This is a genomic window from Pseudomonas sp. FW305-28, from assembly GCF_017351395.1.
Classification (GTDB): domain Bacteria; phylum Pseudomonadota; class Gammaproteobacteria; order Pseudomonadales; family Pseudomonadaceae; genus Aquipseudomonas; species Aquipseudomonas fluorescens_AA.
The window spans coordinates 1-56,938 of the sequence record NZ_JACNDD010000015.1 but is presented as its reverse complement, the minus strand read 5'-3'; the positions used below and the strand labels follow the sequence as shown (position 1 = coordinate 56,938).

Here is a 56,938-nt window from a genome sequence, read left to right as displayed (position 1 = left end):
GGAATTGCGCGATGGTCTGGCAGCCCGTGCTACCGAAGTCGACATGATCGCGCTACGCGCACGACTTGAGCACGTCGAGCAGCAACTCCTGGACCTCAAGAGCCAGCCACCACTCCCACCACCGACGCCTTCCACGGCCAAGCCGAAAAAAACCGCTCAGCCCAAGCCTGCCCCGCTCCTGCCGCCATTTTCAGTGCTGAGCATCGAGTACCGCGGTGGCGAGCGCTTTCTGGCCGTCTCACCTCCTGATAGTCGCTCGCTCGACGATATCCGGTTGCTGCACAACGGCGAGCAGCTCGGCACATGGCAGTTGAAAGTGCTGGAGCCGAACGCGGCCGTCTTCGCTGTGGCCGCTCAGCCAGACCAGACCGTGCAACTCCCTTGAGACACGATCATGAACAGAGCGCTACTGCCCGCCGTCGTCTGTCTCGTTTCTCTATTGACCACAATCGCAGCGATGGCCAATCCCGTCCCGACACAGTCACGGGCTCAGAACACACAGTCCGCGCCCCTGGGACGTTCTGACTCCGAACAGGCGACAAATTGGGGTCTGACGGAGCAAGAGTGGACGCGCTTCGAAAAGATTCAAGCCGGCCCGCGCGGATTCTGGAGTCCGAACCTCGATCCGCTGACTGCGCTCGGCGTCGAGGCGGAGACCGTCCAAGAGCGTCAGCGCTATGCGGAGTTGCAGGTAGCGCTGGAAGCCAAACGCGCCGAACGCGAGTTGGCCTACCAAAACGCTTACACCGCGGCCTGGGCCAAGCTGTTCCCCGGGCTGCTGCCGATCCAGGGTATGGCATCCCCGTCCCCTGCCAACTCATCGGTCGCACCGCGACAGGCCCTGTTTGTAGAGGACAACTGCGCGGCGTGCAACGCCCAAGCGAAACTTCTGCAAAGCAGCGACATGGCTTTCGATATCTACCTAGTGGGCAGCCAGGGCGAGGATGAACGCGTCCGTAGCTGGGCTCGTCAAGCAGGCATCGATCCAGCCAACGTTCAGCGTCGGCAGATTACCTTGAACCATGACCGTGGTCGCTGGTTCAGCCTGGGTGCCCCAGGACCACTGCCCGCCACGCTTCAGCAGGTGAATGGACAATGGCAACGCCTCGATTGAGCGGTATTGCACTCATGCTGACGGTGCTCGCCGTCCAGGCTGATGAACTTCCGCCCCCTGCGTACCAATTGGCAGCGCATAACGCGGACATTCCTTCCATGGTGTTACTCGCAATTGCTCTGCAGGAGAGTGGGATCCACGTCCGTGGTCGGCTGCTGCCCTGGCCCTGGACACTGAATATCGCAGGAACACCCTACCGCTTCGCCACTCGGCAGGCAGCCTGTCACGCTTTACTTCAGACGCTCGCCCGGCAGGAGGCCAAGCGGGTGGATGTCGGACTTGGGCAAACCAACCTAGGTTATCACGGACAACGTTTTTCCAGTCCCTGCGAAGCCCTTGACCCCTATCAGAATCTCGCCGTGACCGCCGCGCTATTGCGGGAGCATCACGCCGTTACCGGCGATTGGGTGTCAGCTGCGGGACGCTATCACCGCCCGGCGGGAGGAATGCCGGCCGCACGTTACCGCGAGGGTTTCTCTCGGCAACTCGAACGTCTGCAGGTTTCTTTCAGGCAGGGCACATCACCATGAAACGAATACCTCTTACCCACTATTTCCTCCTGTTTTTAGCACCTTTCGCTCAGCCGGAACTGACCGTTGCCGGAGACCAACCTAGCGGCTTCGTCCGGCCCCAATTTCAGGTTTCCGGGTCGACAACAAATAGCAACATCCAGCCTTCTCGAGCCATGCATGCGGACCTGTCCGCGTTTGCCGATGAAGCATGGATACTGCCCGTCCGCAGCTCTCACTTGAGCCCCGGCCAAATCACGTCTCGCGCCCTGAACATGCCGGGCTTACGGCCATTTTTCCTGGTGGGTGAGGATCCCCAATCGTTGGCTTGGTTGCGTCAACGTGCGGCTGAACTGCAGGAAATGGGTGCGGCTGGCCTCGCCGTGGAAGTAACCGATACTGAAGCCCTGGCCCGGATTCGAGCAGCTGCTCCGGGCATCACTATCATGCCGGTCAACGGCAACGACATTGCCACCCGTTTGCAGATTGAGCACTACCCCGTCCTGATCACCGCCACTTCACTGGAACAGTGAGCCCAAGTCATGGCCGAGCATGCGATGGAGTCCAAGCTCCGGCCAGCGGTGGAGCTGTACACCGTAGCGATCTGCGTCGCCTCTGTGGTGTTGTGCCTGTACTCGCCCTGGGCTGTGGCGCTGTCACCCGAGATCGGGCGGGTAGCGGCGCTGGCCTATACCCTGTTCGGCCTTATCCGGCTGCGGCAAGCCTGGGAGGTGTTGCGGTATAGGCGCAATATCCGTCGGTTGCCCCGCTACGAACTGACCAGCCGACAGATCCCGGTCAGCCGCAAGCGTCTGTTCATGGGCCGCGGCTTTCTCTGGACCCGCCTGCATACCCAACGCTTGGTCGAGGCGCAGGATCCGGCTGTCGCGCATTATATCGACCAACCGCCCCGTTACCGCATGGCTCGTGGACTCGAACGTCGACTGGAACATGCACCGTTTCCACTCTCTACATTGGCGCGTGTCACGGCCTGGGACAGCGCTTTCAACCCGTTGCGCCCGCTACCACCGGTCGGTGGCTCGCCGCTGTTACATGGGGTCGAGCCCGATGAAACTGAAGTCGGTCTGCCGCTGGGTGAACGGGTCGGACACACCTTGGTGCTCGGCACTACTCGTGTTGGCAAGACGCGACTCGCCGAGGTGTACATCACCCAGGACATTCACCGCATCGAACATGAGGTAGTCATCGTTTTCGATCCTAAGGGCGATGCCGACCTGCTCAAACGCATGTACGTCGAAGCCAAACGCGCCGGTCGGGAAAAAGAATTCTATGTTTTCCATCTAGGCTGGCCGGAGATCTCCGCACGCTACAACGCCGTGGGACGTTTCGGACGCATCTCGGAAGTGGCGTCACGCATCGCCGGGCAGCTCAGTGGTGAAGGCAATTCTGCAGCTTTTCGTGAGTTCGCCTGGCGTTTCGTCAACATCATCGCCCGGGCACTGATCGAGCTGGGCCGACGTCCGGACTACCTGCAAATCCAGCGACATGTGGTCAACATCGACGTGCTGTTCATCGAATACGCCCAGCAGTTTTTCGCCAAAACCGATCCGAAAGCGTGGGAAGTGATCGTCCAGCTTGAAGGCAAGCTCACCGAGAAGAACATTCCCAGGCACATGGTGGGACGCGAAAAGCGGGTGGTGGCCATCGAGCAATACCTGGCGGCAAAACGGGTGTTTGATCCGGTAATGGACGGATTACGTTCGGCGGTGCGTTATGACCGCACCTACTTCGACAAAATTGTTGCCTCGCTGCTACCGCTGCTGGAGAAACTTACCACCGGTAAGACCGCTCAGCTACTGGCTCCCAACTACACCGATTTAGATGACCCGCGGCCAATCTTCGATTGGATGCAGATCATCCGAAAACGCGGCATCGTCTACGTTGGTCTGGATGCGCTGACCGATGCAGAGGTCGCCGCTGCTGTGGGCAACTCCATGTTCACCGATTTGGTCTCAGTCGCAGGCCAAATCTACAAACATGGCGTTGACCATGGCCTACCCCAATCGGGCAGCACCGGCGGCAAGCTGCCGATCAACCTGCACGCTGATGAATTTAACGAGTTGATGGGCAATGAGTTCATCCCGCTGATCAACAAGGGCGGCGGAGCGGGTATCCAGGTAACGGCTTATACCCAAACCCTTAGCGATATCGAGGCGCGCATTGGCAATCGGGCCAAAGCCGGTCAAGTGATTGGCAACTTCAACACCCTGCAGATGCTCCGAGTGCGCGAAACCGCCACCGCGGAGTTACTCACCAAACAATTGCCTACGGTGAATGTACTGACAAAAACGCTGGTATCCGGTGCCACCGACACCTCCGATCCTGAGGCCAACACCGACTTCACTTCGTCCTCCCAAGATCGCATCAGCAGCACCAGTGTGCCGCTGATCGAGCCCGCTCATATCGTCAGTTTACCCAAGGGGCAAATGTTCTCCTTCCAGGCTGGCGGGCAGCTCTGGAAGGTCTGTATGCCGCTGCCTAAGCCCTCCAACGAAGATGCTATGCCCAAGGACCTGCAGGAGCTTACTCAGCGGATGCGGGCCACTTACAACGAACAAGCGGGCCAATGGTGGAGCGCCAGTGGTGGCGGCCCAACCACAAACTTCGATCTGGATCAGGCAGGGTAGTACGTCCCCGCACAGGTTTCGATTCAGCATACAACGATCCCAGAAGGCCTCGAGCCGATATCATCCTGCAGCGCGCAATGGAGCGGACAATGGCGACTTCCACTCAGAACACGCCGCCACAACCGATACAGCGCCCGGGATTGATCATCTCGGCGATCGGCTTGGTCCTCCGCATCATCGGTTTATTGCTCGCCTCATTGCTGTTCTCGATCCTGATCGAGTTCGCCGGCCTACTGTTTTTCTGGGGTGATCAGGGATGGCGGCATAGTCAGGCCATGCTAACCAGTGAACTGAGTTGGCTCAGCGAGCACTTCAAATATTCACTCATCATTCAACAACCCGGACAGACGATTGTCCAGTGGCTGGACTTCCTCAATCAGTGGCTGTTGGTCAAGACTGGCTTTGGGGATTTTGCCCGGCAGGCGCGGGTGTCGAGCCAGGGCAACGGCTTCTGGAGCTGGGCCAATCAGGTCTACGTGAGCATCGAAGATTTCGTGCTGGCCGCGGTCTACGTTACCTTCACCTTTGTGGTGCGGCTGATAATTCTGGTCCTAGCCTTGCCGCTGTTCTTGCTGAGTATGTTCGATGGCTTTGTCGATGGTTTGATACGCCGCGACCTTCGCAAATTTGGCGCGGGGCGAGAAAGCAGCTTCGTCTACCACCGCGCTAAGCGAGCTGTATTACCACTGCTGCTCGTACCCTGGATTATTTACCTATCCCTACCATTTTCGCTCAATCCCATGGCGGTTTTTTTGCCTTGCGCGGTGTTGCTCGGAGTAACGACAGCTATCACCGCAGCGACGTTCAAAAAATATATTTAAGTGCAACACAAGTGCTGATTTTTTATTTCAGTCGATATGATGACACGCGTGCTTGACGGCCGCAGCCCTCCTAGCTAAGCGTACCGCACATCTTGCGAGGCCACGACCTGATTGACCCCGTAACCGGTTCGAGCATCGGATGTGCTGATCAAGCGCTCGACGGCCTTTGCCAGATCAGGATTTACCGTTGCACTCTGGCTATCCCTGAAGTAGCGCATCACCGCCCCCGCCACGACATCCGCTATCTGCAGGCCAATGCCTTCGTGCGACTGCGCAAACGTGAAAGTAGCCATCTCTTCGAAAATAAAGTCCGAGTGTGGAGTGTATGGAACCTGGTTTTGGTCCTTCTGGGCTTCCACAGTCGCTTTCCCCAGACGCAGGATATCCTCGAGTTCCAACTGCTGATCGTGAACGATGTGGACACCTTGCAGATTCCGTCTGAAGTAGAGATTCAGGCGCGCGTAGATGTTGGCAAACGAGGTCAGATTGGGAAGCATCCAAACACGCTTGCTGCGCTTGTTGTGATCAGGTGGCGGAAGGAACTGGAGAAATGCGTCAGGATCCTGCTCCTTAAGTTCCAGATACTCGTTACGGGCATCTTCCACCATCATGACTACGCCCCGGGCAATATCTTTCTTCCCTGGGATGTCCAGAAGGCGCACGCCCAGATCCTGAAGCAATGAGAGAGACTGCAGCAGGTGCGCCTCAGAAGGCTCTAGGCAGGCTTGGACAAATGCGTCGAGCACCTGATCCGGAGCTTCAGCGTTCAGAAAGTCCGCAACAGTATTCCTAAGGAAGGTCATGGGTGCGCCTTCGGGGAACCCCATGCAAGATGGTAGCAACTGAAAACTCGTGATGTGCACGCAGATGAAATAGCGTTTATCCACGAGCTCGACGAACAGAGGCGCACCGATAGACTCCAGGTAGTCTATAACCTCCAAAACAAATTTGGGCTTGGCCATCAGAGACTTGGACTTAAGCTCACCAGGTGAAATCCTGTGCAATGCGCGCAGCTCTTCGATTCGAGTGACAACTGCCGACTCGTCACTCACCCCCACCGCAGCCAGTACGAAGTACGGTTGCCCTTTGAAGTCGAAGCCGTCACCGCTGTTGACTATGTCACCGCTATGACCACTCTCGTCGAGGTAGAACGTCATGCTCAAGGTTGGTCTCCCCACATTGTAAAATGTCTCCAGGCCCTGCCACATCATGCGCGTGCCAGGATACGGCCCAGGGGACTATTGATTGCCGTGAAGGCGTCGATGACGCCATCCAGGACAAAGTCGAGCGCACGACCATAACCTTGATGCAATGTAGCCGTGTCGAAGTCTTGATCCTGCAACCTCTCGATCTTGCTCACGGCGTCATGGGCATCGGCAATGCGAAGATCGTAGGTGACGAACAGCATTGCAATGTCGCTGTTTTTCGCATTCCAGCCTTCTGGCTCATCCTTGCTTTTTAGTGCGTCCGACGCCTCGCAATTTTCGTCGAACCTGATCAGGATGTTCAGTAAGCACTGCAGAAGCTTTAGCTTCCCCAAAGTGGCGATCAACTTTCTCGGGACACCCATAGCTTCCAGAAGCTGTTTGAGAAAACCGTCGGGCAGCTTCTGCCAAATTTCATGGATGGATTTGCATCGAGCGAGAAAGGCCTGCTGGGTCATGTCCAAGGGCGCGAACTGAGCGAGTTTTGCAACCTGCGGATAATGTAACCAGCCATCGGCTGCAACTTCTTCCCGTGAGAACCCGAGCAGTTCAACAGCCGGTTTTTCGATGCCCAGCGCGGTCCCAAGCCGAGAAAGGTTTTCTCCCAAGGACAGCATTTGCGTGAGGAACCGATCAACTTTGGAAACGATGTGTTCTTCAGTCAGGTCGCACTGTTTCACGATCGCAGGATCCAGGGCGTGGACATGAGCATGCAATGTTTCCCGCTCCGGGACGCCTTTGTACAGATCCCGTAAATCCACCTCGATTAGGTTTCGCCCGATTCGCCGGCACCCAGTGAAAGACCACTGCCCAAGATAAGATGGACTGCAATACCAGCCACCATGCGCGTCTACAGGTGTGCTTCCGTACAAGCTGTTTTGTTCATAGCGTTCGAGAAATCTGTCGTCGAGATAGACCGTCGTATCATTCCTCATGATGTCATTGGCACTAGCGTGCGTAACCTTTCCAGCAACACCTGGCCAAGTCAGCCCATCAGCTGTCTGCTGAGGGCAGAGGTTGCAGGAGACTGCCACTACTGTCGCCCATACCTGGAGCAGTAAACCGTTCTCTGTTTCCCGAAGATCGCCATCAAGCCAGCTCCCCGGCTCGCCAAGAGAATGAAAACGTTCCCCGTTCATCAGCTTGCGCAGTTGTGGGCTGTCTGCGAGCGTCGCCTGATAGAAGAAATGGCGAACGCCGCGTCCCCCCCTCAACCACAGATACTTGCGCAGGTACTCGTTTGACATGAACCAATTAACATCCCGGGACGGCTTGAAGTGGTATTGCAGCGAAACCTCACCTTCAGCGACTCCGAACTCTGGAAGGCTCAAATCGTCGTAAACCAAACGCTGATGCTCATTGCCAATGCATCGTGGCGTTAAACCCAACGCCATCCATACCTTCTCGGCCAAGGTGTATGTGAAGAACAAGCTGCTGCCCCAGGAGGCAACGATGTAGTCATACCCGCTCATATTCGGTGTGAAGTCTTTCACGCTCCCTTTCTCACTTAGAGTCGGAACTCCGTGCGCCACCACACCCTGACTATGTAGAACGGGTATCGCGTTACCGTCATCGGGAACGACAGCCATCAACATATGAACCGTCTCGCGGTTCGACTCTGAGCGTTCGGTTTCCGTGAAACTACTCACCTCGACTCTCTGCAACGGATCAGTTCCCACTGGCTCTAGCAGTGAGCGCAACCGCTGCGGTAGCAGGTCGGTCGGAATAGGAAATCTTCCCACGTAATCAAACATCAGTCCTTCTCCTTGAGTGTCGCAAACAGCCTATCAGTCCACTCCCCGAAAAAGCGACTGATCACACCTCAAGTTTCTTAATGAACAATTCGACCTCTGACTTGATTCTTCTCCCAGATCAACATGGGCCAGCATCATGCCAACTACCGTCTTTCGCTGTTTACTACTCTCGCTGGCTATCGTCGATGGCAGCAGCTACGCCGCATCTGCTCATGAGCAGGATCAGCTCAGCCTCGTCCAGCAGCAACTCAACATTATCGAACGCCTTGCGACACGTACTGAGACAGCCAACAGGTCTGAACCCGACGAGCGCTATCGCTTCGACTATCCCCGCCTGATTCGGGACATCCAACGCATCCGTCATGGTGTGCAGGGCTACCTTTCCCCCTCTCGCGCTCAACCCCGCGATCCCACTGAACTGATCGGCGCTTACCGCGTTGACACTCCGCCTGCGGAGCCTTTGCCATGAGCATGACTAACGCGCAGAGCTCAGCGTTCCAAAATGCCTCCGGCGTCTCGGCACAGAGCAGTTCGACACTGTGGCTGTCACTGGTTCTCGTCCTGGCTTTGCTTTGGTGTGCATGGGTGATCTGGACGGCTTACCGGGGATGGGCGGCCGGCAGTGTGCGCTTCGGCGCGTTTGGCGGCAGTACTGCCCGTGTCCTGCTCACCTTGCTGGTTTTGATGTTTTTTACCCTGTCCTAATCCAGGAGATCGCCATTATGCTCAAGTGCCTTGCCCCCCTCAAAAACAATCTGCGAGACCGTGCGAGCCAACGCTTGATCGGCTTGCTGCTGGTACTCGGTCCAAGCCTGGCTTTTGCTGAACTCCCGACCATGGAAGCACCTTCGCGCGGCGAAGGCTCCGGGTTGATCGAGACGATCAAAAACTACGCCTACGACGGCGGCATCCTGCTCGGTCTGCTGATCGCTCTGCTCGCTTTTCTCGGTGTGGCCTGGCACTCGCTGACCGTTTATGCCGACGTGCAAAACCAGCGCAAGACCTGGAAGGACCTCGGCGCCGTGGTCGGCATCGGCGCCCTGCTGGTGGTGATCATCATTTGGTTCTTAACCAAGGCTGCCGCGATTCTGTGAGGTCGCCATGAACGACACTATCGAACGCCTTGCGGACGGTACTCTGGTCTTTCTGCCAGAGCGACTCAATCACGATCCTGCCGTATTGCGGGGTTTAACCAATGATGAGATGTGGGTAGCGCTCGGCACCGGCGCCGTCATTGGCCTGCTGCTGGGCGTTCCTCTGACGATTGCCACCGCCTCCATTGCCGTGGCGCCGACCAGCATGATCGCAGGCATGACAGTGGTGTTATTCGCCGGTGGCACACTACTGCGTCGTGCTAAACGGGCCCGTCCCGAGACCTGGTTGTACCGCAAGCTCGAATGGATACTCGCCAGCCGTTGGCGTCTGGGGAGCGGGAACTTGATCCTCCACTCCGGCGCCTGGACGGTTCGCCGCTCACGTCGACTGCGCCCTGCCCTGTCCCGGTGGCAGCCATGAGCCGCTTTCGAAACAAGGTCGATGCTCAACAGGCCCATATCTTCAGCTTGCGTCTGGCGGTAATGATCCTTGCCCTGGTCTGTGCCGGGCTCTGGTACGGCTGGCGCTCGGCACCGACCGATCTGACCGTGCATGTCCCCCCGGATCTGCGCTCGGGCAGCACTCGCAAGTGGTGGGATATCCCCTCAGAGAATGTGTATGCCTTTGCCCTGTACATCTTTGGTCAGCTCAACCGCTGGCCCTCGGATGGCGAGAAGGACTATCGCCGCGCTATCTATGGCTTGCAGTCTTATCTGACACCCTCCTGCAAGACCTTCCTCGACGGCGACTACGAATACCGCAAGGCCGCCGGCGAACTCCGCCAGCGAGTGCGTGGCGTCTACGAAATTCTGGGCCGAGGCTATAGCGAAAATCCGGAACTCAGGGTCAAGCAACTCGATCGCGACAGCTGGCTGGTCACCCTCGACCTCAACGCCGATGAGTATTACGCCGCCGAACCGGTGAAACGGGTGGTGGTGCGTTATCCATTGCGCGTGATGCGTTTTGATCTGGACCCCGAACGCAATAAGTGGGGGCTGGCACTGGATTGTTATCAGGGCACTCCGCAAAAGCTCTCCTTGCCTGGAGGTGAGCCATGAAGCGGATGTCTACACTGGGACTCACCGTCGCACTGATGCTATGGGGAGCGGCAACGCAGGCCGTCGAACTGATGCACTGGGAACGCCTCCCCCTCGCGGTCCCCCTGGTGATCAATCAGGAGCGGGTGATCTTTGTCGATGAAGCTGTTCGCGTCGGTGTGCCCTCAACCCTGACGGGCAAGCTACGCGTGCAATCAGCCGGTGGCACGCTGTACCTGCGGGCGTCGGAAGCCATTGCACCGACCCGACTGCAACTGCAATCAGTCGCGACGGGCGAGATCATCCTGCTGGACATCGCGGCCACGCCTGGCGATCAACCGTTGGAGCCCGTGCTTATTCTCAAGAATGCTCAGGTGCAAGCTACCGAGGCTGAATCTAGCACCGCCCCTGTTCAAGAACGCACGCCGATCCCGCTCGCGTTGACGCGCTACGCCGCACAGAGCCTGTACGCGCCGTTGCACACCGTGGAGTCCCTGCCCGGTGTACGCCGCGTCCCGCTCAAGCTGCGCACCGAACTGCCAAACCTGCTGCCGACCGAAAACGTGTCCGGCACACCCATCGCCGCCTGGCGACTCGGGGAGTATTGGGTGACGGCGGTGAAGTTGCGCAACCGTGGTCCAGTGACGGTGCAACTCGATCCGCGCCAGCTTCAGGCCAAGTTGTTCGCCGCGACCTTCCAACATGATTTCCTTGGGCCTATCGGCAGCCCTGAAGACACCACGGTTGTCTACCTTGTCACCCACGGTGCCGGCCTCGAACGCGCCGTGCTGCCTCCGCCCATCGCGCGAGGTGCTGACGATGAAAGCTAACGCCTTGCTCAAATGGCTGGTACCGGCTGTGCTGCTCGGCGTGGTGTTCATCATCCTGAAATCTTGGGTCGCGGGTGGTACCACGCCTTCGCCAGAAAGTCCGACGGCTCAGGACAACCTCCAATTATCCGCCGAGCAGGCCAAGTCGCTCGGTATTGCGGGTGATACCCCACGCGACACGGTTGCCACCTTGGTCGGCCAGGTGAAGGCCATGCGCAGCGACATGCTCGGCCTGAAAAAACACAACGATTCGCTGCAGGCGGAGAACAACCGCCTGCGCGAACGGGAAAACAGCGTTGATTCGCGAATCCAGACGACGCTTAGCAGTGTGACCCAACAGGTCGACGAAGGCCGCCGACAAGCCAACGAGGCCCGACTCAAAGCAGAACAAGACAGTCGTCAGGCTCGCGGTCTGCTGACGCAATTGCAGGAACAGTTGTCGGGGCTGACCGGCAAAGACAAGGATATGCCGATCGGACTGGGGCTTGAGCCGGGCGACGGTGCTCAGTTCGATGGGCAGCATTCTGCTAATGATGCACTACAGTGGATAGAGCCTTCGGATGCTCCGCCCACCGACACCCGGAGCAAAACCAAGATCGCGTCCGCCCTGAGTCTGCCTACCGCCTTTAACTCATTGGAGGGTTTGAAGGACAATGCCACCGACCGCAGCCAGAAGCAGTTACGCGAGGTCACCAAGGATGAACGTGACCTGACACGCTCCGCTGATCGTACCGAAGGCGCAAAGCCGGTCTACACCATTCCCGAAAACGCGACATTGATGGGCTCGGTCGCCATGACCGCGCTGATCGGCCGGGTCCCGGTGGACGGCACCGTGAATGATCCCTACCCCTTCAAGGTGCTGGTTGGTCCGGAGAACCTGACAGCCAACGGCATCGACCTGCCGGACGTCGCAGGGGCCGTGATGAGCGGCACAGCCTCCGGCGACTGGACCCTGTCGTGCGTACGCGGACAGGTCGAGTCAATTACCTTTGTGTTTACCGACGGCACCATTCGCACGGTGCCTCAGCCGAAGGCAGTAGCCAGTCGCAATGCCTCCACCACCCAGAGCTCAAACACCGACAAGATTCGTGGCGGACTCGGTTACCTGTCCGATCCGTATGGCATTCCTTGCATTGCCGGTGAGCGCCGCTCAAACGCTCAACAGTACCTCGGTAGCCAGAGCCTGATCACCGCCGCCGGCGCCGGCGTCGCCGCCTTGTTCGGGGATGAGCAGAACAACAGCAGCGTGATCAGTTCAGGCGACAGCACGCTCGGGATCACGAACAGCAGTGGCAATAGCGCGCTGAATTCAATTCTCAGCGGTGGGGTCAGCGACATCCGGGAGTGGATCAACAAACTCTATGGCGAGACCTTCGCTGCCGTGTACGTGCCACCGGCCGCCCAAGTCGCGCTGCACCTCGACCATGAGATCACCATCGACTACGAGCCCAAGGGCCGGAGCGTTCGCCATGAAAAAGACCATGCTTCTCTGCCTGACCTGGATTAGCGTGCTCTGCTGGGTCCTGACGGGGTGTTCCACCGACAAAGACACGCTGCTGCCCCATGGCGAGCAAACCATGATGGATATCTGGAACGGCGCCGGTTCGCAAGGTACTCAGCAGCAACTGCTGGATGCTCGACAGCAGTTACGCCGCCCGCTGGCTCAGGCAGATGTCTCCGCGGCTCTCCAGGAACCGTACACGCGCACAGCGGCGAACGAGATCCGCAACTTGTTCCCGCGCCTGCCCAATCCCGACCTGGTGCTGTACGTGTATCCGCATTTGAGTGGTACCGAGCAGGCACCGGTTCCTGGTTACTCGACCGTCTTTCCGTTCTACCAACGTGTGCAGTACGCATTACCCGGTGAACGTCAGGAAGACTTGTAGTGCGTACCAGCGATGCGGGCAACCGCACTTCTGCATGGAAAGCCTGGCGCCACCCATTGCGCCCGCGCGCCACCTTGGCCGATGAAGCTGCACTCTATGCGCACAACCCCAGCTTCACCGACCACTTGCCTTGGGTCGAATACCTCGATACAGAACAATGCTTTCTACTGGACGACAATCACTCGGTGGGTGCGGTGTTCGAGTTGCTGCCCATCGGCACCGAAGGGCGCGAACCCGATTGGCTGATGGCCGCCCGCGATGCCCTCGAAGACGCCCTGCAAGATAGCTTTGACGAACTGGATCAAGCGCCTTGGGTGGCGCAGTTTTTCTGCCAGGACGACAACGACTTCGCCCCCTACCTGACGCGGCTCACCGATTATATTCAAGACAGCGCGCGAGGCACGGTCTTCACCGAGACGTTTTTGGAACTCAGTCGTCGCCATTTGAAGACCATCGCCAAGCCGGGAGGTCTGTTCGAGGACAAGGCCGTCACGCGCCTACCCTGGCGCGGCAATAATCGACGGGTGCGCCTGGTGATCTATCGCTGGATTGAGTCTGGCGCCGAGGAGATGGGACTCAGTCCAGTGCAATCCCTGCAGGAGGCTTGCGAACGTATCGTGGCTTCGTTGCAGGCATGCGGGGTGCAATCGACGCGAGTCGATGGCCGAGGTCTGTATGCCTGGTTATTGCCCTGGTTCAATCCGGCACCCAGGCTCACCGACGAAGACCCCGAGGAATTCTACCGCCGCGTGGCCTATCCGGAGTCGGGCGACGGCGAATCGCTGGAACTGCCCTTCGATCATGACTTCGCCGAGCGGCTGTTCTTCAACGAACCGCGCTCGGATGTCCAGCACGGGCTCTGGTTTTTCGATGATCAACCCCATCGGGTCATGGTGGTGGACAAGCTGCGCCGAGCGCCCTTGATTGGTCAACTCACCGGAGAAACCCGCAAAGGTGACGCGGTGAATGCACTGTTCGACCAGTTACCCGAAGGTACAGTCATGAGTCTAACCTTGGTGGTCAAACCGCAGGATGTACTTGAGGAGCAGTTGAACCGCCTGGCGCGCAAAGCCATCGGTGAAAACCTGGCCTCGACCCAGACCCGTCAGGATGTCGAAGAGGCTCGCGCGGTCATCGGCCGCCAGCACAAGCTGTACCGGGGAACCCTGGCCTTCTACGTGCGTGGTCACGATGAACAGCAACTGCACCAGCGCTCGGTCAGTCTGGCCAATGCACTACTGGGTGCGGGCCTGCAGCCGGTACGTGAAGGCGACGAGGTTGCCGCCTGTAACAGTTATCTGCGTTGGTTACCGATGGCCTACAACCCGGCCCGCGACACGCGCAACTGGTACACACGCCTGATGTTCGCCCAGCACCTGGCAAACCTGGCCCCGGTGTGGGGTCGCAGCACCGGCACCGGCCACCCGGGCATCACCCTGTTCAATCGTGGTGGCTCGCCGTTGAGCTTTGATCCGTTGTCTCGACTAGACCGGGCTATGAACGGCCATCTGCTGCTGTTCGGTCCGACCGGCGCCGGTAAGTCGGCCACCCTGGTCACCCTGCTGATGCAGGTCATGGCGGTGTACCGCCCTCGCCTGTTTATCGTGGAGGCCGGCAACTCATTCGGCTTGCAGGGCGACTACTTCGCAACGCAAGGCCTGTCGGTCAATAAGGTCCAATTGAAACCTGGTACCGCGATCAATCTCGCCCCGTTCGCCGATGCCTGGCGCCTGGTCGAGCAGCCGGATCAGGTGGCGAGTCTATCGATCGATGAGTGGGACGATGAGGTGGTAACCAGTCGCGAAGACCAGCGCGATGTTCTCGGCGAACTGGAAATCACCGCCCGCCTGATGATCACCGGCGGCGAAGCCAAGGAAGAAGCGCGCCTGAGTCGAGCCGATCGCAGCTTGATCCGCGAGTGCATCCTAGATGCGGCACAGACCTGTGTCGCAACGGAGCGCCAGGTACTGACCCGCGACGTGCGCGACGCGTTGCTGCGCGTCGCCGCCGACCCGCACTTGCCAGAGAAACGTCGCGAGCGGGCCCAGGAAATGGGCGAGTCCATGGACCTGTTTTGCCAGGGTTTCGAGGGTGAACTGTTCGATCGTGAAGGCACGCCTTGGCCCGAGAGCGATGTGACCATTGTCGACCTGGCCACCTATGCTCGTGAAGGTTACGAAGCCCAGATGTCCATCAGCTACATCAGCCTGATGAACACTGTGAATAACCTTGCCGAGCGCGATCAGTACCTGGGCCGACCAATTATCATGGTTACCGATGAGGGTCATATCATCACCAAAAACCCGCTGTTGGCGCCATTCGTGGTCAAGGGCACGAAGATGTGGCGCAAGCTCGGCGCCTGGTTCTGGCTGGCCACACAGAACCTTGCCGACTTTCCCATTGCTGCGCAGACCATGCTCAACATGATCGAATGGTGGGTTTGTTTAAACATGCCACCAGCTGAAATCGAGGAAATCGCGCGATTCAAGAAGCTCACATCGGCGCAGAAAGCCTTACTGCTCTCCGCCAGTAAAGAATCGGGAAAGTACACTGAGGGTGTCGTGCTATCGAAGAAGCTCGAAACGTTGTTTCGGGCTGTGCCGCCTAGCCTCTATCTCGCCCTGGCCATGACGGAGCCGGAGGAAAAAGCCGAGCGTTGGAAATTTATGCAGGACAACGGTTGCTCGGAGCAGGAAGCTGCCTACTGGGTGGCTGAAAGGATCGATCGAATCAGAGGAATAGAGCCGGTATAGCGATTGCGTCAGACCGGCTCGCCCCCGTTCAGCAAGATGGACGATCAGAAGATCCAGTCGGTTGGGTCAACGCCCTTATAGGAAATAACGTCCTTGTCGAACACCATGCTGACCCTCGCCTTTTCCAGCGCGTCGATGCTGCGACTCTGCCAATCCCCCAGACTGTCCCTCCAAGTAAACCGAAGTTTTGCGTCCGGCACGAACTCCAACCGCCCGACAATTTCCTTGGGCTGTGATGGGTCACTCCCGACACCCAATGCGTCTGCAAGCACTGTCAGCTTCGCCAGCGCGACGACCTCACCTCTATCGGCTACCGAGAAGAACCGGGCAAAGCGCTCTAGGCCCTTGGGATACTGATGCTCATAAACTGCCTGCATGAGCTGTTGATCCCCCAGTAACCGCTCCAGTGGAAAAGACTTGATGATAGCGGTACCCGTGACTTGCGCATAACGAATCGCCAGGTGAGACCTTCCACTGAGCGTATTATCCATTCCCAGCATTAGGCCATCCTCCAGCAGATCGCTAATCAGAGTCGCGACCCTCGCCCGAATAGCCTCCCGATCCACCGGTTCAGTTTCTTCCGGGAGGTAAAAACTCATCATGTCAGGAGAAGGCAGTTGGGTAATCCAGCCTTTGGCTACTGCCAGACGGTAGTCCATCCTTGCATCACGCTGTAGCTCCGGCAGCGACTGAAGGAATGCCGCCAGGTCGGCATTGAACGGATCGGCCGCTGCGATGTGTTCGAGCGCTTCCTCAACCTTGTAACGGGAGGTACTTTGCAAAAGGTTGGTAGCGTATTTTAGTGCGAGTTCACCGAGGGGCGAACCTTTGTCATAGTCCTTGAGGTTGAGATAGGACTGGTAACGAAGGGCCTCGGGTGCCGAGGCGTCCTGTAGGTACCTCGCTTCGACGTCCACCAGATTTTTATTGCGCGAAAGGATCTGCAGTATGTCCAGCTTTCTCCTTGAGTCGAAGTGCGGGTCTTCAATTAGTCCAACAAGATCGCGCCCTAATTCGTTCTCACCGACGATAACGCCCCACTCCCCACCAGCCACTGCCAACAAGCGCAGGGCATCGTAAAAATCTTGGTGATCAGATGATGGCGAGCGAACTATCGCCATCAGACGTTTCTGGTCGCCAACCTTGAAGCGTAGATTGACGATGGGGCTGTGCTGCGACTTCTGCCTAGCGAGCTGGATCATGTAGGAGTCAAGCAAGGCACGGGTCCGGTAAGCATCAAAGGTCCTGCTAGCCGGCGAGTGCTGATCGTCCAGTGACAACCAAGACTCAATCCTCTGTGTCATGAGCGTTTCCAAGGTGGACTTGAGGCTACTGGTGGTCAGCCAGGCGAGCGCGCCACCGATCACCACCACGGCAAGCAGGATCCAGTTAAGAAGGCTAACTGCTCTCGCGACGGGCTCGTTGGCCTTTGCGATCAGATCCGTGCTCAACTCGTACTTGAGTTCTTGGATTTTCTCCTGGCAGTCGCGCTGTATATCCTTCATCGCGTCCAGAGACTTCGAAGAGCTGCGCTCGATTTTCTTTGCCAAGCGCCGCATCTCTTCCATCGCTTGTTCCGGGGTAACAACGTTTTCGTGGTTCATTGAGTCTCTGTTTCAGATGATTTATGGCCTTGGCTGCGGATTCAACGCCATCCGGACACTCAGCCACCAACGTCCGGACACTCGTTTCACGCGCCTTCAGACAGGTAGCCGGAGCGCAGCGACACAGGTTTGCATTGTTAGCTTGAAGTTCCTATTGCCGTCAATTTCGTTGCCCGCCTGCACATCGATTCCCCCCTTCAGTTCGATTCGATAAGCGTTATGCAATAGCCGGTCGAGGATCGCGTCGCCCAATCGGATCGCCGTTCAGCGCATGCTATTTTTTCACTGGCATCTAGCTGGTGACCAGCGAGCGGTTGCCGTAGCGGTCGTCCAGCAGCTCATGCATATCGCGCCGTTGCGCATCGCCATGGGCCAGGCTCAGCTCCTCCATTAGGCGCGGCAGACACAGGTAGCGGACGCGGCCACGGCCACGGCCTATGAGAGTCCCGGTAACCAGAGCGGTCCGAATCACAAAGCTACAGTAGGTGTGGGCATCTGATTAAGCGGGCACAACTGCGGATAGACTCGATGTTGGAGAGGAAGATCGGTTGACAGCACTGGGCGGAGGAACGGGAAGCCTGGCTTCCCGTCTATGGGTCAGATCAAGAAGTGACATTTCCGTTTCCCGGAAGTGAACACGTGACGGAACCGTGCGCCGTAGCGAGCCTGGGTCATTTGGCACTGAAGTCGAAGTTCCACAGGCCGTAGGGACGAGTCAGGATGACATCCACCTCAGTGGCGGTAATGGGGGGTATGTACTGAGTCATGTCAGAGAAGTTCTGCACGATGTACGTCTGACCGACTATCGGTGGTGCCGTCACCATGAAGTAGAAGCACGGCAGGTACTCGAAGCTCACCGTCATCGACGAATCCACGTTGGGCATGGTCACCACCGGGTGTCCGTTGACGTACCAGTTGCAGTCAAACTGCATGTAAGGGTTGATCTTGTTGATCACCCCACACTGCTCTGGTGTCAGTTTCTCCCTCGCCAGCGATATCGGGACCGGCTCCAAATACGGCGACACTCCGCTCGGACTGATCGCCTGCAAGAGCGTACCAGGCGAAATACCCTGACGCCCCGGCACAATCGGGCTATCAGCTTCATCGATTGTAGTCACATTGGTTTCGATGATCGCCTCGTAGCTGAATGACTCGGTGGAGCCAGCCAAACCGGTCAATACCTGCCAAGCGTGAATTCGGTAGTTACGCTGTGGCTGTTGCGGTTTGAGAAAGACCAATACGGTCTTGCCTTCCATGTCATCGACAGCGAAGTTCACGTTAAACACGGTCATGGTCCATCTCCTTTTGCTCCGATCCCTGAAACCGCAAGGTTCTATGAAATGCCGCCGCATCACCCTGGCTAACAACACCAGGTACTCGCGCACAAAGTCATTTAGACACACCTCGAAGCCGCTGCTGAATTCTCAACAAAAATCCGGCTTCAAAAGCATCCTGGCAGTCACCGACAGGAAAGGTCTTGCGTGTTTGCGCCAGCTCCCACCACAGTGGAATCTCACCGGGCGTATCGAGCCAGACCTGGGCGCATTGGACGCCACGTTCGATCATGGGCGCAAATTCGCTGCCCCACGGCGTCAAAAGACTCGGGCAGCCGTCCGCCGCCGGAATTGAAACGTAATTTTCGTCCATAGACACCTTAGCTTTCGATTTAATTATTAATGCTGGGTCTGTTCCAAGCAGCATAGAAACAAAACTGGCACTTCGCTTAAGCATCAAAAAAGAGCCCGACTCAAGCCAATGTAGACTATATCCCGTGGATTGAGAGTCCCTCAAGGCGCAGTTTGCGCGCATGACTCAAGACTTCGAACAGCTCCGTCTGCAACTCGCGGAAAACATCCGCTCGATGCGACGCGTGAAGAACCTTACCCAGGAGCAATTGGCGCTCATGGCCGAGGTGGATCGTACCTATGTGAGTCAAATCGAACGAGGGGTAGGCAACCCGTCGCTATTGGTCCTCTGCAAACTCGCCAACATTTTCGAGATCAAAACGGATCAGTTACTCATCGAGTCTGACGCGCTTGCTCGTACGCTGAGCGCTGAATGACCATCTGCTGATCTAGAAGGTCGCTGTAAACCGACAATCCTGCGTTCGGCTTTCTCACTGACACCCTCCTTTCGATCATTGAACCTGTCCAGGCCATACACCCAGAGCCTGGATCATGTCTGCTGCCTGCCCACACATTTCGCCCCAGAAGTTGCATCCTTTGGTGCTGAGCATTCTGCTGGCATCCGGGCCAAGCGTAGCGTTGGATACCGGCAGCATTGCCGCCTCCGTGCTCACTCCGGACTGTCTCGAATACAAGGCCGTCGGCATCTGCTTCTGGTTGCTCTGCACCCCCTTCGGCTGCACTGTGAAAACCTCAACCAAGGTTCGTCACTTCATTCCTGAGCTGGTGGTCTCGAGCTATGCCACCACCGGTGCCAATCCTTGGACCGAGATGGCCGCACTCTCCTCTCCCATCAGCGGTGCGGAAGGTGGTGGTAACCTGATCACGCCGAACACGCAACGCGACAACCTGCCTCGTTTCAAAAACGTTGATGGCATCGGCCATCCCGGTGGCTGGGCCGCCACGCAACTTGCCTCGCAATCCGGCTACGCCTGCGCCAGCGGTGCCACGGCGTTCATGCCCTACTACCTGAGCACTTGGGACTCACTGGCCTGGCGTCATGGCATCCCGGAAAGCCTCTATCCCGAGTCACTCGTGCCGGGAATCCGTGAAATCGGTCGTCAGCTCGCGGGAAACATGTGGGGTAACGTCTATCCCCGGCAAGGATTTTTGGTGCAACCCGACGACTTCAAAGCCGCTGCAGTGATGGCGCAGCGAGCGGGTGACGTCATTACCCGCAACTGGCAACCGCACGTGTATGTCCCACTCACACCCTTACCACGCGATGGTTACTGGCCGCCTGGCCCAATCGTTGAAAACGACGCTTCAACCCACAAATGGCAACTGCTCTCCCCCCTGGTTCACCCCACATGTGCCATCTTCCCCAGCGATCCGGTGCAGAGCGCGGATGGCGGCTACGCCTGGTCGCTATGGCGTCCCTACAGCTGCTGCAAGCGTGAGGGACAGACCTTCCTGTTCAGCATCGACTTCGAAGGTGGTACGTCATGAGTCGACTTCTCGCAGGATCATGCTTGGGCCCGATGAGCTTGTTGCTCTGCGGGCTGCTCGCCGTGGCCACGCATGCCCACGCCGCCGAGGACGATTACCGTCTAGGCACTCAAGGCGAAGTGCTCGACGACCGGGTGATGTACACCATCGGTGGCGGCTCGGCAGCGGGCTCGCCGAGCTCGCTCTATCGCCCCAACGGGCTCGGTGTCGGCGGCTCATGGCAAGCCAACATGATGTGCGGAAACATGAGCCTCACCAACACCCTGCAAAACCAGTTGAACGGCGTCACCGAAGGGTTCCAGCAGATCATGGGCAGCATTGTGCAGAACGCGACCCAAGCAGTGATGTCGCTGCCGGCGTTGATCATCCAGCGTGCCAACCCGGGTCTCTATGAGTTGTTGAGCAACGGAGTGATGCAGGGGCGTATCGACTTCGACCGTTCCAAGCTGACCTGCCAGGTCATGGCTGAGAAGATGGCGGACAAGGTCGGTCAAGCCGGCTGGGGCGCATTGGCCAAGAACCAGGAAATGCAGGGCAACCTCGAACAAACCGGCGGTGATGCGGTGGCTGCGGTGAAAAATACCGAGGCCCGTAACGGCAACAATGGGGTGTCTTGGGTCGGCGGGCAGAAGGCTGGAGGTAGCGGACAAACACCCATCCGGGCAACCTCCGATGTGGTGCGCGCGGGCTATAACCTGCTGCATAACCGGTCCGTGGATGACAGCGCCTCGATCAGTAGCAGTGATTGCCTGGGCGGCGCTATTTGCCAGGCATGGACCTCACCCCAAGAGGAATCCGAATGGGCTGTTCGAGTGTTGGGCGAGACCGAAGTCGCAACCTGCGACACCTGCGAGACTCTGCGGGCTACCGCTGGCAGCGGACTGACGCCGCTGATCCAGGAGGCGTACAGCGAACGTCTCAAGGCCCTGCAAGGACTCTTGTCCGGCTCATTGTCGCCTACCCCTGACAATCTGGCCAAAGCCTCTAGCCCAATGCTGCCGGTGACCCGGGGCGTGATCGAAGCCTTGCGCGACGATCCCGACCAGGACCTGCTGGTACGCCGCCTGGCCAGCGAGACAGCCTTGTCCAGTGTGCTCGATAAAGCGCTCCTGCTGCTACGCACACTGCTGGCAGGCAGTCACGAACCGAACATCGCTTCCGCCGAACCGGCCCAAACGGCCTTGACGAAAAACATCGACACTCTGGAGCGTGAAATACGCCTGCTGCAGACCGAGCTGCAGATCCGGCAAATGTTGGCTACCAATACCGCCAGCCTGGTACTCGATCGACATGCCGGAGGTGCCGATTCTTCGCGTACCGTCGAACAAGGCGACCCCGAGCCTGGCCGACTCAATGATGCTGACGCCAGGAACAAGTGAGCCATGAAACGCTCAGCGCTATTCACTTTGCTTTCGAGTCTGGGGATTGCCGCGGTGATGATCCTGACCGTCGCGTTGGTCGCATGGATCAGCAGTACTCTTTTAGGTAGCTTCGACGTCTGGCAACAGGCCTTCGAATCCGCACGACCATACCTGCGGTGGTGGCGCGCCCTGCTTTACGGCGCTCTCTTTGCGGTCTGGTGGGACCTGCTTCGGCGCCACCGACATCGACCACAGGATCGACTGCGCGTAAAGCGCATCGGGGTATTAGGGCTTGTGCTCTTGAGCGTCGTCGAGCTCACCCGATTGTGAGGTCACCATCATGCTCATGAGCACCAACAGCTACTTGGAGTTTTACCTCTCCCTGCTGGCCTGGATCATCAACAACGGTATCTGGAACGTCCTGTCCGACACTGGACTGTTCGCCGCGCCCTTCGGCGCGATCATCTTGCAAGAATGGTTGTCTGCCCGCCAGCAAGGCGCGGATGAAGGCAACAAGGGATTGCTCTCGGTGCCTCGAATCGAAAACCGGCTTTGGTTGGCTTACATCGTCGTATTGTTCGGCTGCGCGCCGGTCTTTCCGCTAAACCTCTCTTCAATGGCGTTCGATGACGTAGCGAGCCAACGATGCGGTGTCAGTGTGGCCAAGCCAGATGAAACCGCCTGGGGGATCACTTTTAACACTATCGGCGAACGCTCTGCCAACGTGCCGATCTGGTGGTTTCTGGTTCACGCCTTGAGCAAAGGAGTGTCCGCCGCGGCCACCGCCTCCATCCCCTGCGCACCGGATATCCGGCAGATGCGCATGGAGATCGACAGTTCGCGCATCGATAATCAGGTTTTGCTACAGGAAATCGCCGACTTCACTCGCGACTGCTACGGCTATTCCCGCTCTCGGCTGTTCACCAATCGTCCGCAGCTGGACAAGGCACAAAGTCATGATGCGTCCTGGATCGGCTCAAGCTATTTTCTCGACACTCCGGGCTACTACGACACCGATCGCTCACGGACACCGCGAGTCAGCTGGCCCTATGATGAAACCCGCGATGTTTCATTGCCACGGCTGGAGAATGGCGCAGGCTACCCCACTTGCAAACAGTGGTGGAGTGATAGCGGTATCGGGTTGCGAGCGCGCTTGATCGAGCAAGTCGATCCTTCGCTGCTGACCCAGCTGAAAGGCTGGTTGACTGGCCGCTCAAGCAACGAGATCGAAGATGCTACCTTGCGCGAACTGGTCAGCCCGCGCCAACAATCGATGTCCATGTCGCCCGGACAGGTGTACCAGGACTATGGCTCCAGTGCTCGCGGTGGGTCGATCAATCAGGGGCTCAATAACCTGGCGACCAACACTGGGCTGGCCCTCGGCTCCTTTAGCAACTTCCCGGCGATGAATGCGCTACGCGCCGCCCTGCCCATGGTGCAGGCTTTCCTGATCATGGGCGTCATCATCAGCTTGCCGCTAATCCTGCTGGTCAGTACCTACCAGCTAAAGACTGTCATGACGGTGACGTTCGCACTGTTTACGTTGCACATGCTGACCTTCTGGTGGGAATTGGCCCGCTGGGTCGACTCCAGCATGCTCGATACCTTGTACAACCAGGTGTCAGCGTCCAATCAGGTGCTGTTATCCCTCCCCACATCCGGCTTTATGGACGGAACCGTCACGGCGCAGGTGATTGAGTATGTGATGGGGGCGATGTTCATCGTACTGCCTATGCTGTTCCTTGGAGCTATGAGCTGGACAGGATATGCAGTAGGAAACGGGATTCAAGGCATGTTGGCGAACGGCAGCAAAGCAGCAAGTGATTCAGCAAGCAAAGGTACGGATCAAATAGTGGGGGCGGCTAGCCGCTCAATTAGATGATTTGCTGTCGCCGATGTAATGCCCGTTGTCGTCGAAGTCACCGATGTAGAGGTCGGCACCAAGGTAGTCTGGCCCGGGTGCCGCCTCTTTAATATCCGCGTCAATGGCAGCTTTGGACACCAGAAGCCCAATTACAGCAATCATCGTCACCACAGAAGCGACCAGCCAGAAACCGATAAAGAGCAATCCAAGAACGAATGCCAGCTTCGTAATCAGAAAGCTCCCGCGAACCAATAGCCCACCGGCAGGCATACCCACCGCCACCGCACGCTTGGCTACACGAGATTCAAATCCTTTCAACCTGCGATAACCACGTTTGGCCGACATACCGCATGCATATGCCCAGCGGTGTGCACGGGAAATTTGAACTGGCTGCTGAGCCGGCATGATTGCGCCCTCTTCTGAGCGTATTCCAGTGGAAATCGAGAGTACAGCCTACTACTGAAAACCGCCCACGCTTAACCGTTTATCAGCTTGCTCGGTCTAAAACTCTTCACTGGAAGACAGAAGACCCACCTCGCGCAACAGCGCCTCTATAGCCGTTGACCCATCCAAATCATCCAGCTACATAGAGAATACGGACCGCTGTTATCGACAGCTCCTTCCCAGGTAGCCAGAGCCTTCAAAGCTACGTCACTCCGGTGATGGTTCCCCCAAGTGCGATTAGCGTTCGGTAGCTCGCACGATCATCGTTTTATACGGTGATGAACGCCTACTGCCCTTCTGAGCGCTTTTCGAGCTCTGCTCGCCCCAAAACCTTTTGTTTTTTCTTCAACCCACCGCGGGAAATTCTTTCCCGCACGGGACAGGTTTCTTCGCGCCTTCAACGGAGGTACACCATGTCCGATTTACTCACATCAGAAACGCTGAACACGCTGCGCTTGCCCGTTGTGTTTACTCCAGACGCGTGGCAACACGCAGTATTGCTCGACGACTCAAATCATCCTGAAAAGCTGCAGCTCGATAGGCTGAGCAACGTGGTACGGGCAGCCTTCAAAGCTCACCTGGCCGATCCAAACGCACCCTACGTGGTGTTCGAGGTCGCCAAGTTAGCCTCAGCGAGTGATGCAGATCATGACCCATTGCTGCGACTGAGCCTCAGTCTGCTTCAGGCATTAGACCAACCTGACGTCCTGCTGATAGCGCTTGCGCAAGAGCAGCCACGCTGAGCGCAAACGGCCATACCCACCTACTGATACAACTCAGGCTGTGCGCAGTCCTGCACCAATCCAACCAAAACCCACCGGGGAACCCTCCCCCGACGGGCAAGGCGTTCCTCCGTTTTTTTGAGGAAAATGCCATGCGCAATATTTACCAAGACGTGACTGACAAAATCGTTGCCGCGTTAGACCAAGGCGTAGCCCCCTGGATCAAACCCTGGTCCTCAAGTGGCTCAGCCGACGTCAGTCATCACCAACCCTACCCTATCAACGCCATCACACAGCGCCCCTATTCGGGCATCAATTTGCCGTTGCTCTGGGCCGAGGCCAGATTGCAGAGGTTCACTCAAGATCGCTGGCTGACCTTCAACCAAGCCAAAAAAGCTGGCGGGCACATCCGTAAGGGTGAGCACAGCACCCTGGCAGTGCTCTACAAGCCGATGGAGCGCGAGGAACAGACCGAGTCAGGTCAACCCGTACTTGATGAGAACGGTCAGCCCAAGGTCGCTCATTTCGGGATTCTCAAGACGCATTTTCTGTTCAACATCGAGCAAACGGAGGGGCTCGAAACGCTCAACGAAACCTTGCACGAGACGGAACCGAGCGATCCCTTCTTCCCCAACAGCGCTGCGGAAGATCTGTTGTTAAGTTCGGGCGCAAACATCATTCATCGAACTGCCGACGAAGCCTTTTACCACCCGATCAGGGATCTCATCCAACTGCCAACAAAAGCGCAATTTCACGATCAAGGTGGGTACTACGCCACCGCACTTCACGAGCTGACGCACTGGACCGGACACCACTCTCGGTTGCAGCGTGAAGGCGTGACCACACCTTGCCCATTCGGCTCGCCAGGTTATGCATTTGAAGAGTTGATCGCCGAAATGGGTGCCGCTTTTTTATGTGCATATGCCGGTATACAGGGAGAGCTTCGGCACGAGGGCTACATCGACTCCTGGCTCGGCCTGCTCAAGGCTGATAACCGCGCGATTTTCCGAGCCAGTGGTCAGGCCCGATGCGCCTCGGAGTATGTGCTTAACCTGGAACAGCAACGGAAGCAGTCGGGAATGGATGGCTCGCGATGCCTGAACGATGGCGCCTGATCGCCACCTCACTACTGCAAGCGCTTAATAGGGTCCAACACGAGCTGGACCCTTTTTTATACTCAGAAAATCCCCACACTGCGGAGCTCTGACGCAAAGAACATGAGGTAATCCCGTAACTGCAGTACGCCGCTACGTATCCAGATTCTCCGCCAGGTAATCCACCAGATCGAGTGGACTTCGACTGTCGATCACCTTGTAGATCAGATCGCGTTTGCTGCGCGGAAGCTTCTTGACCACGCTTTTCGCCGAGGCCCTGACGGCTTCGTCTGTTCCATGGATACGAGCTGCGAGCAGCAGCACGAGCGTGGCGTCAGTGAGGTTCATGGCAAGACCCGATAAAATTCGCACCGCAGTGTACCGACACTTTCCTTTTTCGTACCAGCATGCGCATCCAACAAAACGTCACCAGGACAAATCGATATTCCGATTGCCGCATAAAGGGGTACACGGCAAAAGGACAAGCAAGGGTCGGAAGGGGAATGGGGATTCAAGGGTAAGAGCCCTATCCGAAAAGGCTAAAAGGCCACTGATTCCGCCATTTCCCTGGAGGCCGCGATGCTCAGTCTGTTTCGTCAAAAAAGGCAAAAACCTCCTCCGCCACCCACCGTAAACCTCGCCGAAGGCTACCTGCCCGTCGAATCGCCCCAGAGCTTGTTAGCAGCCGAGCACCGCCGCCAGTTGCTCGATCGCATCTGGCAGTACACCGCCCTCTCCCATCCGCAATTCAGCCAGCTCTATTTAAATCCGATCCATCGATACGCCGAGTTGGTCCAGCAGCTTCCAGCCAGCGAGACGCACCACCATGCTTATCTTGGCGGCATGCTCGACCATGGGTTGGAGCTGGTCGCTTGTAGTTTGAAATTGCGTCAGTCGTATCTGCTTCCCACCGGCGCCGCACCCGAAGACCAAGCCGCTCAGACCGACGCTTGGTCCGCAGGCATCGCCTATGGCGCGTTGCTCCATGACATCGGCAAGATCGCCGTGGACCTGCTGGTCGAACGCCAGAATGGCCGTGTCTGGCATCCTTGGCAGGGGGCCCTGGATCAGCCGTATCGTTTCCGCTACCTCAAGGGGCGCGACTACCACCTGCACGGCGCGGCCGCAGGCTTGCTCTACACCCAGATTCTCGACCGCTCAATCCTCGATTGGCTCAGTGGATTTCCGTCACTGTGGGGCAGTCTGCTGTATGTCCTGGCGGGCCAGTACGAACGTGCTGGCGTGCTCGGCGAATTGGTAATTCAGGCCGATCGCGTTTCTACCGCACAGAACATCGGTGGTAACCCAAGCAAGGCGCTGCAAGCACCGATTCATTCGCTGCAACATCACTTGATCAGCGGACTGCGCCATCTGGTTCAGCACGAACTGAAACTCAACCAGCCAGGTGCCGCGGGATGGCTGACCCGGGATGCCCTGTGGCTGGTCAGCAAGACGGTCACAGATAAGTTGCGAGCTTATCTGCTATCGCAGTCAATTGAAGGCATTCCCTCGTCCAACCTCGCGGTGTTTGACGAGCTACAGTCGCATGGATTGGTTGAGTCCACGCCGGAAGGCAAAGCCATCTGGACCGCGCTTGTGGCACAAGGAAACTGGCAGCAGACCTTTACCTTTTTGCGCCTTCAACCGGCGTTGATTTGGGGGAGCGAAGACCGCCCCGAGGCTTTCAGCGGAACGGTGAGCATTGCAACCCATGACCACTCAACTGATACTGATACCCTGGTACCAACACCAGCGCCCGAGACAGTCCGTGTAGGATCAGACCATAGCCAACCGCAGCCGGAACCCATGGCGCTAGAGGATGCCGATTACCTCGGCTCGCTGCTGGACATGTTCGAGTTGGAAGAACGTGAGGCCACTGCTGCACTGTCCGAAAGTGCTGACAAAACTTCAACGCTTCCATCGGATGACCCAGGCCAGGTATTCCTGAATTGGGTCAAGGAAGGCATCCGGAGTCACAAGCTGATCATCAATGACAGCAAAGCTAAAATTCACACGGTGGGCGGTACAGTGTTCCTGGTCACGCCTGGCCTTTTTCAGCGCTACATTCAAGAGTTTCCGTGCATCTCACTGGGGGCCGATTCTGCAGGTGAGGAATGGCGATGGGTGCAGAAGCAGTTCGAGAAACTGAAGACCCACAAAAAGCGCGACGATGGTTTGAACATCTGGATCTGTCAGGTAGAAGGTCCACGGAAAAAAGGAACCCTCAAAGGCTATTTGCTAGAAAATCCAGCACTCTTGTTCGAAACTGGGCCGGTACCTGCCGACAATCCTTTCCTTAAAGTGGAATAGCATAAACGTCCGTAGCCCCTAAAAGAGCTCAACACGCAAAGTCGACGCTGGAACACCCGCCACTGGACCATACTCTTGCAGCCTCTCAGCTACCTATAATGTTTAATGACGGACTGAACGCAGTAAGTACCCACTTTCGAATCAAGCTGGCATTGATACCATGGCGGGCTCCGCTAGTGCACACAAAGGGGATGGGATGTGCATTGAAACCCGCATTCTGAATTTGTTAGCCACGTGAAACGGCATCAAACCCGGCCACTGCATGAAACCAGGTAAGGAGGACCCAAAAATGAGGAGCTATTTATTATTGTCGCTGCTAGCCGCAATGGCAAACCAGTTCCCCGCAGAGTACTCAGTCTAAATGGCTGAAGCGACTCGGCTGCCGATTCCAGGTCGAATAGAGGTTTTGCCCATCCCAGTAGCTCACCCGCCCCTGATCATCCAATTTCCGTTTTGCGCGGAAGACCGTATCTGCATTTTTGGCAGTCAGTATCTGTTTATCCAACATTGGGATTTCATGCCCCTCAAGTCCATGGGAATCCTGGCTGATAATCCGCCGTGGCAGACTCATGAGGAGAGCCGCGTGTTTGGTCTCCTTAAGCACGAGTGCAAAGCTGTTTCCGATTGTTCGATACCCAGTGTGAGCATGAACGACTAACGCGTGACTTCCATCTTCAATACGACGCAGAATAGATAATAGATGCGCATCCGAAACTAATACGGACTTGTCTTGGACAATGCCCGCCTGCGCTTGCTGACACCACTGAGCAACGTCTGCAGAGGTCTTCAGCTCCAGTATTCCTGATGATCGATGTGCAAAGTTCTGCGCTCCCTGTAAATAACGGGAGGTGGTGACAAATATGCCCAAGTCAGCGCCATCGTTTGCTACCGCCCCACGCAATGCTTGCACAGCCTCAAGGCCTATGGGCCGGTTAGGGGCATATCGCTTAGCTTGGACATAAGCCAAGGTATCCCCCAACGGACTCCGCTGAAGTAGTTTGACGTCAACCCCTCCATCTCCAACTCCCGGCCCCAACTCTGATTCATATCCCAAGCTCTGGAATACGCGGTAAAGCAATATTTCGAATTCGCGGTGATGCAGATTGTAAAGCCGCTCAGGGCGAGCCTGAAAATACTGATAGAGCTCAGCGTAGATATCGCCGAAATCTTCGATGATCAGACTGCAGACCCATTTCCAGTGAAAGAATTGGTCGTAGGCTTCTTGGAGTGCTTCGGTTGTGGCGTAAAAGTAGTAGGAGCAGCCGTCGTAGTTGTCATACCAGAAACCATGCGAGTCAGCAATTTCATCAAGCTCCGCTCGAAGCTTCGGATCTAGATCCTCATCAAGCATGCGTGCAAGCTCTCCACTGCTGTAGAGAATGAAAGCCACCGCCCCTTCGCCAGGCTCTGCTTGTACGCGCTTGGCATAGGAGGTAAACCCGCTATCATGCCAAAGATCGTTGGTGACAGCCCAGGCTTGTAAGTCCTTTTGGGCAGCTACGATTTTCCGCTCAAGGTCACGATCCGTGTATGCGCTCAATCGCCCACCCTCTTGTACATATTTCACCTTGGCCGATGTCATCAAAATACTCTTTCCGGCACTATCCATCGTGCATCGACAAGTTCATTTTTCCACTCCATCAGCCGCAACATGGTAGGGGCGGCCATTCAGGACTAATGGTCACCATCTCCAAGCACTTCAAGTGAGGCTAGCAACTTCTCAAGCTCTGGCAAATTCGCCGCCTTCAAAATATCGTACTCCCCTCGGCTGCTCAGCATGTAGACATCACGAGCCCTCTTGATTCTTTCCAACTGCGGCACAATTTGCCCAGATGTCATTCTAAGGAAATCATTGATGTCAGCCCGTGTTTGCGGAATCTTGTACCCCTTGGATGCACTGGTGATGATCACATTGGAATCGCGAAGTTTGGCAATCCCGCTTGACTTGATTTTCTGGTCGCTGAGATCGCCGAATCCACGATCAGCCAAATGACTTTTTATGTCACCCATCGTCACGTAATCCCTACTGACAAACTCGCTTTGAAACCGAAGGTAGTCAAGGATACAGCACTGTAAGCGTTCGTCTTCGTCAGGATGCTTGCCAACCTTAGCGATGAACTGATCTGCCTGTTTAAGTGCCTCCTGATGCACTCGATAATCTGCGTACTGAGAATCGTCGGCAGGAGCAGCAAGCAGCGATTGATATTTCGGAGGCCACTCAACGAGACCTAGCGTCAGATCACGCAATATTCTTTTATAGGCTTTAACGACTTCCTCGCCAGCCTTTCCCTCATAGATTTGGGCGACCGAACCGGCGAAAAAGTCTGCTACCTGTATGAGGACATCGTTTTTGCTGCTCTTGGTCTGAAAGGATTGATCATCGCCGAACAGATCATCGACGTAACGGGCCTGAACATAAGCTTTCAGGCTCTCCTGAAACTCTGCACCACCGTGTTCATCGACGGTCATCTGGAGGTTTGGGCGGTCAATGAAGAGCCGCTCATAGAGCATGCCGTTGATGTGCTTAATAAAGGACTTTTTGAACTGAAGCCCCCCATCTCGGTACACCCTCGACTTGTCGACGACCGTAAAGTAGAGCTTTAGAGGAAGCTCTGCCAGGTCACTCAGAATGCGGACACGCCGCTCTGTATCCTTGACCTTAACTTTGCTGGATTTGATCTCACCCGTCTGGAAATGCCGCACCCGGAGCGCTTCAGCGAGCTCATAAGCTCTTTCCAAGCCGGTTTCAGTAACAAGCACTGAGCACACAACAAAGAATCCGGAGCTGCCTTGCTTCGAGGTTTCTAGATCATGATTTCCGGATTCGTCGACAAATGCATAAGTCCTTTCCAACCCAGATACTCCTTCATGCCTCGGGAGGCTTTGCTTAGCCATTGATGCACTTTAACCCACCTCGACACGAGCAGCGGCACGAATTATCGCCAAGTGCCACCAAGCATAGTTCGCGTAGAAGTCTCACCTGTCCGCCTTCGTCTACGAGTATTCAGACACGCGTGCCAGCGCCTCATTGAGATGAGCTCCGTCACTCGATCCTCCTGCTCAAGCACACAACGATCTTGCTTGACCAAAATCGAGTTGAAGCGAAGTAAAGGCCTGTCCAATTGGAGACGGCATGCGCAGACGTCCTTCATCCCTGCGGAGCCGTCAAGCTCGAGTTGTATTTACGTACAAAAATCACGAAGGGCTGCCGGCCGCGGATCAGCGTTTTGGCCATGCCAATCCGTGGGTCATCGCGTGAAAAAGCTAATGGTTCGCCCACAGTGCCTCAAGATTAACGTCATCGCTCGCAGGCCTGTGCCCTTCAAGCAGAGGATCTATCTTCAGGATCATCGGTAAATCAAAGGCCGTTCCAGTAAGTACACAGCACCCTTTAGCTAGCGTGGGTATCAATGATTTAGACGAAGCGTCCAATGTGCTGATTGTATTATCCAGAAGCATCAAATCGCGTTCGTTCACCAAGCGATGAATGAAGAAATTGTGTATTTGAGAGACGATAGTAGGAGAGATGTCCGCAGGTCGCTGGCTGGAGAGCGTCAGGTACACGCCATATTTTCTTCCTTCCTTGATGATCTCCTCAAACAACTCCAGTCGATAATCCTTCCAGATTTCATGCTCTCGTGTTGATTGCTCGGAGAGGATGTTGTGTGCCTCATCAATGATCAAGTGCAGGGTTTTAGTCGGTGGGCTGTTCAACCCTTCTGCTTCCTTGTGATTCACATAAAAATTCTTTGCAATGAGCATTGGCAGAATTTTTTTCACATCGTTCTTGCATTTTTTCAGTGAAATGACGTGCAGAAGGTAGGGAGGGGGTGGTGCATCGATGATATGCAATACGTTGCGCAATCCCGCCAGAGAAGACCTCGCCCTGGCCAACACGGGTTGGATATGTTCGTATTGTGCATAGCCCATCACCACATCACCGCAGAGCTGTAGATAGCAACGCAAAAGCAGCTCATCGAATTGGTCCAGCGCATCCAGTTTTACATGTGCGGCAAGGAAAGGCTTCAAAAAGGCAGCAAATGCTTTCCCATCAGAATCGTAGTAGTGCCCTTCCAGCGCTCTGAAGTATTTGTTCTGCGCATGGTATTTTACCCCTGCCAAGTGGTGCTGCAATGCCTCAGAGCCTATAATCCGGGCGACCTCGCGTGTTAACTCCAGCGCCTCCGCTTTAGGCTCAGCAGCAGCAAACACTCGCTCAAACGTTTTTTCCAGAAAATGGGAGAGCGGCAGGTCTTTAAACTTTTCCCTCCCCGACAGAACCCGTCGGAGAAACGGTGCCTGAGTGTTGGTGGTTGCCTGAAAAAGCAGGCTGAGGGTTTCCGCATCCCAGAAATGAGCACTTTCCAGCGTGAATTTTTGTGCCCCATTCTTGGAGTCTAAAACCGTAACCTTTTTATCTTGGGTGGCCAGGATCTGGCCTCCAGTGTATTCACCATTAAAATCAATAATGACGAACTGACTCTTCCCTTTTAACCCGGCAAGTTTCTCCCGAAATAAAGTCGTATATAATTTGGCCAGCGTGTTCGACTTCCCACTGCCGGTGTTACCAAAAATGCCCAGATGACTGTTAAATAGCCGTGTCCACGGAAGGCTGATAGGGATATTCTCTTTGAGCATCGCGCCGATGGTAAAGCTGCCCCCATCATTCACACCGTAGATCTTCCCTACCATCTCCTCACTGAGGAGAGAGGCACTATCCCTGATCATCGGCATGTATTTCACGCCTTCATAGAACTTATTGTCAGCCACGTAACCGACGGGCCGAACATCCACCTTCCTGATGTAGGAAGTTTTTTCTGCGGTTTCGTCAAGCTTGCGCTCATCCAGATACTCACCTTCCACTAGGCATACAATATCGATGAACCCGCGTTGAATCAGCAAATGCTCTCTGATTGAAACCCCCCTATACTTTTTACCCTCGTGAAATAGGGTTTCCTGGTTGGAATCCTCAAATATCCTCAGAGTAATCCTGACGCCGCTGACGGCAATAACCTCACCTACCCGGATGACCATCAGTGAGCATCTCCCGGCACGTAGGCCTGCGGGCTGAGCGAAAGCACATGCTTATTAAAATTGGCAAAATTCAAGTCAGCCCCCTCGGGCGGGCCAATGACCTTGACGTTTCTCCACGCGCCAAACTCGTCGCGCATTTTCTGTGCGCCTCGTTGGCTGTATGCGCAGACAAACGTCTGCAGCTTGGCATTCGACAGCGAGCGCTGAACGAGCTTCAAGATGTGCTCATCCGCAAAGGAGAACCCGAATGTAATCAAGATCGAGTTGGGCCGTTCCAGTTCGTAGCTGAGTAGTCTGAGCATTTGATAGTAATGCTCTTCAAAAACCGTCTCGTGAAATTTCCACTTTGTGGGGTTCACGATTGGAAGCTTATTGTACTCGTACCAGAATCTTTCCATCTGATTGTGGGTAAGCTTTACCAACGGAATCTCGTCCGTGACGCCCCCTTCTGTGGTCAGATACTTTGAGAGATCCGAAATTTTGTTTATGACGTGCGGGCTGAGAAGGTTTTTGAAGTCATTCTTGTAACTAACTTCAATCTTGTCCCCGCTCTTTTTCCAGTAGACCGAGCCATGCAGGTGAATAATATTGAGCTGCGGGACGCCGTACGCGGCACGCTCGAAAACACCGGTCTGGCATTGAAAGGTGTTAAAGTTTTTCGCGTGCAAATGCTTCTTGTGAAACCCTGAAGTCCCGTCATTCACGACAAATTCGTGCGTCCCTCTCACCAGCAGGCGATCAGCGGCGTGCGCCAGACAGCCATCATAGTTGGTGGTGAAGATGTTGATCTTGCGATTGACATCCTTTCTTCTGTCCAGAAAACCTAATAGCGTACGCAAAAAAACTTCGTAATTATCAAGATTTTCCAGTCCCTCAGCCGTGGCAATCGCTGATGGAGAAAATGTCTGAACCGGATGAATGCACGTGTTGTAATAGTGCATGAACAGCGCCGCGTTCTTCTCTGGGCGCAGTGCATACTTTGTCGACAGCGTTTCGATCGTCTCCCAGTTGCCAAGCACATCCTTAATCTGCAATCCCAAAGTGGGAAACAAATCCGCCGAAGCACCAGAGCCGATCAGAATATTGACATTTTTGTTGTAGATATCCAGTGCTTCTATGGGCTCAAACATGCAACCTCCTGTCATTCGGCCTTGAGCCTTTTCCTATTCCGCGCCTCCTGTAACCGTTCTGGAGAGGCCTGCCCTGCACGCTACTGTTTTGCCACCATAGTGTCTACTAATGGCCTCATGTCTTTCTCATGGCACTGCCAGCCCGGCAGCAGCGTTCGGAGCAAGCCAGACGCGGCACCGACCTCCTGCTCACCAACGAGGTGCACTTTAACCATCAGCCTTGACGCCTTGTAGCCATTTTATTCTCGGGGAATTACGGGTCATGTCATAGAGCCTGACAGGTCAGTAACAGGTCTTGTTGGCATGAGGTGCGGCAGCCACGCTCAACGCACACGAAAGCGGCCCTGGTGTAAGGACGCGCCGGATTTGGCACTCCTTTGCACGATGTTTGGCACTCGAAAATATCGGCGGAATACTCCTTTTTGCGTTTTCTTTGGCACCGAGACACTCAGGTGTTCCGACGTTTCGCCACTTCAGCAGTTAATGTCGGAACGACCTAGACCAGTATGTGATTCGACGCAGCCGTTTGGCTTGCTGTCTTGCTTCACCATGAGCTCGCTCATGGCCTATAGTCTCGAGCATGACGAATAATCCAACTGAAAAAGCTCTCATGGCGCGCGGCTTCGATAGTGAGACGGCCGCAAGGCTACGGTGCGCAGGTCAGACATTGGCGAAGCTAAAGCTTTCGAGTGAAAATGCGTTGTCAGCGCTTGGACTGAATGCAGAGCAAATCGCAGCTATATACGGCGGAACCCGGCCAGCGATACCTCAGGAGGATCTTGTCAAAGTCTTGTTTGCCAACCGCTGGGTTTGCTGTGTCTGCCGTGATCCTCAAAGGCCAATTATTGTGCACCATATTAACGAGTGGTCTACCAGTCGTGATCACTCAACGCCGAATCTAGCGGTACTGTGCACTATCCATCATGGAGAGGCGCATACGAATCGGCAGCTTGAACAGAATCTGACGTCATCACGTATTTCAAGCCTCAAGGCTCAATGGGAACAGCAGGTTGTACGAGATGATGCCCTGGCTATTCAGCAAGGAAGTCAGCTTCAGCTTGATAACTGGCTTTACTTTAATCATCTGCGTCTGTTCGAGTTGGCGCAGGGGTTGGGAGTAGACCCCACTGCTGTATCGGGCTTTCAGCAGGCAATCACGGCGGGGGTCTGTGACCAAGCAGGGGCGGTCGTGAAGAGGGTGACAGCTGGCAGCTTTATGTACGCGGACTCAGATCGAATACAGCTTTACTATTATGTTACTGCGCTGTTTGCGGCCGTAATGCAGGACGTCGTTCTCAGGAACATCTCAGACCACCTCGACCGAAGCGTGCTGGGATGCACGATTGCGCCCGGCGACATCATATTTGTTCAAGGTGCTCACTCATTCTCAGATGAGTTGCCAGCACCAGTGGGCATCGCTCTACGCAGAGGTACGCGAACAGCAAATCACGTAATTATTAGCTTCGTATTTGACTCGGCCGAAGCTACCTCAGTGTCCGCTTGGAGTCTTTGGCTAACAGGTCGACAGTCGGTTGGTAGCCTTATTCAAGTCAAGCAGATCCGGCGTATGGATGGTGGATTGCATATTGCTGGGACGGTGTTGGCAATTAGAAACGACTCTTCCGACTTGAAGGGACGGACGTACGAGCAAAGCCTTCACGATTCCGGGCTACCTCACCAAAGAGATGATGATTCTGACATCGATATGAGCCAATTCGATGCTGTATTTTGACTTGGTCGAGGGCTGCCCGGCTTGACGCTTCAAACTCACCTTTGTACCTGGTAAGTGCTCGGTGCACCGACACACACCAAGCTCCTTGACAGGCATGGAGGTTGTAGCGGCAACTGCTCAGTCAATAGGAATGACTAGGGTAATCCCGTTTCTTCCCGCCGACTCCTTCACCAGTGCCAAAGCTGTCACCTCCTCACACCTGGGCTTGCGCGTAGCGCGCCATTCCTGGAGTTCAATGTCTTAGCCCAATCTTTTCAGATTGGGCTAAGACATTGAAAAATATGGTCGGGACGGAGTGATTCGAACACTCTCCTTTAGCACCCCATACATGGGGTAGCTGGATATTCCAAGTTTGTCCGCCAGCCGTGCCTGCCGAACGAATAAAAAACCCGGCACGAGGCCGGGTGGTTACCCGCCATCCCCAAGGCGCAGCCCCCAAATGAGAGGGATGGAGAGCTGACAAGAGAGGGAGGGAGCGAGATATTGCCAAAGGGTGTCTTCCTGCGCAATAGAAGCCTCTTGCCGAACATCTCCGCCGCACCTCAGGCAACTCGTGAAGTCCACGAATTTAGGGCAGCCCGAGCTAGATGGACCCAAGCAAGCAGCGACATCCGTTATCACAGCACGAAGACAGCACCTCAGCTTGAACCCAGCGCACTGCAAACGATTTGTGCGGTCCCGTCGAAATTTTCCATATTGAGCATATCGATTGGCGCGCGACCTTTTAATCGCTCATGAGGCTTACAAAGGGCGCCATAAAGCCTCCATGCATCGACATCCGGAAACCGCGCTAACGCAGCAAGTACCAACTTGTGCCGCAGTGGATCAAGCTGCCAATCAGGAATGCGCTGACCGCGATTCCCAAGGCTCAGGGACAACAGGCGCCGAGCTTTGATATCGCGGTTGATCTGATCTCGGGATTTGCCTGCCAGTTTGGCGAAGACAAGCAGCGGCAAATTATTCGAAGCTTCATAGGTGGCTAGCATCTCGGCGCGCTGACGTTGTATCTCAGATACTTGGGGTTCGCGCAGCTGTTCAGTCTGCGTTGAAGCAGGTAGGACAGGTGAATACTGATCCGCGTTAAGGACCGGTTCGTTGCTGACGGACTTTTTAGAGGCTGAGACCGTCGTCGCTGGGAAGCCGCTGCTGTACAGAACGGCGTTTGTGTTCGCGCTTTCCAACGAAGGTAACGAAGCTGCGCCCTCTAAACGAATAGTAAGCGGAGAGCTTGCCGCTTTCAGCTGGCCCTGCCCCCACAGATCCAGGCGGTTCGCCCAATCCTGCATCATCGTCCGGCGCTGCTCGACGTATTCCGCGTGATTGTAGGCCGCGCTCACCTTATCCGGATCAGCATGAGAAAGCTGAGCATCCACCCATACCTTCGGGTATCCGATCTCGTTCAGCGCCGTCGAGATCGTCGCCCTCATCCCATGACCAGTGAGTTGATCGGCATACCCCATCCGACGCAACGCGCCATTCAGCGTGTTCTCACTGATACGCTTGCTCAGATCGCTTCGATGCGCAAACAAGTAGCGTTGTGCGGGGACAACCTGTTCCAGCAAGTGACGCACAATCTCCAGAGCCTGAACCGACAACGGCACGATATAAGGCGGTACATTTTGGGTCTGCTTACCTGGCTTTCGCATGGCTAGCTGGAGCTGTTTCACCACCTCCGCGGGTATCACCCACAACCGCTTCTCCAGATCGAACTGGTCGGGTGTTGCCAACCGCAATTCGCCCGTGCGGACACCGGTCAGCAGCAACAACCGAAGGCCAAGCCGAGTTTGGTTGGCGCCACCGTAGCTTCGAAGAGCAGCCATCAATGCCGGGAGCTCGTCCATACGAAGAAATGGATTATGCGTAACAGGAGGTTTGGGGAGTGCAACCACATCGAGGTCTGAAGCTGGGTTGTGTTCCAGCCCCTCGATCTTCACCAGCGCATAGCGGAACAATTGGTTGAACCAAGTCCGGCATTTTTCGGCGGTCGTTAAGGCCTTGCGCTGTTCGATCCTGCTCAGTAAATCCAGCAGATCGTGACGATTGATATCGTAGATGGACCGCCCACCCAGTAGGGGTAGGACGTCTTTACTGAAGACTCTCAAGATCTGCGAGAGCGTGCTCTGGCGCCCTTCCTTCAAGCTGAGCCTGCGGAACTCTACCCACTGATTGAACACGGCCTCGAAGGTATGCTCCTTCGCAGTATGAACAGCAAGCCGCTGTCGTTTACGATGCTCATAAGGGTTGATACCTTGGGCGACCAGGGCGCGCGCATCGTCACGTCGTGTACGCGCTTCTTTGAGGGAGATTTGTGGGTAACAACCCAAGGACATGCGCTTCTGCTTGCCTGCCCAGTAGTAGCGGAAGAGCCAGACTTTTCCGCCTCTGGCCGTCACATTGAGTGTGAGACCATCACTGTCACCGAGGGTGTAGTCGTTACCAGTGATTCGGGCATGCCGAACTGTCATTTCTGAGAGTGCCATCGCGAGCTCCTGAACAGAGTCAGGGCCAGATGCTCATCTCGCTACACAATCTGCTCCAGCATTTAACCGATTCAGTGCTCGTCAGAATCCTGGACTCAATCCTGGACTTAAACGCACCGGATAGTGCTGGATTTCAGTGGTTCCCGCTGGAACGAAAAAAGGGCCTAAAGGCCCTGATTTCAATCACTTACAGAATTCAGTGGAACTCTGTAGCGCAATATTTGGAGCGGGAAACGAGACTCGAACTCGCGACCCCGACCTTGGCAAGGTCGTGCTCTACCAACTGAGCTATTCCCGCGTCTTGGTGTGGCGCATTCTATAGGTTCAGATTACGCCGTCAACCCTTTGATTCAAAAAAGTTTTATTTCGGCTCTACATCCGTCCGCAGATGCGGCCAGGCGGCGCGCAGGTATTGGACCATCGACCACAACGTCAAGCCTGCGGAAATGAGCAGGAGCGCATAGCCCAACAGCACCCAGAAGCTGAAGTCCGACGGGTTGGCCAGCAGGATCACCAGCGCGAGCATCTGCGCCGCGGTTTTCCATTTGCCGAGGTTCGACACGGCGACCTGGGCACGAGCGCCTAGCTCGGCCATCCATTCCCGGAGTGCCGAGACGACGATTTCGCGGCCAATGATCACCGCCGCCGGCAAGGTCAGCCAGAGGTTGCCATGTTCCTGCACCAGCAGCACCAGGGCCACCGCGACCATCAGCTTGTCGGCCACCGGATCGAGAAAAGCGCCGAACGGCGTGCTCTGCTCCAGGCGTCGGGCCAGGTAACCGTCCAGCCAGTCCGTCGCGGCGGCGAAGGCGAAGACCGAGGCCGAGGCCACGTAGCTCCAGTGGTACGGCAAATAGAACAGCAATATGAAGATCGGGATGAGCAGGACGCGTAGAACGGTAATCAGGTTTGGGATATTCATCGGCACAACTGGCTACGAGGTTGACGGGCATTCTACTCGCTATGCAGGTTTGCATAAATCGACTCTGCGAGCTTTTTACTGATACCGGGTGCTTTGGCTATCTCCTCGATGCTGGCACGAGACAGTTCCTGCAATCCACCAAAATGTTTCAACAAGTCGCGACGGCGTGTCGGGCCGACGCCTGCCACACCTTCAAGTGTAGACGTACGGCGCGTCTTGCCACGGCGGGCACGGTGTCCGGTGATGGCGAAACGGTGGGCTTCGTCGCGAATCTGCTGGATCAGGTGCAGCGCTGGCGAATCGCCCTTGAGGGTGAATTCATGAGCGGCATCGTTCAGGTACAAGGTCTCGAAACCGGCCTTGCGCGTCGCGCCCTTGGCCACGCCGAGCAGGATCAGGTCGGGAACCATCAACTCATTGAGCACATCGCGAGCCATGGACAACTGGCCCTTGCCACCGTCCACCAGGAGGATATCCGGCAACTTGCCCTCCCCGTCCTTCAGCTTGCCGAAGCGCCGCATCAACGCCTGATGCATCGCCGCATAGTCATCGCCCGGCGTGACGCCTTCGATGTTGTAACGGCGGTAATCAGACTTGATCGGGCCTTCCGGGCCGAACACCACGCAGGAGGCCACGGTCGCCTCGCCGCTGGAGTGGCTGATGTCGTAGCACTCCAGACGCTGCGGCGGCTCATCCAGGTTGAGGACATCGGCCAGGGCATCGAACCGCGCCGCCACGTGCTGACGATTGGCCAGGCGCGCGCCCAGGGCCTGTTCGGCGTTGGTCACGGCCAGTTGCTGCCAACGGGCACGGGTGCCGCGAACGCGGTGGCTGATGGTCAGTTCACGACCGCGGAGCTTGTCGATGGCTTCGATCAGGGCCGGGAAATCCTCATGAACCACGTTGACGATCAACTCGGCCGGCAAGTCCCGTTCCGGACTGCTGATGTAGTACTGGCCCAGGAACGCCGCCATGACCTCGGCCACGTCTTCCTCGATGCCCACTTGAGGAAAGAAGTTCTTGCTGCCCAAAACCCGACCGCCGCGCACGCTGATCAAGTGCACGCAGGCGCCGCCCGGGTTGATGAACGCGGCGACCACATCGACATCGCCACTGCCGCCTTCCATGCTTTGCTGGTCTTGTACGCGGCGCAGCAGGCCGATCTGGTCGCGCAGCTCGGCGGCCCGTTCGAACTCAAGGTTGACTGCCGCGTCCTCCATGGCTGCCGACAGTTCATCGGTCAGCGCATTGCTGCGGCCCTCCAGGAACATCACCGAGTGACGCACGTCCTCGGCGTAGACCTGGGGCTCGACAAACCCCACGCAAGGCGCCTTGCAGCGCTTGATCTGATACTGCAGGCAGGGCCGGGTGCGGTTCTTGTAGTAGCTGTCTTCACACTGGCGAACGAAGAAGGTCTTCTGCAGCAGGCTGAGGCTTTCACGAATCGCCCCGGCGCTGGGATAAGGGCCGAAATACCTGCCCTTGGCCTTCTTGGCACCCCGATGAATGCTCAGGCGCGGAAACGCCCCGTCGGACAGAAACACGTAGGGGTAGGATTTGTCGTCGCGCAGCAGGATGTTGTACGGCGGGCGCCATTCCTTGATCAGCGTCTGCTCGAGCAGCAGGGCCTCGGTTTCATTGGCGGTGATCGTCGTTTCGATTTGCGCGATGCGCCCCACCAGGGCAGAGGTCTTCGGGGCCAGGCCGGTCTTGCGAAAGTAGCTGGCCAGGCGTTTCTTGAGGTTCTTGGCCTTGCCGACATACAGCAGGCGCGCCTCGCTGTCGAACATGCGGTACACGCCAGGGCGACCGCTGCAGGTGGAGAGGAACGCGCTGGGATCAAACAATTCAGTCATTTTCAGGCGCTGGCATCGACCATGCCGTGGCGCACCGCCAACAGTGTCAATTCGACGTCACTGCTGATCGAAAGCTTCTCGAAGATACGGTAACGGTAGGTGTTGACGGTCTTGGGGGACAGGCACAGCTTGTCGGAGATGATCTGTACCTTCTGGCAACCGACAATCATCAGGGCAATCTGGATTTCCCGTTCCGACAGCGCATCGAAAGGCGAATCGTTGGTCGGTTGGAACGATTTGATAGCCAACTGCTGGGCGATCTGCGGGCTGATGTAGCGTTGCCCGGCAAAAACCAGACGAATGGCCTGGACCATTTCGTTCAAGCCAGCGCCCTTGGTGAGGTAGCCCGCCGCGCCCGCTTGCAGCAGCCGGGTGGGGAATGGGTCCTCTTCGCAGACGGTCACCGCGACCACCTTGATGTCCGGGTGACTGCGCAGCAGCTTGCGCGTGGCTTCAAGGCCGCCGATGCCAGGCATCTTGACGTCCATCAACACCACGTCGGGTTTCAATTCACGCGCCTTGATCAGGGATTCCTCCCCGGATTCAGCCTGACCAACTACCTGCAGGCCGTCGATGTCAGCCAGCATTCGTGTAATGCCCGTACGGACGAGATCATGGTCATCGACCACTAACACCCTAATCAAGCAGACACCTCACGATTTGGTCTTATTTGGGTTGCACAACACCTTAGCAAAAAGCATCCCGCAGACCTAGCGCAAAGGGACAGATAAAAGTTACAACGCATCTTTATCGGCACGACATCCGAGGCGTCAAGCACCGGCGTCTCGCTGCATCCTCAGGAAACACTCGTCCTCGCCCACGACACGCAGGCCCATGCGTTCGTACAACGCCCTGGCGGGATTGTCCTTGAACACCGTCAAGCGCAGCGCCGGGCGCCGTTCCAACTTCACCAAGTCCCAAACCTGTCCGATCGTCCAGGTACCGGCGCCCTGCCCGCGGAACGCCTCGTTTACCTGCAGCTCACGGATATACAGCGCCCGGGCATCACGACTGAGGCTGACAAAGCCCAGTGCCTGGCCTTCACGACTGATTATCCAGTTCTGGCGAATGATCCAGGCCAGGTCGAACGCTTCGTCCTGCCAGAGCAAATCATGCCTGAGGTAATAAGGAAGCATGTTGTCGCAGGTCAGCTGCCGGGCGAAGTCAATGTCCCCATTCGTTGCAGCACGCCACTCGAAGCTCATGAAGACCTCATTGAAGCGCTGTCACCGGCACGACTTGCCCGGCCCAGCCGTTGACGTCGCGGCGGGCAATCACCAACGACTCGCCCGTACCCGGCGCCGCCGCGAGCAACGAACCGTCCGGGCCCCAGATGGCACTGCGGCCAGCCGACTCCCAGCCTCCGGTGACGCCGCCATGGTTAGCCATCAGCACGGTCATGGCATGCTCCCGGGCATAGCCTTGCAGCAACGTCGTATCGGGCACGTAGCCACCCTCGGTGATCAACACCCCTGCTGCATAGAGCGTAGCGCCCTGCCCGGCTGCCGCAGCCGCATGACTGGCGTGGGAAAAATCGGCACACACCGCCAGCGCGATGCGATCCTGCCCCATTGTCAGCGTCGAGCCACCGTGACCTGGGGCGAAGGCGACTTCTTCCCCCGGGTGCAGATGCTGCTTGCTGTAGACCCCGAGGGAACCGTCGGCACCGAGGACCAACGCGCCGATCAACACCGGAGCGTCAGCCGACAGCCGAATGGGCATGCCCACCACGGCAGTCAGGTCGAGCGTTTGCGCCAGGTCACGCAGCGGTTGCAGTACGGCATCCTCCGGCAGGATCGCCAGCTCCGCCGCCAGGCTGCGTTCGTAGCCGGTGAGCGACAGTTCAGGGAATACCAGCAACTGCACGTTTTGCTCAGCGGCAGCCTGCATGAAACGCTGATGAGACACGAGGTTGGCGCGAAGGTCTCCCGCGACGGAAATCGACTGGGCGGCGGCGAAGACTGGAGCGGTCATGGGTCATCCCTGGAAGGCGGTGCAAACCTGAAGTTTGTCATAAAGCCCAGCGGACTCAAGCCAGGGCGAACAATTGCATGCCCTCGATAGAATTTTCTGATTGAACCGCTGCCCTGCCCTCTAGTAAGCTCAGGGCCATTCATCGGAGACAGACCATGTTCAACGCCCTCTCACCGCTAGACACCGCCAGCGCCCCGCGCTCGGTTGCGGCTGCCCGGGCGAACAGCGTTCACACTCCGGTCAGCTTTTATTTTGGGTATTGGTTTAGCCACTGGCGCGCCTGATACCCAACCGGCGCCCACTTTAAAACGGGTCGCCTTCCAGAGTTTTCCAAACCCCCGGTCGGCCTCCCGACCGGGGGTTTTGTTTTTCCGGCCCCATACATTTGCAGCACCAGACAACTTGAGGATTGAGCCATGAACTACGCCACTTATTACCGTTACGACAGTTTTTCCGCCTGGCGATTTACCAGCCACCGCTCGGGACAGCCTGCCGCCTCCGATCGGTCACCTACCGGTGGCAAGCCTCAATTGCGGGCCCATACGGCCAATTGTCGAACACCCCACTAGGACCGGCGCGGGAACGAACCCGCTGCCCGTCCAGGAAGCCAGATCATGAATTCGTCCGTCTCTGCTTTGCCGCTGTCCACGCTCAACCCTGCCAACGAAGCCCTGACCCTGCGTCTGCCGAGTTCGTTGCAACTCAAGCATCAATTGCCGCTCAGCACCGCGTTGAGCCACCAAGTGAGCGCCCATCGCCAGGCCATCCGCGCGATCCTCAACGGCGAAGATGCCCGCCTGCTGGTCATCGTCGGCCCCTGCTCGATCCATGACCCCAAATCCGCCCTCGAATATGCCGCCAACCTGGCTCGCGTAGCCCACGAAGTGAGCGACAGCATGTTCTTGGTCATGCGCGCCTACGTGGAAAAGCCCCGCACGACTGTGGGTTGGAAAGGCCTGGCCTACGATCCCGGCCTGGATGGCAGCGACGACATGGCCGCCGGCCTGACCTTGTCCCGGGAGTTGATGCGCGAAATGCTGCAACTGGGCCTGCCCGTCGCCACCGAACTGCTGCAACCCATGGCCGCCAGTTACTTCGATGACCTGCTCAGTTGGGTCGCCATTGGCGCTCGCACCACCGAATCGCAGATCCACCGGGAGATGGCCAGCGGGCTGGGCATGCCGGTGGGGTTCAAGAACGGCACGGACGGCGGGGTCGGCATTGCCTGCGACGCCATGCGCTCCGCCGCCCACCCCCATCGGCATTTCGGTGTCGATAGCCAGGGCCATCCGGCGATCATCCAGACCCCAGGCAACCCCGACACCCACCTGGTGCTGCGCGGCGGCCATCGCGGACCGAACTATGACCGCCAGAGCGTCACGCAGATACACAGCGACCTGACCCGCCTCAAGATACCCGCCCGGATCATGGTGGACTGCAGCCACGCCAACAGCGGCAAGGACCCGCTGCGTCAGCCGCAGGTGTTCGATGACGTGCTGGAACAACGGCTGCAAGGGAACCGCTCCCTGATCGGCATGATGCTCGAAAGCCACCTGTTCGAAGGCTGCCAGCCACTGGGCCCGTCGATGCGCTACGGCGTCTCGGTCACCGATGGCTGCCTGGGCTGGGAGTCCACCGAGCAGCTGTTGCGCGAGGCTCATCGCCGGTTGCAATTGCCCGCCTGAGGTCCCGAACCCACCTGCCCCTGGAACCAGGGGCAAGTGGAGCTCTTTGTGGGAGCGAGCTTGCTCGCGATGGCGTCAGTTCAGCCAGCCTTGGGTTGCCTGACACACTGTCATCGCGAGCAAGCTCACTCCCACCAGGGTTGCCCGGGACTGGCCTCAGCCTGACGCGCTGGAACGCACCCGGACCGTCACCCACTCGGAGCGCTGGCTGACGTCCTCCAGGCGTTCGACCTGATAGAACACGCTCACCGACCTGTCGCGCTGGTCCTGCCAGTAACTTGCGGGAATCACGAACATGAGCGGTTTACCTGCCGTGGCCTCGGTGATTTCGCGCTCAAGCACATAAGCGGAGTTGCCATTGCACTGCAACCAGACCAACTCGCCCGCCTCAAGCCCGGGATCATCGATGACAATCGTCACCCCCTCTTGCAGGTCGTCGACCTCCAGCCAGCCGTCGTTCATCTCCCGAATCTGAAGGGCCTTCAAGGCCAGGCGCTGCAACGGGCCGATGTGCAACGACAAGGGCTCAGCCCGACGCACCGAGTGTCCACGCCTGACGACATAGGTCAGGGCCAGGTCGTGTCCAGAATGGGGCGCGATCAGCGAATGATCGATCCAGAGCGATACCTCACGACCCACCGCATGGGCTTCTATGTCCAGCACATCGCGCCACAGCGCTTTGAAATCCTTGCTGGCAGTCAGGATCAACCGATCGCCGACCGCCATCCTGGCGTAGGGCCGAATGCTCACCCACGTTCCTTCGGACACCCGACTCGGATCGAGGCTGCCCCTCACCGCATCGTTGGCAACGGCTGGCAGCAGTTGCGGCGATGCATCGCCGATCTCCAGTTGCAGGTGTTCCGAAAACAGTGTGGCCGGCAACCGCTTGCCCGTCACCTGATAGGAGATCTCCAGCGAGCCGCCGTCCAACTCGGCGATATGCGGTTCGCGCACGACGAACACGACGTCTCGCCCCACTTGCCGCTCCGTGACGAACCCGGCCACTTCATACCGGTAGGGTTCGCCATCGTTGTTGAGGCCGTGCCAACGCAGCACCACTTCATCCCCGCAGGTCATCATGGGATAAGGCTTGACGGTCACCACGGCGTTGCGCCAGGCGGGGTTGATCACCCCGTCCCTGGCCGCTGCCAGGACCGGTGGCGGCAGCCTTGTTGCTGGGGTTGAACGGGATCGTTGAAGCGATGGATAGGTGATCATGTACAGGCTCCAGTCCTTGGATGAAGGCACCGTTTGAATAACGGCGCCCGGCGGAACCATTAAAACCCGCTCGCACCAACCCCGCAGCCAGACAACACGACAGCGCGAGTGGTCCTTGGCGCTCAAACCTGTAGCCGCAAACGACAGCGGTTATAGGAGGCCTCCTACATCCTCAAGTACCGCCGGGTTAGCTCCCATTCTTCCCACTTTTTTTATTCCGGTTTCTCTGGATCAGGGCGGTTTCTTCCTACACCGCACACGATGAGCCTGCATTAGAGTGAAGTCGCAAATTAAAGGTGAACCTCTTCGAAAAAGGTACGAACATGCAACGGAATGCAACCACTCAATTTCCCATCCTCTTGGTTCATGGGTTGTTCGGGTTTGACCAGATCGGCGGCTTCGAACTTTTCCATGGCATCAAACAGGCCCTGCGCGCAGGCGGTGCCCGGGTGTTCATCCCGCACTTGTCGGCCACCCACTCCAACGAAGCCAGGGGCGAACAACTGCTGGTTCAGATCGATCGGGTCCTGGCCGGCACCGGCACCACCCGGGTCAATCTGATCGGCCACAGCCAGGGTGCGCTGGCCGCCCGGTATGCCGCCGCGCTGGCACCCGACAGGGTGGCCTCGGTCACCTCGGTCAGCGGCCCCAACCATGGCTCCGAACTGGCCGACTTCCTGCGCAAGGCCCTCACGCCCGGACGGCTGCCAGGGCACGTGGCAAGAGGCGTCGCCACGCTGTTCGCCGATTTCATCTCGCTGCTGGACGGCCAGGCCCAGCTATCGCCGGCCGCTGTCGCCGCGCTGTCGGCGCTGACCACCGAGGGCGTAGGCGCCTTTAATGACAAGTATCCACAGGGCCTGCCGAAGCACTGGGGCGGGAACGGTCCGGACCGGGTCAACGGCGTGCGCTACTACTCATGGAGCGGCACGTTGCCAGAGGCGACGGATAAAGAACGGGAGCCTTCGCAGGCTTTCTGCCGCGCCTTTTCCGAATACTTCATCACCGAAGCCGGGCAGAACGACGGCCTGGTCGGGCGCTTCAGTTCGCACCTGGGCAAGGTCATTCGCTCCGACTACCCCATGGACCACCTGGAGGCGATCAGCCCGGGAGGCGGCAAGGCATGCAAGGGAACGGACCCCACAGAGCTTTACCTGCGCCACGCCGAGCGCCTGCGCAAAGCCGGCCTTTGATCGCCAGGTCCAAGGTTTTGACGCAATTTTGACAACACCCCGTCAGTGAATCCGGTAGGCTCAACACCTTTAAACACATCGAAAGGAATTTGCCCCATGGCCAAAGCCACTGCCCGCCACATCCTGGTTGCCACCGAAGACAAGTGCAACGAACTCAAGGCCCAGATCGAAGCCGGTGCCGACTTCGCCGAAGTGGCCAAGGCCAACTCCTCCTGCCCGTCCAGCCGTCAGGGCGGCGACCTGGGTTCGTTCGGCCCGGGCCAGATGGTCAAGGAATTCGACACCGTGGTGTTCAGCGCACCGATCAATACCGTCCAGGGCCCGGTCAAGACCCAGTTCGGCTACCACCTGCTGGAAGTCACCAGCCGCCAGGACTGATGGCCCCTTGTGGGAGCAAGGCTTGCCCGCGATGAAACGATAACGCGGTTTAGCTGTTGGACCGCGGCGCGGCCATCGCGGGCAAGCCTTGCTCCCACAGACCTTGTTTCCCACAGGTTTTGTGCCCACCTGGCAGGAACAATCCCCTCGCTACAGGGGACTGGCGATTAAGGCGCCGCTCGCGTACAAATCGTGTCATCGATCACCCGGCTCTAAGGCTGACAATGCGACTGGCGTTCCCTTCACTGCTATTGATTGCCGTGGTCCTGCTGACAGGCGCCGCCGGCGTCGATGCAGCACCGCAACATGCCCTGACCGTCTATGGCGAACCCGCCAAATATGCCGAAGGCTTCGGCCACTTCGCCTACGCCAACCCCCAGGCCCCAAAAGGTGGGACCATGCGCCGCTCGGCCGTGGAAATTGGCCACTTCGACCACATCCTGCCCTACATCGACAAAGGCATCGGCGTCAGCCAGATCGATGGGATGCTCTACTCGCCACTGGCCCAGCGCTCGCTGGATGAACCCTATACCGTCTATGGCCTGGTGGCGCAGAAGATGGAGCGTGCCGACGATGGCCTGTCCCTGCGCTTCTACCTCAACCCCAAGGCCCGCTTCGCCGATGGCAAGCCCATCACCGCCCAGGACGTGCGCTACAGCTTCGAGCTGTTGATGACCCAAGGCAGCCTGCGCTATCGCACCCAGTTCGCGGCGGTCAAGGACGTCGTGGTCGAGGACGAGCGCACCGTGCGCTTCGACTTCAAGAACAACGAAAGCCGCACCCTGCCCCTGGACATCGCCACCCTGCCGGTCTTTCCCGAACATTGGTGGAAGACGCGCGACTTCGCCAACGGCGGCGGCTACGAGGCGCCGCTGGGCAGTGGCCCCTACCGGGTGAGCAAAGTCGATTCCGGGCGCAGCATCACGTTCGAGCGCAATGCCGATTGGTGGGGCAAGGATTTGCCGGTCAGTCGCGGGCTCTACAATTTCGACCATTTCAGCATCGAGTATTTTGGCGACACTGACGTCGCCCGCCAGGTGCTGCGCGGCGGCGCCTATGACTACAATCGCGAATTCTCCGCCACCGGCTATTCCATCGGCTACGACGGCCCGGCCCTGCAGAACGGCCGCCTGCAAAAGGCCCACCTGGCCAAAGAGGCGCCCCAGAGCGCCCAGGGCTTTGTCTTCAACCTGCAAAAACCGCAGTTCCAGGACCGCCGCGTGCGCCAGGCCCTGGCCATGCTCTGGGATTTCGAATGGAGCAACCGCCAGATGATGCGCAACGTCTATGTGCGTCAGCAGAGTTACTTCTCCAACACTGACCTCGCCGCCCGAAAACTGCCCGATGCCGGCGAGCTGGCGATTCTGGAGCCGCTGCGCGGGCAGATTCCCGACGAAGTCTTCACCCAGGTCTTCCAGGCCCCGAAAACCGATGGCAGCGGCGTGATCCGTGACAAACAATTGCAAGCCCTGGCCCTGTTGGAACAGGCCGGCTGGAAACCCGACGGCGACCGCCTGGTGAATGCCGAGGGCGAACCGCTGAGCTTTACCTTCCTGAACAGCCAGAACGGTATCGACCGCCTGCTGCTGCCCTACAAACGTACCCTGGCGCAAATCGGCATCGACATGAGCATTCGCCGCATCGACGCCTCCCAGTACGTCAATCGCCTGATGAGTCGCGACTACGACATGATCATCACCGGCTACCCCGTCAGCACCTCGCCGGGCATGGAACTCTACAACTACTTCGGTTCGGCGGCCGCCAACGATCCAGGGGCCAACAACTACATGGCCTTGAAGAACCCGGCGGTGGACGCGCTGATCGACGGCCTGGTCAAGGCCAGCACCCAAGCCGACATGCTGCGCCATGCCCACGCCCTGGACCGGGTGCTGCAATGGAATTACTACTGGATCCCCAACTATTACCCGCCGGGCAGCTCGACCGTGTGGTGGAACCGCTTCGGCATGCCCAAGGTTCAGGCCAGCAATGACGAAGCCATCGAAAGCTGGTGGGAAGTGAGCACCACACCGTTGACCAACGAACAAATGCGCGCCGAACGCATCAGGCGCGGCACACCTGGAGGGCCGCATTGATGTGGGCTTATATCGCGCGGCGCCTGCTGCTGATCATTCCCACACTGGTGATTATCCTGCTGGTGAACTTCGTCATCGTGCAGGCCGCACCCGGCGGGCCGGTGGAACAGGCCATCGCCCACCTGCAAGGCATCGGCGGCAGCAGCGTCGGCGGTTCTGGCAGTGAGATGAGCGGCCATTCCCGCGCCAGTCGCGGCCTGGACCCGCAACTGATCAAGGACATCGAGAAACAATACGGCTTCGATAAACCGGCCCACGAGCGCCTGTGGCTGATGCTCAGCAGCTATGCACGCCTCGACTTCGGCAAGAGCTTCTTCCGCGGCGCCACGGTCACCGACCTGATCCTGGAAAAGATGCCGGTGACCATTTCCCTCGGACTCTGGGCGACCTTGATCACCTACCTGGTGTCGATTCCCCTGGGCATTCGCAAGGCCGTGCGCCACGGCTCGGCATTCGACGTGTGGAGCAGCACCGCGATCATCATTGGCTACGCCATGCCGGCGTTCCTCTTCGCGATGTTCCTGATCGTGGTATTCGCCGGCGGCACCTCGCTGAACTGGTTTCCGGTGCGCGGGCTGGTGTCGGACAACTTCGAGTCGCTGTCGACGCTGGGCAAGATCGCCGATTATTTCTGGCACCTGGTGCTGCCGGTCACCTCGCTGGTGATCGGCGGCTTCGCCACCCTGACGATCCTGACCAAGAACTCGTTCCTCAATGAAATCACCCGCCAGTACGTGGTCACGGCGCGGGCCAAGGGCATGAGCGAACGGCGGGTGCTCTACGGTCACGTGTTCCGCAATGCGATGCTGCTGGTGGTCTCCGGTATTCCCCAGGCGTTCATCAGCGTGTTCTTTGCCGGCTCCTTGCTGATCGAGGTGATCTTTTCCCTCGACGGGCTGGGCCGCATGAGCTACGAGGCCGCGGTGTCCCGGGATTATCCGGTGGTGTTCGGCTCGCTGTTCATCTTCACGCTGTTCGGCCTGCTGATCAAACTCATCGGCGACCTCTGCTACACCCTGGTGGACCCGCGCATCGACTTCGCCGCGAGGAACGCCTGATGTTCAAGCTTTCCCCCTTGGGCCGCCGACGCTTCGAGCGCTTCAGGAAAAACCGCCGGGGCTGGTGGTCGTTGTGGCTGTTCATCGGCCTGTTCATCCTGAGCCTGGGCGGCGAGTTGATCGCCAATGACAAGCCACTGGTGGTGAGCTACCAGGGCTCCCTGTATTTCCCGGTATTCAAGCGCCACACCGAGCAGGAATTTGGCGGGCAACTGCCGTTCCAGGCCGACTACCGCAGCAGCTACGTGCAGAACCTGATCCACAAGGACGGCGGCTGGCTGTGGTTTCCACCGATTCCGTTCAGCGACGACACCCCCAACTACGACCTCAACCAGCCGGCCCCGAGCCCTCCCTCGGCGGTGAACTGGCTGGGCACCGATGACCAGTCCCGGGACGTGCTGGCCCGGGTGATCTTCGGCGCCCGGGTGTCAATCCTGTTCGCCCTGGCCCTGACCGCCATCAGCGCGCTGATCGGCATCGCCGCCGGTGCGTTGCAGGGGTATTACGGCGGCTGGGTGGATCTGCTCGGGCAGCGCCTGCTGGAAGTCTGGTCCGGCCTGCCAGTGCTCTACCTGTTGATCATCCTGTCCGGCTTCGTCGAGCCGAACTTCTGGTGGCTGCTGGGGATCATGGCGCTGTTTTCCTGGCTGGCCCTGGTGGACGTGGTCCGCGCCGAGTTCCTGCGCGGGCGCAACCTGGAGTACGTCAAGGCGGCCAGGGCCCTGGGGCTCAGTGATCGCAAGGTGATCGTGCGGCATATCCTGCCCAACGCTATGAACGCCACCCTGAGCTACCTGCCCTTCATCCTCACCGGGGCAATCTCCACCCTCACCGCCCTGGATTTTCTTGGCTTCGGCATGCCGGCCGGCAGCGCCTCCCTGGGCGAGTTGATCGCCCAGGGCAAACAGAACCTGCAAGCGCCATGGCTGGGGCTGACGGCGTTTTTCACCCTGGCCCTGATTCTTTCCCTGTTGGTGTTTATCGGCGAAGCGTTGCGAGACGCGTTCGACCCACGCTCTTGAAAACAACCATGAAGCGGAACCTTGAGATGAGCGACAACCTGATCGAAATCCGCGACCTGAGCGTGGCCTTCAACGACCAGACGGTGGTGCGCAACCTGTGCCTGGACATCCGCCCCGGCGAGTGCCTGGCATTGGTGGGCGAGTCGGGTTCCGGCAAGTCGGTGACGGCCCATTCGATCCTGCAATTGCTGCCCGAGACCGGCACCCGCACCACCGGCAGCATTCGCTATCGCGGCCAGGAACTGCTGGGCGCCGAGGCCAAGACCCTGCGGGAGTTGCGCGGCAACCGCATCGCCATGATCTTCCAGGAACCGATGACGTCGCTGAACCCGCTGCACAGCGTCGAGAAACAGATCGGTGAAACCCTGATGCTGCACCGGGGCCTGGGCGGCAAGGCGGCGCGCCAGCGCATTCTGGAGCTGCTGGCCCTGGTGGGCATTCAGAAACCCGCCGAGCGGCTCAAGGCCTACCCCCATCAACTGTCCGGGGGCCAGCGGCAACGGGTGATGATCGCCATGGCCCTGGCCTGCGAGCCGGAGCTGTTGATCGCCGACGAACCGACCACCGCCCTGGACGTGACCGTGCAACGCAAGATCCTGCTGTTGCTCAAGTCCTTGCAGCAACGGCTCGGCATGTCCTTGCTGCTGATCAGTCACGACCTCAACCTGGTGCGCAGCATCGCCCAACGGGTGTGTGTGATGAAGGCCGGGGAAATCGTCGAGCAGGCGCCTTGCGAAACCCTGTTCAGCGCACCGAAACATCCCTACAGCTGCGAGCTGCTGCACGCCGAACCGGAAGGCGAAGCCCTGCCCCGGGACGAGCGCGAAGACGTGCTGCAGGTGCGGGACCTGCGCGTCAGCTTTGCCCTGGGCGGCGGGCTGTTCCGGCGCAAGGAATACCTGCGCGCCGTGGACGGTATCAGCCTGAGCATCCAGCGCGGCAAGACCCTGGGCATCGTCGGCGAATCCGGCTCCGGCAAGTCCACCCTCGGCCAGGCGATCCTGCGGCTGATCGAGTCCGAAGGCAGCATCCACTTCCAGGGCCAGGCCCTCGAGCAGTTATCCCACAAGGCATTGCGGCCATGGCGCAGGAAGATGCAGGTGGTGTTCCAGGACCCGTTCGGCAGCCTCAGCCCGCGAATGTCGGTGCAGCAGATCATCAGCGAAGGCCTGGAGGTGCACAGCCCGTCCAGCCCTGAAGAATGCGAAGCCCAGGTGATCCAGGCGCTCAAGGAAGTCGGCCTCGATCCACAGAGCCGCCACCGCTACCCCCATGAGTTTTCCGGCGGCCAGCGCCAACGCATCGCCATCGCCCGGGCCCTGGTACTCAAGCCGGCCCTGATCCTGTTGGACGAACCGACCTCGGCCCTGGACCGTACCGTGCAGAAGCAAGTGGTCGCGCTGCTGCGTCAGCTCCAGGAAAAACACGGCCTGACCTACCTGTTCATCAGCCATGACCTGGCGGTGGTCCGCGCCCTGGCCCACGACATGATCGTGATCAAGGATGGCAAGGTGGTCGAGCAAGGCGCCAGTCACGACGTGTTCGATTCACCCCAGCATCCCTATACCAAAGAGCTGTTGGCGGCGGCACTTCCCAGGTAAAGGCCGCCGCGACTCCAGCGCTCAACTGTCGCGGCGCTGATCCAGCGCTTGGGCAAATTCGCCAATGGCCTCCACGACCTGCTGCGCCCCTCGGTGGATGTCGAGGATAACGGTGCCCGCCTGGTTCGCCAGCTTCACGCCCTGCTCCGCCTTGAGGGTGCTGGACTGCATGCTGGTCACCGCTTGCCTGGCGAGGTCGCGGTTCTTGCCGACGACTTCGGTGATGGCCACCGTGGCCTGGCTCGTGCGCCGTGCCAGGTTGCGCACTTCGTCGGCGACCACGGCGAACCCCCGCCCCTGTTCCCCGGCGCGCGCCGCTTCGATGGCCGCATTGAGCGCGAGCAGGTTGGTCTGCTCGGCGATCCCCCGGATGGCATCGACGATGCTGCCGATTTCCTCGGACTGGGCGCTCAGCGCACTGATTCCCGTGGCCACTCGCTGGAGTTCATCGGCGATGCTTTGCACCACGGTGACCGTTTCCTGGACAACCGCCGTGCCAAGCTGGGTGTGCTCGTCAGTCTGCCGGGATGTCTCGAAGGCCAGCCGCGCCGCGTTGGATTCGCTCTGGCGCTGCTCGACCTCGCGGGTGTGATCGGTGGCGAACTTGACCACCCCATACAATCTTCCCTGGGCGTCGTAGAGCGGGTTGTAGGTTGCCTGCAACCAGACCGTGGCGCCTTGCTTGTCGATCCGCTGGAACAAGCCGGTCATATACTCCCCCCGATTCAATCCAGCCCAGAACCCGCGATACGCGTCACTTTGGACCTCACTGGGCTTGCAGAACAGGCGGTGGTGCTGGCCGCAAACCTCCTCCAGGCGATAGCCCATCACCTTGAGGAAATTCGCATTGGCATTCACCACCTGACCATTGAGGTCGAACTCGATGACCGCCATGGAGCGGTCGATCGCGTGCCTGAAGCTGGACTCGGTCTGGCTCCGGAGGACACGCTCACTGATGTCCCGGGCCACTTCAATGATGCGTTGCAGCTTTCCCTCCTGGTCCAGCACCGGGATGTAACGAGCCTCCACCCACAACCAATGTCCATCCCGGGCCAGGTGCAAGAGCTGTGCATCGACACTCTGGCCTTGCCCCACCTGCTGCCACACAGCGGCATATTCCCGACTGCGCGCGTAGGCAGGCTCGCAGAACATCTGGTGATGCTTGCCCTGAATGTCCTCGAGGGAATAGCCCAGCATCTTCAGGAACAACGCATTGGCGCCGAGCACCTGCCCCGCCGGATCGAGTTCGATAATCGCCATTGCCTGATGGAAAGCGGCTCGCTCGGTCTCGAGAATAGCCCGCCTGGCCTGGATCGGGCGCAAGGTTTCCTGATGCTTGCGGGTGCTGATGAACATGGATACCACTCCGGAAACGTAAGTGCTTGGCCGTAGCCAACTGAAGGCACGTTGCCTTGTTTGCTAGAGAGGAACCATTAAGCCACTATCTCCCCATAAGTTGTACAATTTTATTTATTTGTACAAGAAATAACGAAACCGGAACATTTCACCCAACGGCTCAATGCCAACCGATTTTCCAGCGCTTGTCATCGCGCAACTCTGACCAGTCGAACAGCTCCACCCGCCCGCTGTGCACTGCCTGAAGCTCAACCTTTACAGGCGCTCCCGTCTCGTCAAAGATCAATTCTGTGACCAGAAAATGCTTTTCCCGATTGACTGGCGCGCAGGCCGTCCACTTGGAGAGCTTCAACTTACGGGGATTGAATGTGTTCACGTGTTCTCCACAAAAGGCAGGAAACCGGAGCAGGATCATGTACAAAAATAGCTGACCGTACAAGTTAACCCCGAAAATAGCCGTGGCACTTCGATCCTGGGACTTCCCCCGGCATAATGCGGCTCTTGGCACCCGTCCATGGCTGCCGGCAAATCCCTCCTCTCTGGAAATGCCCGATGAACCCCACCGAAAGCCTCAAGGATTACAAGCGCGTGCGCACGCTGGCGATCCGTTCGTTGTTCGAGATCATCGAGCAGTCCAGCGAAGGCACGGTGATTGTCGACCGTGACGCGAATATCGTCTGGATGAACGAACGCTACGCCCGCCGTTTCGGCCTGAACTCGGCCCAGGAAGCCATTGGCCGGGCGTGCGAGAGCGTGATTCCCAGCAGCCTGTTGCGCGAAGTGGTGCGCACCGGGCGCCCGATCCTGCTGGACATGCAGGACACGCCCAAGGAGCCGCTGGTGGTGATGCGCCTGCCGATCCACGACAGCGCGGGCGCGGTGATCGGTGCCATCGGCTTTGCCTTGTTCGATGAATTGCACAGCCTGTCGCCGATGCTCAAGCGCTACCTGAGCATGCAGGAAGAACTGGCCTCCACCCGCTCATTGCTACGGGCGCGGCAAACCAAGTACAACTTCGCCCATTTCATTGGCACCAGCAGCGCCGGCCTTGAGGTCAAGCGCCGTGCCCGACGCAGCGCCAGCGCCGATTCGCCGGTGCTGCTGCTGGGCGAAACCGGCACCGGCAAGGAACTGCTGGCCCAGGCCATCCACAGCGCTTCGCCGCGGGCGCACAAGGCGTTCGTCAGCATCAACAGCGCGGCGATTCCTGAATCGCTGCTGGAGGCCGAGTTCTTCGGCACCGCCCCCGGGGCCTTTACCGGGGCCGACCGCAAAGGCCGTGCCGGCAAACTGCAGATTGCCCAGGGCGGCACGCTGTTCCTCGACGAGATCGGCGACATGCCGCTGCCGCTGCAAAGCAAACTGCTGCGTGTGCTCCAGGAAAAAGAGTACGAACCGGTGGGCTCCAACGAGGTGTTGCAAAGCGACGTGCGAATCATCGCCGCCACCTCCATGGACCTGGAAGTGGCGATCAAGCGCGGAGAGTTCCGCGCCGACCTGTATTACCGCCTCAACGTATTGCCGATCCAGGTCCCACCGTTGCGCGAACGCCTCGATGACCTGCCAGCCCTGAGCGAGGCGATCCTGGAAGAGTTGCGCAGCCAGCACGAACTGAACCCCGCCGCCCTCGACCTGCTGCGGCAACACGCCTGGCCGGGCAACATCCGCGAGCTGCGCAATGTGCTGGAACGGGCCGCGCTGCTCAGCGATGACCTGATGCTCACGGCGGCGGACATCCGCGCCGCCATCGGGACCTTCATGCCGGTGACGCGCCCGGCGGACGTGAGCTACGAACCCCTGCCCCAGGAAACCTTCAGCCAGGCCCGGGCGCGCTTCGACCGACAATTGATCGAAACCACCCTCGCGCAATGCGGCGGCAAAGTGGTGGAAGCGGCCGAGCGGTTGGGGCTGGGGAGATCGACGTTGTACAAGAAGATGGTGGCGTTGGGGATTGCCGAGTCTCAATAGAGAGACTTCATTCTCAAAATATAGACTGCCGGTTTTGGAGCGCTTTGCGCTCC

General features: G+C 58.0%; 51 protein-coding genes, 1 tRNA gene and 3 pseudogenes (1 of these 55 cut by a window edge). 32 read left to right on the top strand and 23 right to left on the bottom strand.

Features of this window, described 5'->3' with window-relative positions; all coding sequences use genetic code 11:
* The 6 genes from J4E53_RS05945 to J4E53_RS05920 all read left to right on the top strand — a co-directional run.
* Positions 1-385: the 3' portion of a hypothetical protein gene (locus J4E53_RS05945; RefSeq protein ID WP_060738060.1), read on the top strand. Its footprint begins 287 nt before the window's first position; the window shows 385 of its 672 coding nt (coding positions 288-672); the start codon falls outside the window, past its left edge; the stop codon is at positions 383-385.
* A gap of 9 nt (positions 386-394) precedes the next feature.
* Positions 395-1,114 (top strand): TIGR03759 family integrating conjugative element protein, encoded by a 720-nt coding sequence (locus J4E53_RS05940; protein ID WP_060738061.1) that lies wholly within the window; start codon positions 395-397, stop codon positions 1,112-1,114.
* Positions 1,096-1,644 carry a hypothetical protein gene (locus J4E53_RS05935; protein ID WP_060738062.1) on the top strand — a complete coding sequence of 183 codons (549 nt, stop codon included), beginning with the start codon at positions 1,096-1,098 and terminating at the stop codon, positions 1,642-1,644. The genes J4E53_RS05940 and J4E53_RS05935 overlap by 19 nt, the downstream gene beginning before the upstream one ends.
* The gene (locus tag J4E53_RS05930; protein ID WP_060738063.1) at positions 1,641-2,156 is read left to right on the top strand and encodes an integrating conjugative element protein; all 516 of its coding nucleotides are present in this window, start codon (positions 1,641-1,643) and stop codon (positions 2,154-2,156) included. The genes J4E53_RS05935 and J4E53_RS05930 overlap by 4 nt, the downstream gene beginning before the upstream one ends.
* A gap of 9 nt (positions 2,157-2,165) precedes the next feature.
* Positions 2,166-4,271 carry a type IV conjugative transfer system coupling protein TraD gene (gene traD / locus J4E53_RS05925; RefSeq protein ID WP_103308196.1) on the top strand — a complete coding sequence of 702 codons (2,106 nt, stop codon included), beginning with the start codon at positions 2,166-2,168 and terminating at the stop codon, positions 4,269-4,271.
* Between the two features lie 89 nt (positions 4,272-4,360).
* Positions 4,361-5,092, top strand: a complete 732-nt coding sequence (locus tag J4E53_RS05920) for a TIGR03747 family integrating conjugative element membrane protein (RefSeq protein WP_103308195.1) — start codon at positions 4,361-4,363, stop codon at positions 5,090-5,092.
* Positions 5,093-5,166: 74 nt separating this feature from the next.
* Here J4E53_RS05920 and J4E53_RS05915 read toward each other — a convergent pair whose 3' ends face one another.
* Positions 5,167-6,249, bottom strand: a complete 1,083-nt coding sequence (locus J4E53_RS05915; protein WP_256587138.1) for a DUF3800 domain-containing protein — start codon at positions 6,247-6,249, stop codon at positions 5,167-5,169.
* 50 nt (positions 6,250-6,299) lie between these two features.
* Complete coding sequence (locus J4E53_RS05910; protein ID WP_103308193.1) at positions 6,300-8,051, bottom strand: hypothetical protein; 1,752 nt, start codon at positions 8,049-8,051, stop codon at positions 6,300-6,302.
* A gap of 136 nt (positions 8,052-8,187) precedes the next feature.
* On the opposite strand from J4E53_RS05910, the gene J4E53_RS05905 reads away from it, so the two are divergent.
* The 9 genes from J4E53_RS05905 to J4E53_RS05865 are packed head-to-tail and all read left to right on the top strand — an operon-like array spanning position 8,188 to position 15,652.
* A complete protein-coding gene (locus tag J4E53_RS05905) occupies positions 8,188-8,520 on the top strand; it encodes an RAQPRD family integrative conjugative element protein (RefSeq protein WP_081015299.1) in 333 nt (110 codons plus the stop codon).
* Positions 8,517-8,756 carry a TIGR03758 family integrating conjugative element protein gene (locus J4E53_RS05900; RefSeq protein ID WP_060738068.1) on the top strand — a complete coding sequence of 80 codons (240 nt, stop codon included), beginning with the start codon at positions 8,517-8,519 and terminating at the stop codon, positions 8,754-8,756. The genes J4E53_RS05905 and J4E53_RS05900 overlap by 4 nt, the downstream gene beginning before the upstream one ends.
* Positions 8,757-8,773: 17 nt before the next feature.
* Entirely contained in the window at positions 8,774-9,145 is a 372-nt protein-coding gene (locus J4E53_RS05895) for a TIGR03745 family integrating conjugative element membrane protein (protein WP_060738069.1), read from the top strand.
* Between the two features lie 7 nt (positions 9,146-9,152).
* A complete protein-coding gene (locus tag J4E53_RS05890) occupies positions 9,153-9,566 on the top strand; it encodes a TIGR03750 family conjugal transfer protein (protein ID WP_103308192.1) in 414 nt (137 codons plus the stop codon).
* Entirely contained in the window at positions 9,563-10,204 is a 642-nt protein-coding gene (locus tag J4E53_RS05885; protein ID WP_103308191.1) for a PFL_4703 family integrating conjugative element protein, read from the top strand. The genes J4E53_RS05890 and J4E53_RS05885 overlap by 4 nt, the downstream gene beginning before the upstream one ends.
* On the top strand, positions 10,201-11,013 hold the full coding sequence (locus tag J4E53_RS05880) for a TIGR03749 family integrating conjugative element protein (RefSeq protein ID WP_103308190.1): 813 nt from the start codon (positions 10,201-10,203) through the stop codon (positions 11,011-11,013). The genes J4E53_RS05885 and J4E53_RS05880 overlap by 4 nt, the downstream gene beginning before the upstream one ends.
* Complete coding sequence (locus J4E53_RS05875; RefSeq protein WP_103308189.1) at positions 11,003-12,520, top strand: TIGR03752 family integrating conjugative element protein; 1,518 nt, start codon at positions 11,003-11,005, stop codon at positions 12,518-12,520. The genes J4E53_RS05880 and J4E53_RS05875 overlap by 11 nt, the downstream gene beginning before the upstream one ends.
* A complete protein-coding gene (locus J4E53_RS05870; protein ID WP_103308188.1) occupies positions 12,483-12,899 on the top strand; it encodes a TIGR03751 family conjugal transfer lipoprotein in 417 nt (138 codons plus the stop codon). The genes J4E53_RS05875 and J4E53_RS05870 overlap by 38 nt, the downstream gene beginning before the upstream one ends.
* A complete protein-coding gene (locus J4E53_RS05865; protein WP_103308187.1) occupies positions 12,899-15,652 on the top strand; it encodes a conjugative transfer ATPase in 2,754 nt (917 codons plus the stop codon). Before J4E53_RS05870 ends, J4E53_RS05865 begins: the two co-directional genes overlap by 1 nt.
* A gap of 44 nt (positions 15,653-15,696) precedes the next feature.
* Here J4E53_RS05865 and J4E53_RS05860 read toward each other — a convergent pair whose 3' ends face one another.
* The 4 genes and pseudogenes from J4E53_RS05860 to J4E53_RS05845 all read right to left on the bottom strand — a co-directional run bounded on the left by J4E53_RS05860 (position 15,697) and on the right by J4E53_RS05845 (position 18,903).
* Positions 15,697-17,256 (bottom strand): hypothetical protein, encoded by a 1,560-nt coding sequence (locus J4E53_RS05860; RefSeq protein ID WP_103308186.1) that lies wholly within the window; start codon positions 17,254-17,256, stop codon positions 15,697-15,699.
* A 137-nt stretch (positions 17,257-17,393) separates the two neighbouring features.
* Positions 17,394-17,674: pseudogene (locus J4E53_RS05855) on the bottom strand (ATP-binding protein); the annotation flags it as partial.
* A gap of 253 nt (positions 17,675-17,927) precedes the next feature.
* Positions 17,928-18,548 carry a hypothetical protein gene (locus tag J4E53_RS05850; protein ID WP_103308185.1) on the bottom strand — a complete coding sequence of 207 codons (621 nt, stop codon included), beginning with the start codon at positions 18,546-18,548 and terminating at the stop codon, positions 17,928-17,930.
* A gap of 97 nt (positions 18,549-18,645) precedes the next feature.
* Positions 18,646-18,903, bottom strand: coding sequence for a LasR-specific antiactivator QslA (locus tag J4E53_RS05845; RefSeq protein WP_103308201.1), 258 nt, complete (start codon positions 18,901-18,903; stop codon positions 18,646-18,648).
* A 160-nt stretch (positions 18,904-19,063) separates the two neighbouring features.
* Here J4E53_RS05845 and J4E53_RS05840 point away from each other — a divergent pair, with 160 nt between their 5' ends.
* The 5 genes from J4E53_RS05840 (at position 19,064) to J4E53_RS05820 (ending at position 23,633) form a co-directional block, all read left to right on the top strand.
* Positions 19,064-19,318, top strand: a complete 255-nt coding sequence (locus tag J4E53_RS05840) for a helix-turn-helix domain-containing protein (protein WP_027603217.1) — start codon at positions 19,064-19,066, stop codon at positions 19,316-19,318.
* A 115-nt stretch (positions 19,319-19,433) separates the two neighbouring features.
* Entirely contained in the window at positions 19,434-20,390 is a 957-nt protein-coding gene (locus J4E53_RS05835) for a TIGR03756 family integrating conjugative element protein (RefSeq protein ID WP_103308184.1), read from the top strand.
* A complete protein-coding gene (locus J4E53_RS05830; RefSeq protein ID WP_103308183.1) occupies positions 20,387-21,769 on the top strand; it encodes an integrating conjugative element protein in 1,383 nt (460 codons plus the stop codon). The genes J4E53_RS05835 and J4E53_RS05830 overlap by 4 nt, the downstream gene beginning before the upstream one ends.
* 3 nt (positions 21,770-21,772) lie before the next feature.
* The gene (locus tag J4E53_RS05825; RefSeq protein WP_103308182.1) at positions 21,773-22,081 is read left to right on the top strand and encodes a hypothetical protein; all 309 of its coding nucleotides are present in this window, start codon (positions 21,773-21,775) and stop codon (positions 22,079-22,081) included.
* 10 nt (positions 22,082-22,091) lie between these two features.
* Complete coding sequence (locus tag J4E53_RS05820) at positions 22,092-23,633, top strand: conjugal transfer protein TraG N-terminal domain-containing protein (protein WP_103308181.1); 1,542 nt, start codon at positions 22,092-22,094, stop codon at positions 23,631-23,633.
* Here the strand turns inward: J4E53_RS05820 and J4E53_RS05815 are convergent.
* Positions 23,622-24,020 (bottom strand): DUF3742 family protein, encoded by a 399-nt coding sequence (locus tag J4E53_RS05815; RefSeq protein WP_103308180.1) that lies wholly within the window; start codon positions 24,018-24,020, stop codon positions 23,622-23,624. The genes J4E53_RS05820 and J4E53_RS05815 overlap by 12 nt on opposite strands.
* Before the next feature lie 452 nt (positions 24,021-24,472).
* Between J4E53_RS05815 and J4E53_RS05810 the strand changes: the two genes are divergently transcribed.
* Positions 24,473-24,802: a hypothetical protein gene (locus J4E53_RS05810; RefSeq protein WP_103308179.1), complete on the top strand. Its 330-nt coding sequence runs from the start codon at positions 24,473-24,475 to the stop codon at positions 24,800-24,802.
* Between the two features lie 131 nt (positions 24,803-24,933).
* Positions 24,934-25,896, top strand: a complete 963-nt coding sequence (locus J4E53_RS05805) for an ArdC family protein (RefSeq protein ID WP_103308178.1) — start codon at positions 24,934-24,936, stop codon at positions 25,894-25,896.
* A gap of 132 nt (positions 25,897-26,028) precedes the next feature.
* On the opposite strand, the gene J4E53_RS05800 is transcribed toward J4E53_RS05805, so the two are convergent.
* On the bottom strand, positions 26,029-26,223 hold the full coding sequence (locus tag J4E53_RS05800) for a hypothetical protein (protein WP_096480588.1): 195 nt from the start codon (positions 26,221-26,223) through the stop codon (positions 26,029-26,031).
* Between the two features lie 231 nt (positions 26,224-26,454).
* On the opposite strand from J4E53_RS05800, the gene mobH reads away from it, so the two are divergent.
* On the top strand, positions 26,455-28,185 hold the full coding sequence (gene mobH / locus J4E53_RS05795) for a MobH family relaxase (RefSeq protein ID WP_103308177.1): 1,731 nt from the start codon (positions 26,455-26,457) through the stop codon (positions 28,183-28,185).
* 352 nt (positions 28,186-28,537) lie between these two features.
* Here mobH and J4E53_RS05790 read toward each other — a convergent pair whose 3' ends face one another.
* The 4 genes from J4E53_RS05790 to J4E53_RS05775 form a co-directional block, all read right to left on the bottom strand.
* Complete coding sequence (locus J4E53_RS05790; RefSeq protein ID WP_158249650.1) at positions 28,538-29,767, bottom strand: restriction endonuclease; 1,230 nt, start codon at positions 29,765-29,767, stop codon at positions 28,538-28,540.
* Between the two features lie 92 nt (positions 29,768-29,859).
* Positions 29,860-31,038: a DUF3800 domain-containing protein gene (locus tag J4E53_RS05785; RefSeq protein ID WP_103308175.1), complete on the bottom strand. Its 1,179-nt coding sequence runs from the start codon at positions 31,036-31,038 to the stop codon at positions 29,860-29,862.
* 411 nt (positions 31,039-31,449) lie between these two features.
* The gene (locus J4E53_RS05780; RefSeq protein WP_103308174.1) at positions 31,450-33,219 is read right to left on the bottom strand and encodes an ATP-binding protein; all 1,770 of its coding nucleotides are present in this window, start codon (positions 33,217-33,219) and stop codon (positions 31,450-31,452) included.
* Complete coding sequence (locus J4E53_RS05775) at positions 33,219-34,349, bottom strand: SIR2 family protein (RefSeq protein ID WP_103308173.1); 1,131 nt, start codon at positions 34,347-34,349, stop codon at positions 33,219-33,221. The genes J4E53_RS05780 and J4E53_RS05775 overlap by 1 nt, the downstream gene beginning before the upstream one ends.
* 580 nt (positions 34,350-34,929) lie before the next feature.
* Here J4E53_RS05775 and J4E53_RS05770 point away from each other — a divergent pair.
* Positions 34,930-36,081, top strand: coding sequence for an HNH endonuclease signature motif containing protein (locus J4E53_RS05770; RefSeq protein ID WP_146042599.1), 1,152 nt, complete (start codon positions 34,930-34,932; stop codon positions 36,079-36,081).
* Positions 36,082-36,719: 638 nt separating this feature from the next.
* On the opposite strand, the gene J4E53_RS05765 is transcribed toward J4E53_RS05770, so the two are convergent.
* From J4E53_RS05765 to J4E53_RS05735, 7 genes are all read right to left on the bottom strand, one after another.
* On the bottom strand, positions 36,720-38,561 hold the full coding sequence (locus J4E53_RS05765) for an integrase arm-type DNA-binding domain-containing protein (RefSeq protein WP_103308171.1): 1,842 nt from the start codon (positions 38,559-38,561) through the stop codon (positions 36,720-36,722).
* Positions 38,562-38,783: 222 nt separating this feature from the next.
* Positions 38,784-38,859 (bottom strand) — tRNA-Gly (locus J4E53_RS05760).
* 63 nt (positions 38,860-38,922) lie between these two features.
* The gene (pgsA, locus tag J4E53_RS05755) at positions 38,923-39,483 is read right to left on the bottom strand and encodes a CDP-diacylglycerol--glycerol-3-phosphate 3-phosphatidyltransferase (protein WP_092198777.1); all 561 of its coding nucleotides are present in this window, start codon (positions 39,481-39,483) and stop codon (positions 38,923-38,925) included.
* Between the two features lie 32 nt (positions 39,484-39,515).
* Positions 39,516-41,339, bottom strand: coding sequence for an excinuclease ABC subunit UvrC (gene uvrC / locus J4E53_RS05750; RefSeq protein ID WP_092170234.1), 1,824 nt, complete (start codon positions 41,337-41,339; stop codon positions 39,516-39,518).
* A gap of 2 nt (positions 41,340-41,341) precedes the next feature.
* Complete coding sequence (gene uvrY, locus J4E53_RS05745; RefSeq protein WP_003200277.1) at positions 41,342-41,983, bottom strand: UvrY/SirA/GacA family response regulator transcription factor; 642 nt, start codon at positions 41,981-41,983, stop codon at positions 41,342-41,344.
* 126 nt (positions 41,984-42,109) lie between these two features.
* Positions 42,110-42,544 carry an N-acetyltransferase gene (locus tag J4E53_RS05740; RefSeq protein ID WP_103308170.1) on the bottom strand — a complete coding sequence of 145 codons (435 nt, stop codon included), beginning with the start codon at positions 42,542-42,544 and terminating at the stop codon, positions 42,110-42,112.
* A gap of 7 nt (positions 42,545-42,551) precedes the next feature.
* Positions 42,552-43,313, bottom strand: a complete 762-nt coding sequence (locus J4E53_RS05735; protein WP_103308169.1) for a carbon-nitrogen hydrolase family protein — start codon at positions 43,311-43,313, stop codon at positions 42,552-42,554.
* Between the two features lie 614 nt (positions 43,314-43,927).
* Between J4E53_RS05735 and J4E53_RS05730 the strand changes: the two genes are divergently transcribed.
* Positions 43,928-44,998 (top strand): 3-deoxy-7-phosphoheptulonate synthase, encoded by a 1,071-nt coding sequence (locus J4E53_RS05730; protein ID WP_060738091.1) that lies wholly within the window; start codon positions 43,928-43,930, stop codon positions 44,996-44,998.
* A gap of 156 nt (positions 44,999-45,154) precedes the next feature.
* On the opposite strand, the gene J4E53_RS05725 is transcribed toward J4E53_RS05730, so the two are convergent.
* Positions 45,155-46,216, bottom strand: coding sequence for a hypothetical protein (locus tag J4E53_RS05725; protein WP_237140789.1), 1,062 nt, complete (start codon positions 46,214-46,216; stop codon positions 45,155-45,157).
* A gap of 323 nt (positions 46,217-46,539) precedes the next feature.
* On the opposite strand from J4E53_RS05725, the gene J4E53_RS05720 reads away from it, so the two are divergent.
* The 6 genes from J4E53_RS05720 (at position 46,540) to J4E53_RS05695 (ending at position 53,561) form a co-directional block, all read left to right on the top strand.
* Positions 46,540-47,409 carry a triacylglycerol lipase gene (locus J4E53_RS05720; protein WP_103308168.1) on the top strand — a complete coding sequence of 290 codons (870 nt, stop codon included), beginning with the start codon at positions 46,540-46,542 and terminating at the stop codon, positions 47,407-47,409.
* Between the two features lie 96 nt (positions 47,410-47,505).
* On the top strand, positions 47,506-47,787 hold the full coding sequence (locus J4E53_RS05715; protein ID WP_060738094.1) for a peptidylprolyl isomerase: 282 nt from the start codon (positions 47,506-47,508) through the stop codon (positions 47,785-47,787).
* Positions 47,788-48,011: 224 nt separating this feature from the next.
* Positions 48,012-49,880 carry an extracellular solute-binding protein gene (locus J4E53_RS05710; protein ID WP_103308167.1) on the top strand — a complete coding sequence of 623 codons (1,869 nt, stop codon included), beginning with the start codon at positions 48,012-48,014 and terminating at the stop codon, positions 49,878-49,880.
* On the top strand, positions 49,880-50,938 hold the full coding sequence (locus J4E53_RS05705; protein ID WP_103308166.1) for a microcin C ABC transporter permease YejB: 1,059 nt from the start codon (positions 49,880-49,882) through the stop codon (positions 50,936-50,938). Before J4E53_RS05710 ends, J4E53_RS05705 begins: the two co-directional genes overlap by 1 nt.
* The gene (locus J4E53_RS05700; protein WP_060738097.1) at positions 50,938-51,960 is read left to right on the top strand and encodes an ABC transporter permease; all 1,023 of its coding nucleotides are present in this window, start codon (positions 50,938-50,940) and stop codon (positions 51,958-51,960) included. Before J4E53_RS05705 ends, J4E53_RS05700 begins: the two co-directional genes overlap by 1 nt.
* A gap of 26 nt (positions 51,961-51,986) precedes the next feature.
* A complete protein-coding gene (locus J4E53_RS05695; protein ID WP_103308200.1) occupies positions 51,987-53,561 on the top strand; it encodes an ABC transporter ATP-binding protein in 1,575 nt (524 codons plus the stop codon).
* A gap of 21 nt (positions 53,562-53,582) precedes the next feature.
* Here J4E53_RS05695 and J4E53_RS31020 read toward each other — a convergent pair.
* The 3 genes and pseudogenes from J4E53_RS31020 to J4E53_RS05685 all read right to left on the bottom strand — a co-directional run.
* Positions 53,583-54,029, bottom strand: a pseudogene (locus J4E53_RS31020) (methyl-accepting chemotaxis protein); the annotation flags it as partial.
* 108 nt (positions 54,030-54,137) lie between these two features.
* Positions 54,138-54,917: pseudogene (locus tag J4E53_RS31015) on the bottom strand (PAS domain-containing protein); the annotation flags it as partial.
* 160 nt (positions 54,918-55,077) lie between these two features.
* On the bottom strand, positions 55,078-55,293 hold the full coding sequence (locus J4E53_RS05685; RefSeq protein WP_103308199.1) for a TIGR02450 family Trp-rich protein: 216 nt from the start codon (positions 55,291-55,293) through the stop codon (positions 55,078-55,080).
* Positions 55,294-55,469: 176 nt separating this feature from the next.
* Here J4E53_RS05685 and J4E53_RS05680 point away from each other — a divergent pair, with 176 nt between their 5' ends.
* On the top strand, positions 55,470-56,885 hold the full coding sequence (locus J4E53_RS05680; RefSeq protein WP_103308164.1) for a sigma-54-dependent Fis family transcriptional regulator: 1,416 nt from the start codon (positions 55,470-55,472) through the stop codon (positions 56,883-56,885).
* The last annotated feature ends 53 nt before the right edge of the window (positions 56,886-56,938 follow it).

Excerpts from the sequence above, each read along its gene's own strand:
- J4E53_RS05930 (WP_060738063.1), top strand. The coding sequence starts at position 1,641 with ATGAAACGAATACCTCTTACCCACTATTTCCTCCTGTTTTTAGCACCT.
- J4E53_RS05910 (WP_103308193.1), bottom strand. The coding sequence starts at position 8,051 with ATGTTTGATTACGTGGGAAGATTTCCTATTCCGACCGACCTGCTACCG.
- J4E53_RS05710 (WP_103308167.1), top strand. The coding sequence starts at position 48,012 with ATGCGACTGGCGTTCCCTTCACTGCTATTGATTGCCGTGGTCCTGCTG.
- J4E53_RS05880 (WP_103308190.1), top strand. The coding sequence starts at position 10,201 with ATGAAGCGGATGTCTACACTGGGACTCACCGTCGCACTGATGCTATGG.
- J4E53_RS05740 (WP_103308170.1), bottom strand. The coding sequence starts at position 42,544 with ATGAGCTTCGAGTGGCGTGCTGCAACGAATGGGGACATTGACTTCGCC.
- J4E53_RS05680 (WP_103308164.1), top strand. The coding sequence starts at position 55,470 with ATGAACCCCACCGAAAGCCTCAAGGATTACAAGCGCGTGCGCACGCTG.
- J4E53_RS05700 (WP_060738097.1), top strand. The coding sequence starts at position 50,938 with ATGTTCAAGCTTTCCCCCTTGGGCCGCCGACGCTTCGAGCGCTTCAGG.
- J4E53_RS05895 (WP_060738069.1), top strand. The coding sequence starts at position 8,774 with ATGCTCAAGTGCCTTGCCCCCCTCAAAAACAATCTGCGAGACCGTGCG.
- J4E53_RS05725 (WP_237140789.1), bottom strand. The coding sequence starts at position 46,216 with ATGATCACCTATCCATCGCTTCAACGATCCCGTTCAACCCCAGCAACA.
- J4E53_RS05730 (WP_060738091.1), top strand. The coding sequence starts at position 43,928 with ATGAATTCGTCCGTCTCTGCTTTGCCGCTGTCCACGCTCAACCCTGCC.
- J4E53_RS05845 (WP_103308201.1), bottom strand. The coding sequence starts at position 18,903 with ATGGACGAAAATTACGTTTCAATTCCGGCGGCGGACGGCTGCCCGAGT.
- J4E53_RS05830 (WP_103308183.1), top strand. The coding sequence starts at position 20,387 with ATGAGTCGACTTCTCGCAGGATCATGCTTGGGCCCGATGAGCTTGTTG.
- mobH (WP_103308177.1), top strand. The coding sequence starts at position 26,455 with ATGCTCAGTCTGTTTCGTCAAAAAAGGCAAAAACCTCCTCCGCCACCC.
- J4E53_RS05860 (WP_103308186.1), bottom strand. The coding sequence starts at position 17,256 with ATGAACCACGAAAACGTTGTTACCCCGGAACAAGCGATGGAAGAGATG.
- J4E53_RS05915 (WP_256587138.1), bottom strand. The coding sequence starts at position 6,249 with ATGACGTTCTACCTCGACGAGAGTGGTCATAGCGGTGACATAGTCAAC.
- J4E53_RS05770 (WP_146042599.1), top strand. The coding sequence starts at position 34,930 with ATGACGAATAATCCAACTGAAAAAGCTCTCATGGCGCGCGGCTTCGAT.
- J4E53_RS05735 (WP_103308169.1), bottom strand. The coding sequence starts at position 43,313 with ATGACCGCTCCAGTCTTCGCCGCCGCCCAGTCGATTTCCGTCGCGGGA.
- J4E53_RS05875 (WP_103308189.1), top strand. The coding sequence starts at position 11,003 with ATGAAAGCTAACGCCTTGCTCAAATGGCTGGTACCGGCTGTGCTGCTC.
- J4E53_RS05775 (WP_103308173.1), bottom strand. The coding sequence starts at position 34,349 with ATGTTTGAGCCCATAGAAGCACTGGATATCTACAACAAAAATGTCAAT.
- J4E53_RS05905 (WP_081015299.1), top strand. The coding sequence starts at position 8,188 with ATGCCAACTACCGTCTTTCGCTGTTTACTACTCTCGCTGGCTATCGTC.
- J4E53_RS05920 (WP_103308195.1), top strand. The coding sequence starts at position 4,361 with ATGGCGACTTCCACTCAGAACACGCCGCCACAACCGATACAGCGCCCG.
- J4E53_RS05790 (WP_158249650.1), bottom strand. The coding sequence starts at position 29,767 with ATGACATCGGCCAAGGTGAAATATGTACAAGAGGGTGGGCGATTGAGC.
- J4E53_RS05870 (WP_103308188.1), top strand. The coding sequence starts at position 12,483 with ATGAAAAAGACCATGCTTCTCTGCCTGACCTGGATTAGCGTGCTCTGC.
- J4E53_RS05780 (WP_103308174.1), bottom strand. The coding sequence starts at position 33,219 with ATGGTCATCCGGGTAGGTGAGGTTATTGCCGTCAGCGGCGTCAGGATT.
- J4E53_RS05765 (WP_103308171.1), bottom strand. The coding sequence starts at position 38,561 with ATGGCACTCTCAGAAATGACAGTTCGGCATGCCCGAATCACTGGTAAC.
- J4E53_RS05805 (WP_103308178.1), top strand. The coding sequence starts at position 24,934 with ATGCGCAATATTTACCAAGACGTGACTGACAAAATCGTTGCCGCGTTA.
- J4E53_RS05890 (WP_103308192.1), top strand. The coding sequence starts at position 9,153 with ATGAACGACACTATCGAACGCCTTGCGGACGGTACTCTGGTCTTTCTG.
- pgsA (WP_092198777.1), bottom strand. The coding sequence starts at position 39,483 with ATGAATATCCCAAACCTGATTACCGTTCTACGCGTCCTGCTCATCCCG.
- J4E53_RS05715 (WP_060738094.1), top strand. The coding sequence starts at position 47,506 with ATGGCCAAAGCCACTGCCCGCCACATCCTGGTTGCCACCGAAGACAAG.
- J4E53_RS05885 (WP_103308191.1), top strand. The coding sequence starts at position 9,563 with ATGAGCCGCTTTCGAAACAAGGTCGATGCTCAACAGGCCCATATCTTC.
- J4E53_RS05705 (WP_103308166.1), top strand. The coding sequence starts at position 49,880 with ATGTGGGCTTATATCGCGCGGCGCCTGCTGCTGATCATTCCCACACTG.
- J4E53_RS05825 (WP_103308182.1), top strand. The coding sequence starts at position 21,773 with ATGAAACGCTCAGCGCTATTCACTTTGCTTTCGAGTCTGGGGATTGCC.
- J4E53_RS05840 (WP_027603217.1), top strand. The coding sequence starts at position 19,064 with ATGACTCAAGACTTCGAACAGCTCCGTCTGCAACTCGCGGAAAACATC.
- J4E53_RS05810 (WP_103308179.1), top strand. The coding sequence starts at position 24,473 with ATGTCCGATTTACTCACATCAGAAACGCTGAACACGCTGCGCTTGCCC.
- J4E53_RS05820 (WP_103308181.1), top strand. The coding sequence starts at position 22,092 with ATGCTCATGAGCACCAACAGCTACTTGGAGTTTTACCTCTCCCTGCTG.
- J4E53_RS05720 (WP_103308168.1), top strand. The coding sequence starts at position 46,540 with ATGCAACGGAATGCAACCACTCAATTTCCCATCCTCTTGGTTCATGGG.
- J4E53_RS05900 (WP_060738068.1), top strand. The coding sequence starts at position 8,517 with ATGAGCATGACTAACGCGCAGAGCTCAGCGTTCCAAAATGCCTCCGGC.
- J4E53_RS05800 (WP_096480588.1), bottom strand. The coding sequence starts at position 26,223 with ATGAACCTCACTGACGCCACGCTCGTGCTGCTGCTCGCAGCTCGTATC.
- J4E53_RS05815 (WP_103308180.1), bottom strand. The coding sequence starts at position 24,020 with ATGCCGGCTCAGCAGCCAGTTCAAATTTCCCGTGCACACCGCTGGGCA.
- J4E53_RS05935 (WP_060738062.1), top strand. The coding sequence starts at position 1,096 with ATGGCAACGCCTCGATTGAGCGGTATTGCACTCATGCTGACGGTGCTC.
- J4E53_RS05695 (WP_103308200.1), top strand. The coding sequence starts at position 51,987 with ATGAGCGACAACCTGATCGAAATCCGCGACCTGAGCGTGGCCTTCAAC.
- J4E53_RS05835 (WP_103308184.1), top strand. The coding sequence starts at position 19,434 with ATGTCTGCTGCCTGCCCACACATTTCGCCCCAGAAGTTGCATCCTTTG.
- uvrC (WP_092170234.1), bottom strand. The coding sequence starts at position 41,339 with ATGACTGAATTGTTTGATCCCAGCGCGTTCCTCTCCACCTGCAGCGGT.
- J4E53_RS05940 (WP_060738061.1), top strand. The coding sequence starts at position 395 with ATGAACAGAGCGCTACTGCCCGCCGTCGTCTGTCTCGTTTCTCTATTG.
- traD (WP_103308196.1), top strand. The coding sequence starts at position 2,166 with ATGGCCGAGCATGCGATGGAGTCCAAGCTCCGGCCAGCGGTGGAGCTG.
- J4E53_RS05850 (WP_103308185.1), bottom strand. The coding sequence starts at position 18,548 with ATGACCGTGTTTAACGTGAACTTCGCTGTCGATGACATGGAAGGCAAG.